This is a genomic window from Frankia sp. AgB1.9, from assembly GCF_016786355.1.
Taxonomy (GTDB): Bacteria; Actinomycetota; Actinomycetes; order Frankiales; family Frankiaceae; genus Pseudofrankia.
The window spans coordinates 1-57671 of record NZ_JADWYX010000028.1; the positions used below are offsets into that span (position 1 = coordinate 1).

The window sequence follows — 57671 nt, forward strand, 5'->3', positions numbered from 1 at the left end:
CCCGGCACACGACCACAGCGCTGCTGCTGGCGCGTGTCGAGAAGGACCCTGACTCGGAGTACCTCGACGTCGGCGGCACCACGTTCAGCGCCGCCGAGGTCGCCCAGGCCGCGGCCGCGCTCGGCGCGGCGCTCGTCGAGCTGGGGGTGCGGCCCGGTGACCGGGTCGCGAGCCTGATCGAGAACTCGCCCGAGGCGCTGCTCGTCTGGTGGGGCACCCAGTGGGCCGGCGCGATCGCGGTGCCGATCAACACGGCGTACAAGGGCGAGTACCTGCGCCACCAGCTGCGCGACTCCGGCGCGACCGTGCTCGTCATCGCGGGCGACCTCGCCGACCGGGCCGTGGCCGTCACGGGCGACCTCGACGCGCTGGCACATGTCGTCGTCACCGGGCCGGACCTGCCCGAGTTCCCCGGCAGCACCGGGCACCGCTGGGACGACCTGCTGACGACCGCCCCGCTGGCCGCCCCGGTCGACCGGCGGCCCGCGGACCTGGCGACGTTCATCTACACCGGCGGGACGACCGGCCCGTCGAAGGGCTGCATGCTCAGCCACAACTACCACGAGGCGCTGGCCACCCAGATCGGCGTCACCTGGGGCCGGACGGCGGACGACGTGCTGTGGACGCCGCTGCCGCTGTTCCACTTCAACGCGCTGACCACCGCGGTGATCGGCGCGCTGGTCTTCGGTGGGCGCTCCGCGATCTACCGGCGGTTCTCGGTGTCGAACTTCTGGCCGGAGATGAACCGCGCCCAGGCGACCCTGACCTCGACCCTGGGCACGATGGCCTACCTGCTCGCCCATGACGTCGACCGGCCGGAGATGCCGAAGTCCGGCGCCCCCGAGGCGAACACCTCGCTGCGCATGATGGGCGCCGCGCCGCTGCCGCCCGAGGTGGACGACATCATCCGCGGCAGGTTCGGCATCGACACGTTCTCCGGCGCCTACGGCGTCACCGAGGCAAGCCTCATCTCCTCGCTGCCGACCGGCGTCCGCAACAAGCCGAGCGCCGCCGGGATGATCAACAAGGACTACTTCGACGTCCGGATCTTCGACGACGACGACAACGAGCTGCCCCGCGGCACCGACGGCGAGATCGTCGTCCGGCCACGGCTCGCGCACGTGATGTTCGAGGGCTACTGGGGCCGGCCGGAGGCGACCGTCGAGACCAGCCGGAACTGGTGGTACCACACCGGCGACATCGGCCGGGTCGACGAGGAGGACTTCCTGTTCTTCGTGGACCGCAAGGCCGACTACCTGCGCCGGCGCGGGGAGAACATCTCCAGCTTCGAGGTCGAGCGCGTCATCATGGGCCACGGCGAGATCGCCGACGTGGCGGTGCACGCCGTCTTCAGCAAGCTCACCGAGGACGACGTCAAGGTGACCGCGACCCTGGTCGAGGGCGCCACCCTGACCCCCGAGGCGCTGTTCCGCTGGTGCGTGGATGCCCTGCCGTACTTCGCGATCCCGCGCTATATCGAGTTCCGGTCCGAGCTGCCGCGCAGCCCGGTCGGCCGCGTCCTGAAGCGCGAGCTGCGCGCCGAGGGCGTGACCGCCGGCACGTGGGATGCCGAGGCCGCCGGTATCACCTACGAGAAGCGCTGACCCGCCGGCTCAACGACAATCGCCTCGCTCGTTCCCCTGGGAACGAGCGAGGCGAGGTCTGGCAGGGCGACTAGTTCTCCGGCGCCCAGAGGATGTTCCGGGACTGCAGCAGGTCGACGACGAGGTCGCCGTGGCCGCGCAGCATCCGCACGAACTCCTGGGACGCCTTCACGCCATTGCCGGCCTTGATGGCCCGGTTGACGGCGGCAATACCCCGCTTCTGCGGCTGGATCGTGCCGGGAACGAGCGCGAAGAAGTTCCCCGGAATGACCCCGGTCATCAGCCGGCCGAACGACGACAGCCGCGGCGAATGCGCCATCGCGAAAATCTGCCGGAGATAAGCCTCGTTCGCGTGCAGGATGTCTTCCGGGTCTTCGGCGTCACGCAGCGCGCGCTCGGCCGCGGCCAGCGCCTCGATCCCGTCCTCGTCACCACGCTCGGTCGCCCGCTCAGCGGCCAGCCCGTAAAGCTGGCCGAGCAGCGCATAGTGGTCGCGAACCGAGTTCAGGTCCAGGCCGTGCACGAACGCGCCGCGGTGCGGCTCGATCGAGATCCAGCCCTCGCTCTCCAGCGCGATCATCGCCTCGCGCACCGGGATGCGGCTGACGCCCAGCTCCTCCGCGATCTCGTCCTGGCGGACGTGGTCACCCTGACGGAGGGTTCCGGCGAAGATCAGGCCTCGGATATGGTCGGCGACCTGGCTTCCGCTGCTCCTGCGGTCGACGACAGACCGTTTGCCCGGGGCATGGTGCGAAAGCGGGCTTACCGCGGTCGCCGTCCGACGGTTGGGAGGGATGACCGTGCTCCTTCAGCTGATGGCGAGGGTGTCCGTTGTGCGCGCCCGTTCACCTGATCGAGCCAGCCGATCGAGTCATGTCGCGAGCAGCGGACCGCGAAGTTGCAGGAAGTATACGACCGCACTGCACCGACAACGCGGACCTCGGTGTTCGTTACGCGCATTAGATCCATCACGTCCGGCTAGTCCCGTGACCCTTCGCACTGATCGCGCCGGACATGCCGCAAAGGCCCGTTGCCGGCTCCCCCGCATGTTCGTCGCGAGGTGTCAGCCCGCGGGTCCGAAATCCACCGGGAAACGGGACGGATCAGTCCTCCCCGTCCCGGCCCGGCGCGCCGGAGGTCGCGACGGCGTCGCGACGCCCGACCGGGGCCGTCGCCGGCGAGACGGCCGCGTCAGGCGCGATCCCCAGGTAGGCGGTCGCCAGCCGGTCGGCGTCGACCTCGGCGGACGGCCCGGTCCAGGTGATGTGGCCGACGGTGAGGAACGCGACCCTGTCCGCGATCGCGAGCGCGTCGCGGGTCTTCTCCTCGGCGATGAGCAGCGCCGTGCCCCGGCTCTGCAGCGCGCCCAGTGCCGCGAAGATCTGCTCGATGATGAGCGGCGCGAGCCCGAGCGACGGTTCGTCGGCCACCAGCAGCTTCGGCGGGCGGACCAGCGCCGGCGCCAGGGTGAGCATCTGCTGCTCACCGCCGGACATGGTGCCGGCGGCCTGGCCGCGGCGGGTCTTGAGCACCGGGAAGGCATCGAACGCGGCCTCCCGCTCGGCCGCGTCGCGCAGCCAGATCGTGAGGTTCTCCTCGACGGTCAGGTCGGGGAAGATGCCCCGGCCCTCGGGCGCGAGGTAGACGCTGTCGCGCTCGCGCCGGCGCGCCGGCACCTGCGTGACGTCGCGGCCGGCGAGCCAGACCGAGCCGGCGCGGGCCTCGACCAGACCGCCGACCACCGAGCACAGCGTCGTCTTGCCCGCGCCGTTGCTGCCCAGCAGCGCGACCGCCTGGCCGGCACCGATGGTCAGGTCGAGCCCGTGCAGCACCTCGATCTCGCCGTAGCCGGCCTTCAGACCGGTGACCCGTAGCACCGGCTCGACGCCATCCGCGACGGCGCTGGCGTCGAGGGGGGCGGCCGGGGCGGTCGTCGCGACCGGGACGTGCCTCTCCGTGGTCGCCTTCGCGGCCCGGCGGACGGACCACTCGCGCCGGGCCCGGGAACCGGCGGCGAGGCCGCCGTCCGGGTCACGGGCCAGCGAGATCGCGCCGAGGCCGAACACCAGCTGCATGAAGTAGGTGGACGCCGGGACGTGCTCGAGCACCTGCGGGGCGAGCGCCGAGACGAGTCCGGCCAGCACCGCGCCGGCGGGCCGGCGGATCGACAAGGTCACCGTGGTCGCCAGCCAGACCAGCCCGAGCAGCACGGTGAAGTCGGTCCGGGTGACCCGGCCGTGGGCCGCGGCCAGCATCACGCCGCCGAATCCCGCGATGCCCGCCGAGATGACGAACAGCAGCAGCTTCATCCGGTCGACGGCGATGCCGCTGGTGCGGGCACCGACCTCGGAGGAGCGGACGGCCAGCATCGCCCGGCCCGTGCTGGAGGAGCGCAGCGCGTGCACGACCCACACCCCGAGGCCGACCAGAGCCACCAGCAGCAGCACGAGCCAGCGCGGGTTGGACGTGTCGAGGCCGGCGATCCTCGGCGGGGTCACCTTCCAGCCACTGGAGCCGTTGGAGATGCTGTGGATCTGGAAGAGCAGGTTCTCGCCGATGAACGCGAGCGCGAGCGTCGAGAGCGCCAGCGGCAGGCCGCCGAGCCGGCGCGTCGGCAGCGCGACGACGAGGCCGACGAACGCGGAGACCAAGGTGCCGGCGATCAGCGCGGGCACGAACGGAACCCCGTGACCCAGCAGGATGCCGGCGGTGAAGGCACCGGACAGCACGAAGGCCGCCTGCGCGAGGCTCACCATGCCGCCGATGCCGGTGACGACGGTGAAGGACAGCAGCACGATCGCCGTCGCCAGGCCCTGGGCGAGCAGGCCGGCCCAGAAGTCGGTCGCGCCCCAGGCGGTGTAGGCGAGCAGGCCGACCACGGCGATCGACCAGAGCGTCCGGCGCCGCCACCGCGCGGCGTCGCCGCCGAGCTCGTCGGCGGACGGCTTCTCCTCCAGCGTCGTGCCGGCGCTTCGACCCCGCTCGGCGCCGAAGTAGATCAGCAGGCCGAACAGGATGATGAACGGCACGGCGGTGGGAAACCCGGTGATGTCCAGGGTGACGTAGCCGTTGACGAGGTTCTGCACGACACCGAGGAGCAGGCCGCCGAGCATCGCGATCGGGATCGAGGCCATCCGGCCGAGCACGACCGCCGGGATCGAGATGAACAGCAGCGTCGTGTAGCTGAACGAGCTCAGGCCGAACATCGGCGCGAGCAGCACGCCGACCAGGCCGGCCAGCCCGCAGGACGTGATCCAGGAGACCGCTGACGCGCGGTCCGGGTCGACGCCGCGCAGCGCCGCGAGGTTCGGGCGGCTGACCGCGGCCCGCATCTCCAGGCCGATCCGGGTGTGCCGGACCAGGTACCACAGCAGGACGGCCGCGAAGATCGCCGCGCCGAGCATCGACAGCTGGTCGCTGTCGATGATCAGGCCGTTGCCGACGGAGTGGATCTTCTTCGGGCTCGGGCCGAGGCCCGGAATCCGGAAGACGTCCTCGATCTCGGGTACGCAGCGGGCCTTCGGGTTCTGCTGGGAGCAACTGGCGAGATTCAGCCAGTCCTTGAGCAGGGCGACGATCCACAGCCCGAGCGACGGCAGCGCGATCAGCAGGCCGAGCGACGCGACCATCTTCGCCGCGATCGACGACTCCCGCAGCGGGTTGAACAGCACTAAGTGCAGCACCCAGCCGAGCAGCGGCGCGAAGATGCCGATACAGATGATCGCGCTCAACACGATCGGCAGCTTCTGGCCGGTGTTCAGCTGGAAGAACAGGTAGGCGGTCGAGAAGGCGATACCGCCCTGGCCGAAGTTGAAGACCCCGGACGTCTGGTAGCTCAGGGTGAGGCCGGACGCGAGGATCGCATAAAGGGCGCCGGTGACCAGCCCCGCGACCACCAGGTTGACGAACTCGGTCACGAAATTCTCCTCAGCCGAGATAGGCGTCGCGGACGGCCTCGTCGGCCTGGATCTCGGCCGGCGTGCCCTCCGCGAGCACGGAACCGAGGTTGAGTACGGCGATCCGGTCACACATCCGCATGACGAACCCCGCGTCGTGCTCGACCAGGAGCACCGCCGCGCCTCTGCCGCGCAGCGACTGGATCAGCTCCCCGAATCGCTCGGACTCGCCGTGGTCGAGACCGGAGGTCGGCTCGTCGAGCAGCAGCAGCCGGGGCTCGTCGACGATCGCCCGGGCGAGCTCGACCAGCCGCTGGAGGCCGAGCGGCAGCGAGCCGGCGGCCACCCGGCGGCTGTCGGCCAGGCCGCACCACTCGAGCACCTCGTCGACCTGCTCGCGGCGGGCCTTCTCCAGCGAGCGACGCTTCGGCCAGGCGACCAGGTCGGCGAGCACGCCACCCCCGCCGCCGTGCCATTCCAGCGCGGCCAGCACGTTGTCCTCGACCGACAGCCAGCTGAACACCTGGGCGCGCTGGAAGGTGCGGCGCATGCCGAGGCGGGCGCGGCCGGTCGAGCCCTGCCGGGTGACGTCCTGGCCGGCGAACTCGACCCGGCCGGTCGTCGCCGGGGTGATACCGGAGATGACGTCGAACAGCGTCGTCTTCCCCGCGCCGTTCGGACCGATCAGACCGCGCACGGTCCCGGCGGTGACGTCCAGTGAGACGTCGGTGAGCGCCTGCACGCCACCGAACCGCTTACTGATGCCGGTCAGCCGCAACAGGGGCCGGTCACCGGTCGCCGCCGGCGTGGTCGCGGCCGGTGCTGGCTTCGAGACGCCAGACGGCATGAGGCCTCCAGAGAGTGGATCACCGGGCCGCACGGGATCTGTCGCGCCAGACCAGGTGTGAGAGTGGATACTATATGCAATCTCACCGCGCGGTAACAAGTACTAGTCGCTGGACTAGTCGACGCCGAGAAGCACCGTCGAGGTCGAGGAGAACCAGCCGCCGGTGCCGTTCACGCACGCCACCCGCGCGTTCGGCACCTGCCGGCCCGTGGCCTCGCCGCGCAGCTGCTTCACGGCCTCCACCAAGAGGAAGATGCCGCGCATGCCCGGATGGCACGAGGAGAGCCCGCCGCCGTCGGTGTTCGTCGGCATTCGGCCACCGACGCGCATGGTCCCGCACTCGAGGTAGGCCCCGCCCTCACCTCGCCCGCAGAAGCCGAGCGCCTCGAAGGTGAGCAGGACGGTCGAGGTGAACGAGTCGTAGAACTGGCAGACGTCCACATCCCCCGGCGTGAGCCCGGCCCGCTCGAACGCGAGCTTCCCGGACACCGCCGCCGGCGAGACCGTGAAGTCGGTCCACTCCGACATCGTCGTGACGTTGCTGGCGGTGCCGGTGCCGAGCACCCGCACGACCGGGCGCCCCAGGTCGGCCGCCCGGTCCGCGGCCGTCAGCACGACAGCCCCGCCGCCGTCGCTGCGAATGCAGCAGTGCAGCTTGGTGAACGGTGTCGCCACCATCGGCGCCGACAGCACGTCGTCCACGGTTATCGGATCGCGGTACATCGCGTCGGGATTCAGCCCGGCGTTGTACCGGGTGTCCACGGAGATGTTCGCGAACTGCTCGATCGTCGTGCCGAACTCGTGCATGTGCCGCCGCGCCGTCATCGCGTACTTGGCGATCAGGGTGTGGCCCCACGGCGCCTCGAACTGGCTCGGGCCGCGGGTCGACAGCGACAGGTTCGCCGTGCGCAGCCGCTTCTTGAGGTCGGCGCGGGCCGTCGAGCCATAGACCAGCAGGACGGTCTTCGCGGTGCCGGCCCTGATCGCGTCGACGGCGTGCTCGACCATGACCTCCCAGGTCGACCCGCCGACGGCGGTCGAGTCGACCCAGGTCGGCCGCAGCCCGAGGTACTCGGCGAGCTCGACCGGCTGCAGCACGCCCAGCCCGGGCGAGCCGAAGCCGTCGACGTCGGCGTGACCGAGGCCCGCGTCGGCCAGCGCGCGCGCCGCCGCCTGGTAGTGCAGCGCGAACGGCGTGGCCGTGTCGACCCGCCCGCAGTCCGACAGCGCCGCCCCGACGACAGCCACCTCGCCCGGCATACGCCCTCCCGTGGCTCATCCAGCTCCGGCTGCCCGTGTCGGCAGCTCAGGTTCCGCGGTCCCGGCCAGTCGCTGTGGCCGGCCGTTCGACGGCCGCCACCTGCCCCGGGACTGCAGTTTGTATATACTATGCGATTATGGGATCGGTCACCGCCTCGGACAACGACGCCTCGGAAAAGGGCGTCTACTTCGAGGACCTCGAGGTCGGCGGCAAGGCACCGGTACGCACGCTGCGGCTCACCCGCACGGACCTGGTCCGGTACGCGGGCGCCTCCCGGGACTTCAACCCGATGCACCATGACGACGAGCGGGCCCGCGCGGCCGGGATGAAGAGCGTCTTCGGCCACGGCATGTTCAGCGCCGGCCTGCTCGCGACGGCGCTGACCGATCTCGTCGGCATCGGCAACCTGCGCGGCTACAAGGTCCGTTTCACCACCCAGGCGTGGCCGGAGGACGTCCTGTCGACCGACATCACGGTCACCGGCCGGGACGAGACGACCGGCCTGGTCGAGCTGGACTGCCAGGTCCTCAACGCGGACGGGGCCACCGTCGTCGCCGGAGCCGCCGTGGCGTCCCCCGCCCGCCGGCCGGCCGGCGAGCCAACGTCGAACGCGCCGTCGGCAAGGCCCGCACTCGGCCCTGAGGAAGACAGGAGTCAGGCATGAGCGGTCCGCGGTTCGACCTGCCGACGATCGAAGAGGAGACCGCTCCCTGGTGGGACGCGGCCCGCAAGGGCGAGCTGCTGATCCGCCGCTGCGGCGACTGCGGGAAGGCGCACCTCTACCCCCGGCCGTTCTGCCCCGCCTGCTGGAGCGAGAACGTCACCTGGGAGCGGGCCGCCGGCACGGGCACCCTTTACACGTGGTCCGAGGTCCGCTCGAACGACCTGCCTCCGTTCAAGAGCCGGGTGCCGTACCTCGCGGCGATCGTGGACCTCGACGAGGGCCCCCGCCTGGAGACCACGATCGTCGGCGCGGCCGAGGCGGACCTCACCATCGGCATGCGGGTGACGGTCGACTTCCAGCACGACGACGAGGCAGACCTGACCATCCCCGTCTTCCGTATCCCTGACTGAGGATCCCCGTGACCGTCACCGACCTGATCGGCACCGAGCTGCCCGCGGCGACCGTCGTCGTGGAGCGCGGCGCCGTCGCCGCCTTCGCCGCGGCCGTCACCGACACCTCGCCGGTCTACCGCCGCGCGGACGCCGCCGCGGCGGCGGGCTTCGAAGCCATCCCGGCGCCGCCGACGTTCACCTTCGCCGCCCGGCTGATCGGCGCGTTCGAGGACCTCCAGCCCGACCGGCCCACGAGCGCCCTCGACGTCGCCGAGGTCATCGCCGAGCTGCGCAAGGACGGCGGGCTGATCCTGCACGCCGAGCAGGAGTTCACCTACCACCGCCCGGTGCTGGCCGGCTCGACCGTCCGGGTCACCGGCCGGGTCGAGGACGTCCGCGTCACCACCAACAGCCGGGGCAAGCAGCTGACCTTCGTCAGCATCCGGACCGACACGCGTGACGAGGCTGGCGAGCTCCTCGTCACCGAGGTCATGACCCTCCTGCACCGCGCCTAGCCGGCCGGACCTTCAGCCGAGCACGGCCTTTAGCCGAGCACGGCCTTCAGCCGAGCACGGCCAGGACCATCTCGGACAGCGCGGCGACGTCGGCGTCGACCATCGGCTCGCCGGTCATGCCCATCCGGTGGAGCAGGGTTCCGACCACGACGTCGACGAAGAACAGGACTCGGTGCTCGGGTTCGCCGAGCGCGTCCTGCAGCGCGCGCCGATAGGGGTCCTGCAGCCGCTCGGACAGGATCCCGCGCAGAGCCGGGTCGCTGACCGCGTCGCTGAACACACCGGCGAACGCGTCGCCGACCCCGGGTTCGCCGATCTTCGCCGCGACCCAGTGGATGGCCGAGGACATGACCTCGGCCTTGCCGCTGCCCTCCAGAGGCGCCGGGCCGAACGCGTCCAGGAGGCAGTCCACGATCAGCTCGCCCTTGGACGGCCAGCGCCGATAGATCGTCGTCTTGGCGACGCCTGCCGCCGCGGCGATGCGCTCGACGGTGGCCTGCGCGTAGCCGAGCTCGTGGACCGTCCTCAGCGTGGCGGCGAACACCGCGGCGTGGACGCCGGCGCGCGGGCGGCCGGGTGATCTGGCGGAAGTCGCCGAAGCCATTGCCACACGCTACCTGTTTTCGCTACCGTAGGTTTCGATACCTCAGGTAGCGAAACCTACGGTAGCGGCTGGAGTGGTCATGACCGATGGCAAGACCGATGGCAAGATCGACGGCGCGGCCCTGGATGGCGTGGCCGCCACGTGCCTGTGGACGCTGCGCAACCGCGCCGAGGAGTCGATGCATCCGGGCTCGGCGTTCGACGACCCGCTGGCGGAGCGCCTGTACCGCGGGATCGACTACGACTTCGAGCGGTTCGGCAAGCCCAGCCAGAGCCATCCGCTGCGCGCCCTCGCCCTGGACATCGCCATCCGCGGCTACCTGGAGCGGCATCCCGCCGCCACGGTGGTCGCCCTCGGGGAGGGCCTGCAGACCACCTACTGGCGCCTGGGACGGCCCGGCCTCGACTGGCTGTCCGTCGACCTGCCACCCGTCATCGACCTGCGCCGACGCCTGCTCCCAGCGGAGCCAGGAATGACAGCGATCCCGACCTCGGCGCTCGACCACGCCTGGATGGACGTCCCCGACCCGGACCGTGGCGTGTTCATCTCCGCCGAGGGTCTGTTCATGTACCTCGAACGCGACTCGGTGATGTCCCTGATCACCGAGTGCGCCACGCGCTTCCCGGGCGGGCAGCTGTTCTTCGACTCGATACCCGCCGCGTTCAGTAGTCGGACGATGAAGGGCTACCGGATGTCAGACCGCTACACCGCGCCGCCCATGCCGTTCAGCCTGTCGGTCTCCGAGGCCGCCGACCTGCCCGCCCAGATCCCTGGCGTGGCCGCCGCCGAGGACCTACAGCCGCCCCCCGGCCGCAAGGCCTGGCGGTCACGGACGCTCCGGAAGGTCGCGAACCTGCCAGGACCACGCGACCTTCGCCCTTCGATCACTCTGCTGAGCTTCGCCACCGCCCCTGGGCAGTAGGCCCCGAGCGCTGTCCGGCCGCGGCCGCGCGTCGTGGTGGTGGTCGCATTTGGGCGTCGAGGAGCCGCGCGGAATGCGGGCGGGCGCCCGTCACGGAATGATGCGAACGTGACGACTTCCGCCTCGACGACCGAGTCCGCCCCTTCCGCCGAGTCCGTCGAGCCCAAGGCCGGCCCCGGCGCGCTGCCGCTGGCTGGGCTGCTCGTCGTCGGCTTCGAGCAGGCCGTCGCGGCGCCACTGGCGACCCGGCACCTGGCCGACTTCGGTGCCCGCGTCATCAAGGTGGAGAACCCCAACGGTGGCGACATGGCGCGCTCCTACGACGGAGCCTGGCATGACGAGATCGGCGCGCACTTCGCCTGGCTGAACCGGGGCAAGGAGTCGTTCGCCGTCAACCTGCGGGACGAACGCGGCGCCGCGGCGCTGGAGGAGCTGCTCGCGAAGGCAGATGTGGTCGTCCAGAACCTGGCCCCCGGCGCCGCCGCCCGCCGGGGCCTGGCCGCCGAGCAGCTGGTCGAGCGCTTCCCGCGGATCATCGCCGTGGACATCTCCGGCTACGGCGACGGCGGGCCACTCTCGCACAAGCGGGCGTACGACCTGCTGGTCCAGTCCGAGTCCGGCTCGTGCGCGATCACCGGTCACGAGGGCCACCCCGCGAAGGCCGGCATCCCGCTCGCCGACATCGGCGGCGGCATGTACACGCTCACGTCGGTGCTCGCCGCCCTGCACGCCCGCACCGCGACGGGCCGGGGCGCCGCGATCCAGGTGAGCCTGTTCGACGCGGCCGTCGAATGGATGGGCTACGCGCTGAACTTCACCATGGGTTCGGGCCTGGTCCAGGAGCCGAACGGCGTCAGCTCCCCCGCGGTCTCGCCCTACGGCAACTACCGCACCAAGGACGGTCAGGTGCTGGTGCTCGGCACGACGAACAACGGCGAGTGGCAACGGCTGGCCCGCGAGATCCTCGGCAGCACGGACCTCGCCGAGGACAAGCGGTTCGCCGAGAACGACGACCGGGTCCGGCTTCGGGCCGATCTCGACGTGCACATAGCCGCCTGGGCCCGCAGCGTGACGCTCGCCGACGCCCGGGAGCAGCTCGACAAGGCCGGCATCGGCAACGCCCGGCTGAACACCGTGCCGGACGTCATCGACCACCCGCACCTGGCCGCCCGGGACCGCTGGCGCGAGGTCGCGACCCCGTCGGGCCCGATCCGCGCGGTCCTCCCGCCCCCGGTGAACAAGGACTGGACCTTCCCGATGGGCGACATCCCCGCCCTCGGCGCCCACACCGCGTCGATCCTCACCGAACTCGGCCACACCCCCGACGACCTGGCCGCCCTCCACGCCGACGGCGTCATCTGACCGACCCGAATTCCACCGGTACTGACCAGATCGACGCCGTTGTTCTCGCTGGGCGAGAACGTCGCCCGATCCTGTTCGGCGAGGCGAAATGGGCCCGGTCCGTGGACGCGCGCCGCCTCGCCCCCAAACTGACCGACAAGGCTCGCAACCTGCTCGTCGCCACCCTTGGAGCCGCGAAGGCAGAAACGGCCGCCGCCCCGACCCGGCTCTCCTTCTGCGCCCGCGAGCAGGTCCGCAACGCCCCACAGGACGCGCTCGTCGTCACCGCGGCGGACAATAGGTCATGGCGCCGCCAGGGCGATGGCGCCGTACGGGCGAACGGCTACGAGGTGATGGCGACGCCTCGTCGGAGGAAGGTGTCGTCGGTGAGCTGGGCGAGCATGAAGTCGGCGACGTCGGCGTAGGAGACCTTGGACGCCACAGTCAGGCGCAGGTCGGTGCCCGTCCGGTGGTGCCCGGTGTGCCGGGCACCGGAGAGGATGGCCGGTCGCACGACGGTCCAGGCGGTGTCGCTGGCGCGGATGAGCTCCTCCATTCCCTCCTTGTCTCGCATCAACGATCGGATCGCGACCCGGGCGATGGCGACGTAGAGGTTGCGGTGGCGGCTGTCGGCCACGCCGTATCCACTGACGGCGACCAGGCGGCGCACGCCGTGGGCTTCCATCGCCGCCACGATGGAACGCATCCCGTCGGTACAGACCGTGCTGCCCCAACGACGCTGGCCCAGCGCACTGAGCACGGCTTCGCTGCCGGCGACGACGCGCTTCACGACGTCGGTGTCGCGGACGTCGCCGGCCACCCCCCGCAGGCGCTCGTGGACGGCGAGGCGGCCTGGGTCGCGGGCCAGCGCGGTGACGGTGTGACCCTGCTGGAGCGCCTGTTCGACCAGTTGGCGCCCGGTGTGGCCCGTGCCGCCGAAGACCGCCAGATGCATGCCGTGTGTCCTTCCAACCCAAGACAGTTTGAGACTCCAAGCATCGGAGAGATAGTTGGAGTCGTCAAGTGTTGGAGGTTCCATGTAATGTCGGCCGGTGGTCGAGCCCGCCAGCCCTACCGGCGACGCCCTGACCCATGCGGTCGTCAAGCAGGTGATCCTCCTCGCGGGCACGATCAGCACGCTGGGCGCGGACCTGCTCAAGGAGCTCGATCTCACGGAGCCGCTGGCGAACGCCCTGTGGCGCCTGGACCCTGACGCGCCCGCGCCATCGATGCGCATGCTCGCGGCCACCCTGAACTGCGACCCGTCCACGGTCACGTTTCTCACCGACCGGCTGGAACAGCGCGGCCTCATCCAACGGCGGCCGGTACCGACCAATCGACGCCAGAAGGTCATCAGCCTGACCGACCGGGGTGTCGAGGCCCGCGGCCGGCTAATTCAGGCTCTGACCGCCGGTTCCCCGTTCGCCCGCCTCTCGACGGAGGACCGGCACCAGCTCCACGTGCTGCTCGGCCGGGCGGGGGCCGACCCGAGCCGTTTCACCTGCCAGCCCTCCACCCCAACCGGGGCAGGCGGGAACGAGGCGGGCGCGACCAACGGGCCCGATCCGGGCCCCTGAGCACCCCGCCTGGCGCTCAGGCCGGCCGGCGCGAGCACGGCCCGGCTGGATCGTCGCCCAGGAAACCGCCGTGTCGGCGACTCCTCCCGCGATCTTCCGAGCCGGTACATCGTTCACCGCGGGACCCCGGTCGGTGTCCCGCCCCGACCAAGCTGCGCCCGGCCCGCCGGCGCAGTCCCGGCTGGTCCGAGGCAGCGACTTGCCTGCGCAGACGTCGATCATCCGGCTAGCTAGTGTCGCGACCGCCAACGTCTGCCCGTCACCTTGATCGCTGTTTTCGCCCTCTAGTGGCTACGAAACAGCGCCAGTAATGACCACCGGAGGGCCGAAACGGCGATCAAGGGGACGCCGAAACGGACGAACCTTGCCGGAGGCGGCACTGGGCAGGCTGCCACATCTTGATCGAGAACTGCGCAGGGATAAACAGGACGAATTGGGGCGTTGGACGCCGTTCTGCCTGCGCAGCCGGTGATCAAGGCGTCTCGATCGGGCGTGAGACCGTCTTGATCAGCAGCTGCGCAGGGGAACTTGGGCCGACCTGGCCATCGCCGACCCGGGCGCCGCCGACCCGGCCACCGCTGCCGTCCGGCCGCCGCCGACCCGGCCGCCTTTGCCGTCGCCTACGACGACGACGGGCGCAGCACCAGGTCGGCGGCGGACGTCAGCGTTCGTTTCGGCTCAGCCGCCGAGGGCGCGGTAGGTGGTGGGCTCGCCCTTGCTGTCGAGGTCGGTGACGAGGCCGCCCTTCACGCAGACCGCGGGGGTCGCCGGATTGGCCTTGCCACCGCACTGGAACTTCATCGGGTCGGCGCCCGGAAGCGGCTGCACGGGCATCGACTTGATGGCCGTGGTGATCGAGGCCGGCGTGACGTCACCCGTGAGGCCCGTGGTCGCGGACTGCAGGGCGGCGACGACGGTGAACATGCTCAGCGAGCCCTGCCGGTTGATCTCGATGTCCGAGCCCTTGCCGTAGGTGTTCACGACCGCGGCGAACAGCCGGGTGGACGGGTTGTCGGTCCCGATCGGCGCGGTCGCGGTCACGGTGACGCCCTTGAGCACGGAGCCGGGGACCGCCTTGCGGGTGGCGTCGGTGATGCACTGCGCGATCGCCGTGACCGGGCCGGTGAAACCGACCGTGTGCAGGCCATTGAGGGCCGCGATACAGAACGAGTCGCTACCGATCACCTGGACGACTCGGGGGCCCCCGGAGGCGATCCGCTGCATCTGTGGCGTCATGTCGGCGGTGCCCGGTGGGACGGCGACGACGTCAAGCTTGATGCCCGCCGCCTTGAACGCGGCCGGCGCGATCGTCTGGTAGATGCTCATGACGGCCGGCACGTCGATGGCGACGGCCGAGACCGTGTCGACCTTGTTCTCCTTGGCCAGCTGGATCGGCAGCGTGACCAGGCCGAACAGCGCGTCCGCGAGGACGAACGACGAGTCCTTGTCCGTCATGATCGACGCCGAGTTGGCGCCGCCGAACAGCACCGGGATGTGCGCCTGGTGCAGCGGCGGCCACATGCCCTCGCTGACCGCTGTGGAGCCGACGACGACCGCGGCCACGTTGTCCTCGACCATGCGGTTCGCGCAGTCGGTGCCCTTCGCCGGGTCGGCGAGGGTGTCGCACTTGACCAGCTCGATCGGGTGCCCGGCGAGGCCGCCCTTACGGTCGTTGAGGTACTTGACCGTCACGTCGGCCACGGCGCTCTCGAAGGACAGGTCCGTGACGGCGCCCTTGCCGTCCGAGATCATGCCGATCTTGACGGGCGTGCCCTTGGCCTGGTTGACCGGGCCGAGCAGCTGGTCGGCGGCGGCGCTGGCACTGGTCGCCGCGGGCGTCGTTCCGGAGCCCGCGGTGCTTCCGCCGCAGGCGGCCAGCGCCAGGGTGACGGTCAGGGTGGCTAAGGCGGCTAAGGCGCGGGCGCGCTTCGGTAACCGGCCCGGGCGCGCCGCGGCGTCCGGCACGGCCCGCGGGCCAGCTGAGATCCCCAGGTGAGGCATGCGAGGTGTCCATCTCTCGTGGCGTAACAGGGTGTAGCGAGTGAGAGTGAATGCTCGCGTACCAACACATCGACGTCAACGGGTCAACAAGACCTCTATGTGAATTGCGTCAATTTCCCGTCGGGAGTCGTCCTCGGAGACCCTAGCCGGCACCAGGACGCCGGAACCGCGAAACTGGGCCTTCCCACCATCACGTCGGTCCCGACCTGGCTCCTCCAGCTCACGGCCAAGCGAGTGGAGGCTCATGATGGTTCTGGAAGGGAGCACGGCCATGGCAACGGGACCCGAGACCCGGTTACGGGCGGACGCGCGGCGCAACCGCGACCGGATCATCGCCACCGCGAAGCTGGCCTTCGCCGACGACGGCCCGGACGTGCCCATGGAGGAGATCGCCCGGCTGGCCGGCGTCGGTGTCGGCACGCTCTACCGGCGGTTCCCCGACCGTGACGCCCTCGTTGTCGCCGTCGTCCGCGACAGCCTCGCGACCGCGCTGGCCCGCGCCCGCGCCGCGACCGCCGAGGCCGAGGAGCCGGCCCGCGGCGACGACGGGACCGGCCCCGACCTCGCCGCCCGGCCCGGGACTGCCCCGAGCGGCGCCACCGGCCGCGGGCCAGCAGACGCGCCGGGTTCCGGACGAGCCTGGGAGACGCTCGTGCACAGCCTGAGCAGCCCGCGCGAGCTGCGGCTGACGATGCGGCTGGCCAACCTGTTCTCCCCGGGCACGGCCGCGGCGGTCCAGGCAGACCCGTCGATCCAACAGATCCGCCGGGAGTACGCCGAGACGCTCGACAGCCTGGTCCACGCGGCGCAGGCCGAGGGGTCACTGCGCCCGGACGTCGGCGCGGGCGACGTCGCGCACCTGCTCTCGCTGGTCGCCTACAGCCTGAACCGCGCCCCGCACGAGAACGCCGAGATCGCCTTCGAACGCGCCCGCGCGATCGTCCTCGACGGCCTGCGCGCCCACCCCGCTGCCCCCCTGCCCGGCCGCCCGCTCACCACCCGGGACCTCGGGCCCGAATAGCGCGAGTGCCCCAGCCCTCGGGCGGGCGACGCCACCCTGATCGCTGTTTCGACCCGCCACCGCGGAACCCTGCTGGCCCCATTCGGGCAGCCTCCGGCAAGGTTCGCCTGTTTCTGCGCCCCTTGATCGCTGTTTTGGCCCTCGGGTGGTCGTTACCGGCGCTGTTTTGTAGCCACCAGAGGGCGAAAACAGCGATCAGGGCGACGGGCAGACGTCTGCGGTCGCGGCACTAGCAGGCGCAGACACATTTGGCGCTTGACGGGCCACAGATCCAGTCAGGTTGGTGCTGGAGCGCCAACCCGAACATATCGGTCGCTACCGTCACCGATGCCGAGGTCAGCGGCCGCACGGGCCTCGGCCACGCGGGCGCGTGATCCTCGCAAATCGGGAACTGGAAACGTGAACAGGATTCGTCACACCACGGCTGGCATGTTCCTACTGCGCTGGCCGGCTACGGAAGCTCGCTGGGTACTGGAGCTGGTACGCCGTCCCGGCGAGGCCCGGTGGACCCTCCCCGGTGGGCACGTCAAACCGGACGAGAATCCGGCCCAAGCCGTGCTTCGAACAGTCCGCGACGAGACCGGTTATTCGGCGGTCCTGGTGGCCCCACCCCATCAGGTCCCGGTGCCGGCCGGTTTCGGGATCGGTAGGCAGAAAGCGATCCAACTTCCCTGGTGGATCGTCCAGGAGCCCGTGGCGGGCGACCGGCAGCCGGGACCTCACATTCACGTGGACTATCTGTACGTCGGCCTTATCGACGTCGGATGTCCCGTCACGCGAACGGGACCGCGACCCGTGTTCCGCTGGGTCGGGGTCGACGATCTGCCGGGTCTGGACCTGCTCGACGGCACCCGCCTGCTGGCCACGGACATCCTGGACCGGGCCACGGCCGGCCATCTGGTCCCCCGGCCGGCTGGATCAGGACGCCGCGACGAACCAGTCCCCGGCCGCCGGCCGGCGCCCAGACCCTGACGAGCCAGGCGACCTCCCGAGGCCGCCGGGCGCCTGTTCGGATCCCGCGGACGCGAGGCCAGTACGCCCCGCACACAGGACAGCGAGCGGTCACGTCGCCGCCGGGGTCGGGACCACGAGGGCGTCCACGGCCACCACGCCCTTGCCGGCGGGGCGGACCAGGATGGGGTTGATGTCGAGCTCGGCGATCGAGTCGCCGAGGTCCTGGGCGAGCGACTGAAGCCGCAGGATGACGTCGACCAGGGCGTCGATGTCGCCGGCCGGGCGTCCTCGGGTGCCATGGAGCAGCATGGCTCCCTTGGTCGACTCGATGACCTTGCGGGCCCGGTCGGCGTCGAAGGGCGGGACCGCGAAGGCCACATCCTTGAAGACCTCGGTGAACACGCCGCCCAGGCCGAACGTGATGGTCGGCCCGAACGGGTGCTGGTGGGACAGGCCCAGGATCACCTCGGCGACGGCGTCGGTGACCTGCTGCGCGACCAGCACCCCGTCGAGCGTCGCCGAGGGCGCGGCGGACGCGGCGGTGGCGAGCAGGCGGTCATAGGTCGCGCGGACGCCCGCCTCGTCGGCCACCCCGACCACGACGAGGCCGAGGTCCGACTTGTGCGCGATGTCAGCAGAGACGATCTTCATGACGACCGGGAGGCCGAGCTCGCGCGCCGCGGCGACGGCCTCGTCCGCGGACCCGACGACCCGCTCCCCCGCTACCGGGATGCCGTAGCCGGCCAGCACCTTCTTCGAGTCGGCCTCGTTCAGGCCCACGCCGGCGGCGCCGGCGAGCAGTTCACGCGCGGCGGCGGTGCCGGCGGCCCGCTCGGTGGCGGACGGAATGCCGGTCTCGATTCCGAACGGGCTGCGGTACTCGCGGACGAACCGGGAGAACCGGCCGAGCTCGGAAAGGCCGCGCACGGCCGCGTTGAACGAGTGGAAAACCGGCACTCCGGCCGCGCAGAGGTCCCGGTAGGAGTCGTCGCGGATCGGTGAGATCCAGGCGGCGACGACCGGCTTGCCCTCGCCGGCGAGGAATCTCTGGTGCAGCGCGATGAGATCCCGGGAAAGGGCGTCGCTCATGCCGGGGAAGACGCCGGTGATCGGCGCGAACAGCACGTCGGTGTTCGGGTCGTCGAGCATGAGCTGGAGGACCTCGCGGTTCTCCGGGCGGGCCGTGATGACGCCGCCGGAGTCGACGGGGTTGTCCCGGCGCAGATACCAGGGGATGTACTTTTCCAGCGCGTCGACGGTCGATTTCTCGAACTTGGGAATCTTCACGCCGGCGGCGCCGAAGAGGTCGGCGACATGCGACGCGGTGCCGCCGGACATCGCGTAGATCGCGATCCCGCCGGGGCCGTCGAGCAGACCCGTCTGGCAGAACAGGTTCGAGATCTCGATGACCTCGTCGAGGTCATCGACCCGGATGATGCCGTACTGGTCGAAGACCGCGTCGTGCACGGCGTCCGGGCCGGTGAGGTGGCCGGTGTGCGCGGCGGCCATCACCCGGCCCTCCTCGGAGCGGCCGATCTTGATGGCGACGATCGGGATGCCGGCGCGCACGCAGGCGTCGGCGGCGAGCATCAGGGACTCGCCGTTCTGAAAGCCCTCGACGTAGGTCGCGATCGCGCCGACGTCGGGCCGGTGCGCGGCGAGGTAACCGGCGAAGTCGGCCCATTCCAGGTCGGCCTCGTTGCCGATCGTCGCCCAGATCTCAATGCCGGTGCCCAGCGCCTGGGACTGGGTGATCGGCCGGCCCTGGTAGCCGGACTGGGTGATGATGGCGAGCTTCTTGCGGCTGGGCAGGTCGGTCGGCCAGGGCTCGAAGATGTTCAGGTTGGTGTTGGGCCCGAGGATTCTCGTCGTACCCGAGGCCAGCTCCTTCAGCCGAGCCTCGGCGGCGTCGCCTTCCGCGGTGCCGAGCTCGCCGAAGCCGGCCGAGAAGACGACGACGAACGCCGCGCCGCGCGCGACGGCCTCCTCGACGACCGGCAGCGGGTCACGGACCAGCACGATGACGATGTCCGGGTCGGCCGGCAGCGCCGTGACGCTCGGATACGCCGTCACCCCGAGGATGTCCGGCTTCTTCGGGTGCACCGGGATGACCTCGGCGCCGAGAGCCCCGAGGCGCTGGTGGACCTGGGTCCACTGGGCCCGCTGCGGGCTGCCCGCGGTGTCGGACGCCCCGACGACCGCGACGACCTTCGGGGAGAACAGCCGTGACCAGTCGACCTGTCGCAGCTCAGGGTGTCCCGGGACAGGGCGTCCAGCGTCAGGGTGTCCAGCGTCAGGCCGCCGCGGCTCGGACATGAAGATCCTCCTTGTGCTCGGTCGAGTGTCAGAAGCCGCGGAAGCGGGTGGGCCTGCGCTCGACGAAGCTCGCGACGCCCTCGCCGGCGTCGACCGTGTTGGACAGCACGTCGACGATCCAGGCCTCCTCCTGCGCGAGGGTGTGCCGGTCGACGTCGAGGGAGCGGTTGAGCAGCCATTTGTTGGCGGAATGCGCCCTGGTCGGCCCGTCCGCGAGCCGTCTCGCGATGTCGGCGACGGTCGGCGCGAACTCCTCGGCCGGCACCGACCGGGTGATCAGCCCGATCTCGGCGGCCCGGTCCGCCGTGACGTCCTCGGCGAGCAGCACCAGCTCACGCGCCCGGGTGAGGCCGACGAGCCGGGGCAGCAGCCACGTGCCCAGCCCGTCCACGGCCAGGCCGCGGCGAGCGAAGACCTCGATGAACTTCGCCTTCTCGGTGGCGATCACGAGATCGCAGGCGAAGGCGATGTGCGCGCCGATGCCGGCGGCGGTGCCGTTGACGGCGGCGATCACCGGCTTCTCGCAGTCGAGAATGGCGTGGATCAGCCGGATCGCGCCACGCAGCATGCTGCGCCGGACGTCGCCGACGAGCTTTTCCGGAACGTCGTCCGGCCGGGCCGGCGGCGGCGCGGAGTTGCGCAGGTCGGCGCCGGTACAGAAGAACCGTCCGGTCGCGGTCAGCACGACGCAGCGCACGGTCGGGTCCTCGTTGAACCGGTCCAGCCAGCTGATGATCGCCTCGCGCTGGTCACCGGTCAGCGCGTTCCCGGCGTCGGGCCGGTTCAGCGTGATCGTGGCGATCCCGTCGGAGATGTCGAGCGTGACCTCCGGGGGCGGAACGTCAGCCCCTTCGACACCTTCGATGACGGCCGAGCTGGTCATGCGGCGTTCCTTTCTCTATGGCGCGAACGGCCGGTCCGGCGGCGAGGAAAGGTCATCGCCGCGCTGCGTCCGGTCGGGCGAGGGAGTTCGCGACCGTGTCGGCCGCCTCCTCGGGAGTGGTGAACGCGTTCTGCAGGAGCCACGCCCGCTTCAGGAAGAGGTGGATGGTGGTCTCCCAGGTGAAGCCCATGCCGCCGTGGACCTGGATCGCCGTCTTCGCGTTCTGGGACGCGGCCCGCGCGGCCAGCACCCGGGCGCCGGCGACGGCGCGGACCGGGTTCGCGGTCGGGTCGGCGAAGTCGTCCGCCGGGTCGCCGGCCGCGTCGCCGAGGGCTGCGTCGTCGAGGGCTACAGCCGCCGCGTCGACGGCGACCCGGGCGACCTCGGCCCGGGTGAACGCCTCGGCGAGCAGGTGCTTGACCGCCTGGAAGCCGCCGATCACCCGGCCGAACTGCTCGCGCTGCTTGGCGTAGCCGGTGGCGAGCTCGACGGTCCGCTCGGCGTTGCCGGCGAGCAGCGCCGAGCTGAGCACCGAGCCGCGCAGCTGCCAGGCGCGCGCGAGCTCCGGGCCGCCGACCCGCACCCCGGCGGGGACGTCGTCGGCCAGCCAGACCGGGGTCGCCGGGTCGAGCGGTTTCGGCACCACGCGGCCGTCGATCGCGGCAGCCTCGACCCGCGACACGCCCTCGTCGTCAAGGACGTAGACCGCCTCGACCAGGTCGAGATGCGGGATCACCCAGGGGCCGCCGGACCGGGCCGGGCCGGAGCCCGCGGGTGGCCTGGTCACGACGGTCACGAGGGCCTCGCCGGTGGCGACCCGGTCGTCCAGGTCGGCGACCAGCGCCGCCGCGACCAGCGGCCCGGGCACCAGCTCGGCGCCGAGCACCTGGAAGACCAGGCCGGCCTCGGCGACGCCCAGCTCCAGTCCGCCGCGCTCCGCCGGCTGGGTCATCGTGAACGCGCCAAGCTCCGCGAGCGTGCGCCAGGCGTCCCGCCCGAAGCTCGCGGCGTCCGTCCAGTCCCGGGTCCGCTCCAGCGGGAGGTACTCGACGCACAGGTCGCGGACGGTCGCCCGCAGGGCGAGGGAGTCCTCGTCAAGATCGAAGTGCATCGCTCAGCGCTCCCGGGGCAGGCCGAGGACCCGCTCGGCGAGGATGTTCTTCTGGATCTGCGAGGTGCCAGCGCCGATGCTGATCGCGAAGGCGTGCAGGTGCTCCAGCAGGTGGCGCCCGGCCGGCAGCGTCGTGCCGTCGGACAGTGCCAGGTCGTCGAGGCTGACCGCGTAACGCTCCAGCACCTTCATGGCGACCTCGCCGAAGTGGTGCAGTGCCTCCGAGTAGGTCAGCTTGAACGCCGAGCCGCCCGCCGGCGGGACTCCGCCACCGCCGGCGGCCCGGGTGACGTTGCGCCGGGTAAGTGCCCACATCGCGTCCAGCTCGGCCGCGACCTGGCCGATCTCCCGGCGGATCGCGTCGTCGTCCCAGGCCGTCCTGCCCGGGCCGTGTCCCAGCGTCCTGGCCAGCGCTGCCAGCTCCTCGACCATGGTCATCGCGGTGAGCAGCTCGCGGACGAGGGCCGTGCCGCGCTCGAAGCTGAAGGTCACCATCGCGACCCGCCAGCCGTCGTTCTCCCGGCCGACCAGGTTCTCGACCGGGATGCGCACGTCGTCGAGGAACATCTCGGCGAACTCGCTCTCGCCCTGGATCGTGCGCAGCGGGCGGACGTCGATGCCGGGGGTGTCCATCGGCATGATCAGCCAGCTGATGCCGCGGTGCTTGCCGGCGTCCGGGTCGGTCCGGACCAGCAGCTCGCAGTAGTCGGCGGCGAAGCCGTACGACGTCCAGATCTTGCTGCCGTTGACGACGTAGTGGTCGCCGTCGCGGACCGCGCGGGTCCGCAGGGCGGCCAGGTCGCTGCCCGCGCCCGGCTCCGAGAAGCCCTGGCACCAGATCGACTCGCCGCGCAGGATCTTCGGCAGGTGGAACGCCCGCTGCGCGTCGGTCGCCTCGGCGATCAGCGTCGGGCCGGCGTGCAGCTGGCCGACGAAGTGCACGCCCAGGTCGGGAGCGCCGGCCGCGGCCGACTCGGCAAGGAAGATCAGCTGCTCGGACGCGGTGGCGCCACGGCCGCCGTAGGCCGCGGGCCAGTCGATGCCCGCGTACCCGGCGTCGAAGAGCATCCGTTGCCAGCGCTGGTCGTAGGCCTTCTTGGCCGGCCAGTCACCGTAGGGGGGCGGCGGCCCGAGAGCCGGTGAGTTCTCGGCCAGCCAGGCGCGCACCTCCTTGCGGAACCTCGCATCGGACTCGGAGTCCCGCAGCCGCATCGTCCACCTCGTCTCGTCCCCGCCGCCGGCGACGCGGCCCGGTGTCCGCCACCGGGCGGCGGCTCGACCGGTTGGCCACGCAGATCGTATACATTATGCTGGAGTCGAGCCAGGGTTCCACGGGCCGCGGCGCGGCCAGAACAGGAACCCGTTCTATCCACGTGGACAGGCCACGGCCAGGGCGGACCAGCCAGGGCGGTGCCAGCCAGGGTCGGACGGGCGACGACAGCCACACAGGACGACCGAGCCGGATCGGCGGTGCGATTGCCATGACAGACCTCGCGACAGACCAGGCGAGGCCGGGCCTCGAGGCCGACATCGACGCCTCGGTCGTGGCCAGAATCCCGGACATCGTCGACATGGACGCCCATGTCGTGGAGCCGCCGGACGTGTGGACCTCACGGCTGCCCGCGAAGTACCGCGAGGCCGGGCCGCACATCCTGCACGCCCCGGCCGGCGAGGTGAAGCTCGTCGGGTCCAGCTACATCGAGGCGCCTGGCACCGAAGGCCCCGACGTGGCCTGGTGGAGCTACGAGGGCAAGATGACCAGCCTCAAGCGGTACATCGCGGCCGCCGGCGTCCCCGCCGACGAGGTCACCATGGACGGCATCACCTACGCCGACATGCGGCCGGGCTGCTGGAAGGTCCCGGACCGGCTCGCCGACATGGACCTCAACGGGGTCCACGCGCAGCTGGCGTTCCCGAACTACCCGCGCTTCTGCGGCCAGATGTTCCTGTGGGGCCAGGACAAGGAGCTTTCGAAGCTCTGTGTCGAGGCCTACAACGACTGGATGGTCGACGAGTGGTGCGGCACGTCCGGCGGGCGACTGCTGCCGCTGTGCCTGGTGCCGCTGTGGGACGTCGAGCTCGCCGCCGCCGAGGTGCGCCGCAACGCGGCCCGGGGCGTGCGCGCGGTCGCGTTCAGCGAGCTGCCGGCCTACCTGAACCTGCCGAGCCTGCACTCCCGCTACTGGGACCCGTTCTTCGCCGCCTGCGAGGAGACCGGGACCGTCCTCGCGATGCACATCGGCTCCGGGACGAAGACCCCGCAGACCTCCCCCGACGCGCCGGAGGCCGTGCAGGCGACCATCCTGTTCGGCAACAGCGCGGCGAGCCTGGTCGACTTCCTGTTCGCCGGGGTGCCGCACCGGTTCCCGAACCTGAAGCTGCTGTACGCCGAGGCGCAGATCGGCTGGATCCCCTACGTGCTCGACCGCGCGGACGACGTGTGGCTGACCCACCGGGGCTGGGCGCACGGCCAGCAGAACTGCCCGGAGCCGCCGTCGACGTACTACCGCCGGCAGGTCTACAGCTGCTTCTTCAAGGACCCGGTCGGCGTCGACCTGCTGGACCGGGTGGGTGTCGACAACGTGGTGTTCGAGACCGACTACCCGCACCAGGACGGCACCTGGCCGGACTCGAAGAAGGCGGCGGCGCGCCAGTTCGGCCACCTGCCGCAGGCCGACATCAACAAGATCGCCCGCGACAACGCGGCCAAGCTCCTGGGCCTGACGATCCCGACGCAGTAACGCGCCCCGGACCGCACGGCGGGCCGGCCGGCCCAGGACGATCGAAAGGCTTTCCATGGTCACGCAGGCGAGCGGCGCGGGCGAAGCGGCCCAGCGAACCGCGGAATCGACCACCGCGGCGACGCCCGAGGCACCCGACAAGAAGCCAGAGGACCGGGAGCGCAAGCCGGGCGGCACGATCACCGACGAGGGAATCGCCCGGCTGCGGGCCCGGATCGGGATTCCCGAGCCGCACACCGCCCCGCCGCAGTACCGCCGGCCGAACGTCGACGCCTTCCGCAACGTGGCCCGCTGCTACGGCGACGACAACCCGCTCTGGTGCGACGAGGACTACGCGGCCGCCTCCGTCTGGGGCGGGCCGATCGCGCCCCCGCCGCTCGTCGGCGGCGACACCCTCGTCGGCGAGGACGAGGTCACCAGCATCCCGGACCACCTGCGCGCCGTGATGAAGGGCGACCCGCTGCGCGGCGTGCACGCCTTCTACTCGGCGGCCTCCCGGGAGTGGTGGGCGCCGCTGCGGCCTGGGCTGCGGGTCTTTCGCCGCAACGCCCTGGTCGGCGTGCACGACAAGGCCAGCGAGTTCGCCGGCCGGGCCGTGCACGAGTGGGGCGGCCAGGTCTTCATGGACGAGAACGGCACGCCGCTGTCGGGCCAGTACCGCGACATGGTGCGCACCGAGCGGCGCAAGGCCAGGGAACGCGGGAAGTACGCGAAGATCGAGCCCGCGCGGTACACCGACGAGGAGATCGCCGAGATCGAGGCGGCCTACGACGCCGAGGTCGGGGCCCGCCGCGGCGGTGAGCCGCGGTACTGGGAGGACGTCCGGGTCGGCGACGAGGTCGGGCCGATGGTGAAGGGCCCACTGCGGGTCACCGACATGGTCTGCTGGCACGTCGGCATGGGCATGGGCCTCTACGGCGTCGCCCCGCTACGCCTCGCGCTCACCAACCGTCGCCGCATCCCGTCCTTCTACTACCGCGACGACCTGAACATCCCCGACGTCCTGCAGCGGGTGCACTGGGACCCGGAGCTCGCCCGCCGCGCCGGCAACCCGACGACCTACGACTACGGCCGGATGCGCGAGACCTGGCTCATCCACCTGTGCACCGACTGGATGGGCGACGACGCCTGGCTGTGGAAGCTGTCCTGCCAGTTCCGCAAGTTCAACTACGTCGGCGACACCCAGTGGCTGCGCGCGACGGTGGTGAAGCACTACCTGGCGGACGGCGGCCGGCCGGCCGTCGACCTGGAGCTGTCCGCGACGAACCAGCGCGGCGAGCTCACGACGCCGGGCACCGCGACGATCCTGCTGCCCAGCCGGGAGCACGGCGCCGTCCGGCTGCCCGACCCGCCCGGCGGCACGGGCAGCCTTCAGAACACCCTCGACGCGATCGTCGAACAGTTCCGGTGAGCGACGACGACGCCCCCGAGCCGGCGGACCACGGCTGGGCGGAGAGGAGCGTTCCGGGGCTGGACGTCGTGCTCGACGGCTCCGTCCTGCGGCTCACGCTGGACCGGCCGACCAAGCGGAACGCGATCAACGACGTCATGATGGCCGGCCTGATCGCGGCCGTGGAGCAGGCCGGGACGGACGAGGCTGTCCGGGTGATCGTGCTGCGCGGCGGCGGGGCGAACTTCTGCGGTGGGGCGGACATCGTGGCCCGCAACGCCGCCGGCGGGGTCAGGCCGCGGGCCGGCTCGATCCAGCGCCGCCTGCCCTACCAGGCACACCGGCTGATCCCGCTGATCTGCGAGACGCAGACCCCGGTGGTGTGCGCCGTCCAGGGTTGGACGACCGGCATCGGCCTCGCGCTGGCGGTCGCGGCCGACGTGACGATCGCGGCGAGCGACACCCGGTTCTGGGCGCCGTTCAGCGAACGCGGCTTCACCCCGGACAGCGGGCTGACCTGGCTGCTGCCGCGCCGGATCGGTGAGGTGCGGGCCCGGCGGATGCTGCTGCTCGGCGAGCGCGTCGACGCGGCGACCGCCGTCGACTGGGGACTCGTCCACGGCACGGCGGGCACCGACGAGTTCGAGGCGACGCTCGACGACGTCGTCGGGCGGCTCGCCACCGGTCCGACCGTCGGTCTGGGCCTGACGAAATGGCTGCTGCACGCGGGGGCTTCGAACACCCTCGACGAGCACCTGCGCAACGAGGCGTTCGGCATGGAGCTCTCCAGCCGCAGCGAGGACTTCCGGGAGGGGCTGGCCGCGTTCGCGACCAAGCGCTCCCCAGACTTCCGGGGACGGTGAAGGTCATGGCCATGGCACCTGGTACAGACCCGGCACCTGGCACTGAGCCGGCCGCTGGCACCGACACGGCGGACAGCGGGCCGGTCCCGAAGGGCGCGTCCGACGCCCGCGGACCGGTCGGGCCGGACGGGCGGCTGCTGCTCGCCGCGGACGCGTCCCCCGACCAGGCCCGCGCCCTCGTCACGGCCTGGGTCGAGGCGAACGTGCCGACGGCCTGGCGCGCGGCGGCGGCCGGTGGGCGGGCCGCGATCCGCAAGGCGCGCAGCCGGGCGGACTACGAGCGCTGGTACCCGGTATTCGGCGTCTCCGGCCTGGTCGCGGCCCGGTGGGCGCCCGAGTTCGGCGGGCTCGGCCTCTCGGCCGAGGCCGCGAAGGCCGCCGACGAGGTGCTGCGCCCCTACAACCTGGGCCGGCTGAACCCGCTGGGCCTCGCCAACGCCGCCGCGGCGCTGTTCGCGCACGGGACCGAGGAACAGAAGCGCCGCTTCCTGCCGCCGATCGTGCGCAACGAGGAGGTCTGGTGCCAGCTGTTCTCCGAGCCCGGCGCCGGCTCCGACCTCGCCTCCCTGTCGACCAGGGCGGTCCGCGAGGGTGACAACTGGATCCTCACCGGCCAGAAGGTCTGGACAACCTGGGGCTTCCTGGCCGACTACGGCGTCGTGCTGGCTCGTACCGACCCGGACGTGCCCAAGCGCAACGGCCTGACCTACTTCCTGCTCGACATGCGCCAGCCGGGCGTCGAGGTGCGCTCGCTGCGGCACATCACCGGCGAGGTCGACTTCTGCGAGGTCTTCCTCGACGAGGCCGTCGTCCCGGACAGCCAGCGCCTCGGCGCGGTCGGCGACGGCTGGCGCGTCGGCGGGTCGACCCTGTCCGGCGAGCGGCAGATGGTCTCCGGCTCCGGCTCTGGCGGGGTCGACCGGATCGGCGGCTCGGGCGCGCTGCACCTGGTGAAGCTCGCCAAGGACACCAGCGCGACCGGCCGGCCGGGAGGCTGGGCCGAGCCGACGGTCCGCCAGGAGATCGCCAAACTCTACAGCGAGGAGCGGATCCGGGGCTGGACCAACGAGCGAATCCGCGCGCGGCTCGCCGCCGGGCTCGCGCCGGGCCCGGAGAGCTCGATCGGCAAGGTCCACCAGGGTGACCTCAACCAGCGGACCCAGGCGCTGGCCGCGGACCTGCTCGGAGCCCACGGCGCGGCCTGGGAGTCGGACCTGCTGCCCGCCACCGTGCACCTGGGCGCGGACGGCGCACCGCTCGACCCGGCCGAGGTCTACGCCGACTCGCTGCCCCACGAGGTCAGGGGCATGCTGCGCAGCCGGGCGAACACGATCGAGGGCGGGACGTCCGAGGTGAACAAGAACATCCTCGCCGAGCGGGTACTGGGCCTGCCGCGCGAGCCCGACCCGCACCGAGGCAAGCCCTGGAAGGACGTCCCCCGCAGCTGACCGGCCGGATCCCGCCGCGTCGCAGCGCCCGACCGGAGTGAACCCGACCGGCGTGCACCCGACCGGCCTGGGCCAGCCGGAACTGGCCCACGGAGCAACGGAGTCGAGGAAATGCCCGAGGAGTACCAGACCCTGCGCGTGTCCACGGACGGGCCGGTCGGCTGGCTGGAGCTGAACCGGCCCAAGGCAGGCAACGCGATGGACGGCGCGATGTTCGAGGAGCTACCGCGCGCGTGGGCCCAGCTCGACGCCGACCCGTCCGTGCGCGTCATCGTCAACGTCGCCGCCGGCCGGGACTTCTGCACCGGCCTCGACGTCGTCCAGCTCAACCGGGACCCGGCGGCGCTGCGCACGCAGTCCCGGCGGACCAAGCGGTCCGAGCTCCAGATCACCGCGTGGCACTGCGGAGTCGTCAAGCCGGTGATCGCCGCGATCCAGGGCCGGGTCGTCGGCGGCGGGCTGCACTTCGTCGCCGACGCCGACATCGTCCTCGCGGCCGCGGACACCCGGTTCATCGACACGCACGTCTCGGTCGGGCAGGTGACGGCGTTCGAGGGGATCGCGCTGACCCGCAAGCTCGCGGCCGAGACGGTCATGCGCCTGGCCCTCGCCGGCCGCCACGAGGCGCTGGGCGCCGACCGCGCCTACCAGCTGGGAATGGTGAGCGAGGTCGTGGACCCGCCCGAGGAGCTTCGGGCCCGGGCCGGCGAGCTGGCGGCGAAGATCGCCCGCAACTCGCCGTCCGCGATGGCCGCGACCAAGCGCGCGCTCTACCGGGCGCTGGAGGACGGCCTGACCACGGCCTGCACGGCGGCCGCGGCCGATCTCGTCGACCTCTGGGGCCACCCCGACCAGATCGAGGGCCCGGCGGCGTTCGTCGAGCGGCGCCCGGCCCGCTGGGCGCCGCTCGACCGCGAGCCGGAGCACGCCAAGGTGCTCGCCTCCCGGCACCCGAACCAGGCGGCCACCCGGCCCGGCGCCTGACGCCGGCCCCATCTTCGGAGTACAGGAGCGTGACGGACATGAGCGTGACGGATTCGCGCGCCGCGGGGCCCCGGCCCGGCGCCCCGGGGACACCGGCGAGCGCGGCCGACTTCGACCACGTCTACCCGGGCTACGAGACGCTGCTCGTCGCCCGGCGCGGCCACCTCGGCTGGCTGATCTTCAACCGGCCCAAGCAGCTCAACGCGATGAACAACCGGATGCGCGACGAGCTGGCCAAGGCCTGGCTGGAGCTCGACGGCGACCCGGAGGTCAGGGTCATCGTGCACACCGGGGAGGGCCGGGCCTTCCAGACCGGCGTCGACGTCGCCGAGATCGCCACCGACGGCCTGGGCATGGAGCGCTACCGGGGCGAGGCCGAGGTCTTCGACCTGCACTTCACGGCCTGGCACCAGCGGGTGGAGAAGCCGGTGATCGCCGCCGTCAACGGGCTGTGCGGCGGCGGCGGGTTCCACTTCGTCGCGGACGCGGACATCGTCATCGCCGCGTCCGACGCGAAGTTCTTCGACCCGCACGTGTCGGTCGGCCAGGTGGTGTCGTTCGAGCTGATGGCGCTGCTGCGCAAGATGCCGTTCGAGCCCGTGATGCGGATGGCGCTCGTCGGGGCGCACGAGCGGATGCCGGCGTCGCGGGCCTACGAGCTGGGCATGGTCAGCGAGGTGGTCGAGGATCCGGCCCGGCTGCGCGAGCGGGCCACCGAGATCGCCGAGCTGGTCGCTCGCAACTCGCCCATCGCGATGCGCGCGACCAAGCGCGCGCTGTGGGGCGCATTGGAGGACGGGCTGACCGCCGCGTGCAAGGCGGGCGCCGCGCACCTCGTCTCGGTTTGGGGCCACCCCGACCAGCTCGAAGGACCGGCCGCCTTCGTCGAGAAGCGGCCCGCGCGGTGGGCCGAGCTCGAATCCGACCCCAAGCCGGCCACCGCCGTCGCCGCGGCGAGGCGAGCCGACGAGACGGCCGTCGCGCCCGAGACCGAGACGGGCCAGGCATGAGACTCGTCGACCTGTTGGAACCGCGCGACGACGACGAGACGACGCCCGCCGTCTTCGTCGAGGACCGGGCGGTCACCCGGGCGGCGCTGCGTCGCGGCGCCGAGGCGCTCGCGGCCGAGCTGCGCGCGGCCGGGGTGCGTCCCGGCCATCCGGTGGCGGTGATGCTGCCGGGTGGGCCCGAGGTCGTCGCGGCGATGTTCGGCGTGTGGACGGCCGAGGCGGTCTACGTGCCGCTCAACCCGCGCACCTCGGACGCCGAGATCGCCTACCTCGTCGAGGCGGTCCGCCCTGCCGCCGTCGTGACGCTGCCCGAGTGGGCCGGCCGGCACACCGGCGGCGCGTTGCCGGTGGTCGTCGCGACGAGCGCCCCGGACGCGGCCGAGCTGAGCTGGACCCCGGCGGAGCCGGGACGCGTCACGCCGCCGGACGTGCCGGCGCACGATCTCGACACCGCGCTCGTGCAGTTCACCTCCGGCACGACCGGGCGGCCGAAGCCGGTGCTGCTGCGGCACTCGGGCTACCTGGCGCTGCTGGAGCCGGTGCTGGCCAAGCTCGTCGGCGACAAGGCGAAGGACTCCCTCGCGGCGCGCCGGGCGCCGATGCCGAACCTCATCCCCACCTCCATGGCGCTGTCCGCCGGGATCTACAACGTGCTGTTCGCGTTCCGGGTCGGCGCCCCGGCCGTGATCATGCCGGCCTTCACCACGGCCGCGTTCGCCGCCGCCGTCGCGCGCCACCAGATCCGGTCGACGGTGCTACCGCCGCCGGCGATGAACATGCTGACCGACGACCCCTCGATCACGTCGCTCGCGCCGCTGCGGATCGTCCGGGGCATCACGGCACCGCTGTCGCCGCTGCGGGCCCGGATGTTCAAGGACAAGTTCGGCGTCACGGTGCTCAACTGCTACGGCCAGACCGAGATCGGCGGGGAGATCGTCGGCTGGAACGCGGCCGACGCCCGGGCGTTCGGCGACACCAAACTCGGCTCGATCGGCCGGCCGCACGCGGGGGTGACACCGCGGATCGTCGGGCCGGACGGGTCGGACGTCGAGGCCGGTGGCCAGGGCGAGCTGTACGTGCGCACGCCCGCGGTCTCGGCCGGTTACGCCGACGGCCAGGCCCTCGGTGACCGGCTCACCCCGGACGGCTGGTTCCGCACCGGAGACATCGCCCGGATCGACGTCGACGGCTTCCTCTGGATCGAGGGCCGGGTCTCCGACATGATCAACCGGGGTGGGCTGAAGGTCTTCCCCGGCGAGGTCGAGGAGGTCATCCGGCTCTCCCCCGAGATCGCGGACGCGGCCGTCGTCGCCGTGCCGGACGACCGGCTCGGCGAGGTCCCGTGGGCGTTCGTCGTCCTGCGCCCGGGAGCGGCGTTCGACCCGGCGGCGCTGGTGGCGGCCGCCAGGGAACGGCTCGTGCCCTACAAGGTTCCGGCCCGGTTCGTCCAGCTCGACGAACTGCCCCGCACCGAGGTCGGAAAGGTTCGCGCGGCCGACCTGGTCCAGATCGCCAAGGAACACGTCTGAGACGTCCGTTTCCACTACTCTGCCGGACCTGTGACCAGTGACGGCGCTGGGGCGCCAGCAGGCCCGAACCACACGACGACCGACCGCGGGGCGGTCTCGAATACCAGCGGGGGGACCGGCCCGCATCGGCGCTCGCTCCTGTTGGGTGGGCTGGGGCTCGGAGCCACCGCGCTGGCCGTGGCGGCGTGCGGCGGCTCCGGCGACGCCGCCCCGCCAGCGGCACCCGGCCTGCGCGCGGCGACGCCCGTTCCCGGGGTGGCGGACGGGGTGTTCGGGCTCGGCGTGGCGAGCGGCGACCCGCTGCCCGATGGTGTGATCCTCTGGACCCGCCTCGCGCCGAAGCCCACCGCCGGTGGCGGGATGCCGGCCCGTGACGTCCCCGTCGACTGGCAGGTCGCCACCGACGCGGGCTTCCGCTCGGTGGTGCGTGCCGGCACGGCGACCGCGCAGCCGGCGTTCGCGCATTCGGTCCACGTCGACGTCCGCGGCCTGCAGCCAGGGCGCGACTACTACTACCGCTTCCGCGCCGGCACGGTGCTGAGCCCGGTCGGCCGCACCCGGACGGCGGCGGCGCCGGGAGCCGGCCCGGATGCGGCCGGCGGGTCGCTGGCGTTCGCGCTCGTGTCCTGCCAGGACTTCCAGAACGGCTACTGGCCCGCGTTCGACGCGATCGCCGCGGACCGGCCGGACCTCGTCGTGCACGTCGGCGACTACATCTACGAGTACGACCCGGACAGCAAGTTCCCGGACCGCCGACACACCACCCCGCAGACCCCCGGCCTCGACCAGCTCCAGACCCTGGCCGACTACCGGAACCGCTACGGCCAGTACAAGGCCGACCCGGCGCTGCAGGCCGCCCACCTGGCCGCGCCCTGGGTCGTGACCTGGGACGACCACGAGGTCGAGAACAACTACGCGAACCTCGTCGACGAGCCGGGCGACACCGGAGCAAAGCACCAGGACCCCGCGACGTTCGCCCGCCAGCGCGCCGCCGCCTATCAGGCCTACTACGAGCACATGCCGATCCGCGCCACGCTGCACCCGGGCTCCCCCGACCTGCAGATCTACCGTCGGCTCACGTTCGGCAGCCTGGCGACGCTCAATGTCATGGACACCCGGCAGTACCGCACCCCCGCGCCAGGCAGCATCGCGACCGCCATCGGCCCCGCCACCCTGGGCGCGGCCAACACCACCGGCACGATGGCCGGCGCCACCCAGGAACGGTGGCTGCAGGAGGGGCTGACCGCCTCCCGCACCCGCTGGAACCTCATCGCGCAGCAGACGATGATGGCCCAGCTCGACGGCCAGCTGCCGCCCGGAAGCGGCCAGACGCTGACGAACCTCGACCAGAACGACGGCTACCGCCCCTACCGCGCCCGGGTCCTGGCCGGCGTGCGCGACAGCAAGGCGCTCAACCCGATCGTCCTGTCCGGGGACCTGCACTGCGCCTGGGTGAACGACCTGCGGGTCGACTTCGACCGGCCCGAGACGCCGGTCGTCGCGACCGAGTTCGTCTGCACCTCGGTCAGCTCGGCGTTCTTCCTGGTCAGCGACGACTTCGTCCGCCAGAACAACACCCGTCTCAACCCGCACGTCCGCTACTTCCGCGGTGACCGGCGCGGCTACACCCGTTTCCAGGTGACGCCGACGGAGTGCCGCGCCGACCTGAGGATCGTCGCCGACATCTCGCAACGCCACTCCCCCGTCAGCACCGACACCTCCTGGGTCATCGAGGACGGCCACCCCGGCGCCAGACCCGCCTGATCCTCCTCTTCACCCGCGAAGTCACCGTCACCCGCGAAGTCACCTCGCGAACCCACGGTCGCCGCCCGGCCCACGCCGGCGCAGCTCAACCGGTGTACACGGCCGCCCTCGTCGCCATATATTCAACTCAGTTCAAAAACTGGGCGAGGAGGCAACCGTGGCTTATCGGGTCATCCAGTGGGCAACCGGGACGGTCGCGAAGGAGGCGGCGCTCGGGGTTCTGGGTCGCCCCGACCTGGAACTGGTCGGCGCCTGGACCCACTCGGCGGACAAGGACGGCCGCGACCTCGGCGACCTCTACGGCTTAGGAGAGCTGGGGGTGCGCGCCTCCGCCGACAAGGAGGCGGTCCTCGCGACACCCGCCGACGCCGTCCTGTTCATGGTCGGCCGCAACTGGGTCGACACCCCGGAGGAGTCGTTCGACGACCTGCTCCAGATCCTCCGGTCCGGCAAGAACGTCGTGAACCTCTGGTGGCCGACCCTCGTGTACCCGCGCGGGCTCGCCGGCGACTACTACGAGCGGCTGGAGCAGGCCGCCCAGGAGGGCGGCTCGACGTTCTGCACGATCGGCATGGACCCCGGCTACGGCACCGGGGCGCTGGGCCTGTCCGCGCTCGGGCTGTCCCGCGAGGTCAGGCAGGTCAGGCTGCACCAGGTCATGAACAACGCCTTCTGGGAGGGCCCGGGCATCACCAAGTTCTTCGGGTTCGGCCAGCTCGACACAGCGGGCACGCCGATCCTGCAGCCCGGGGTGACCACGAGCTACCACGAGACGACGATCCATATGCTCGCCGACGCCCTCGGCGTGACGGTCGACGAGATCGTCGAGGAGAACTGCGTCATCTACTCCGACGTGGCCTTCGACGTCGCGTCCGGGCACATCCCGCAGGGGACGATCTGCGGACTTCGCTACGACGTCAAGGGCATGGTCGGCGGAGAGGCCCGGATCGTCGTCGGGCACGTGGAGCGGCTGCGCGAGCACGACTTCGCGGAGTTCGACTTCCAGGGTGACGGCTACCGGGCCGAGGTGACGGGCGAGCCCTGCATCCGCCTCGACATGAAGATCTCGGCCCTGCCCGACTTCGTCGGCGACCCGATCGCGGTCGCGTCGGCGATGAGCGCGGTCAACGCCGTCCCCCGGGTGTGCGCCGCGCCCGCGGGCGTCACCTCGCTCCTCGACCTGTCGCCGTTCCCCTCGAAGAACACGACAATCAAGGGCTAGCCGCCCCACAAAACTTCGTTCGCCGGCCCCGGCGGGTCAGGGCTGGGGCCGGCGCGCCGTTAGCCGACGCCGAGCCGGGTGCCGCACCACTCGTTCGGGTCGGGTGCGCCGACGCTGGGCACCACCTCGAAGGCGGTCCCGGCGTCGTTGACGCGCACGAAGCTGTAGCACAGGTTCGGCTCCCCGAACCGGCTCAGGTCGGTGACCGGGATCAGGCCGCCGGCGTCGTAGCTCTTCAACGCGCGCAGGTTGGTGATGAAGGCCGCTCGGGTCGGGCAGGCCCCGGCGAGCGCCAGGCCGCGCAGGAACTCGTCCGTCGTGATGTAGGCGCCGAGGGCGACCTCGTTCGTCGGCTGGTCGAGCTCGGGCGCGTACTCGCTCATCGCCGCCTTGTAGTCCCGCAACGCCGTCGAGTCGACGCTGAACGGGATGTGCGGCGTCAGGATCGACATCCCGGCCATGCTCGCGCCCTGGCTGGACAGCAGCTGTGCGTCATAGCCAGAGGTGGCGAGCGCGACCTTGAACGTCAGCCCGGACTGCCGCGCCGCGGTGTAGATGGGCAGGAAGTCGTCGGCCGAAAGAATGCTGATCAGAGAATCAGCCCTCGACGCCCTGATCTGCGTGACGACCTTGCCGGGATTGGTCACGGTGGGGTTGTAGACGATCGGGTCCGCCACGGCGATGCCCTGGGACTGCAGGCTCTCCCTGAACAGCTGCACCAGCGCGGTGGCCGACTGGGACAGCGTGTCGTTGTAGACGATGGCCGCGCGGGTGGCGTTGAACCGGTGGGCGTAGAGCCCGAAGGTCGTCACCGACGAGCTCGCGGACTGCGTCGACCCGAACGTGAAGCCGAAGGTGAACATGTTCCGGTGCTCGGTCCACACGCTCTCGCCGGGCAGGCCCGTCACCGGGATGCCCTGCTTGTCCAGCTGCTGGGCCGTACTGCCCACGGAGATGCTCTGGGCGATCAGGCCGAAGTCCTTGTTCTGCGTCAGCAGGTCGCTCGCCGCCACGGCGAAGCCCGAGGTGCTCCCCTCGTCGTCGTGCCAGTCGAGCACTATCTTGCGACCGTTGACGCCGCCGGCCGCGTTCGCTACCGCGACTCTGGCCTCGGTCCCGCTGCGGGCCGCGCGGAATCCCGGGGCGATCGCGCCGCTGTCCGGGTAGATCAGGCCGACATGCACCTCGGTCGGGCTCACTCCTGGGCTGTCGCAGGAAGCAGCAGCGCCCTGGCCGGATTTGGTGCATCCGGCCAGGGCGAGTGAGGCGGCGACAGTGCAGACGGCTACCGCGGCGAGGTGCCGTCGGCGTAATTCGACAATCACGTTGTGCATCTCTCTACTGGCAGGGGGAAAGGGCGCCCGGCTCTGATCGGGTGCCGGGCGCCCTCTGACGCAGAAAATTCGGTGACTCAGAAAATTCGGTGACTCAGAAGATTCGGTCGGTCTACCTCAGACGGCCGCCTTCTCCAGGACGTGCACGCCGCAGGCGCTGCCCAGTCCGATGACATGGGCGAGCCCGACGCGGGCGCCCTCGATCTGGCGGTCCCCGGCCTCACCGCGCAGGTGATGGCAGATCTCCCAGACGTTGGCGATACCCGTCGCCGCGATCGGGTGTCCCTTCGACTCCAGGCCGCCGGACACGTTGACGGGCGTCTTCCCGTCGCGCCAGGTCGCCCCCGAGTTGAAGAAGTCGACGGCGCCGCCCTCGGCGCACAGCATCAGGTTGTCGTAATGCACCAGCTCCGCCGTGGCGAAACAGTCATGCAGCTCGACGAGGTCCAGGTCCTCCGGGCCGATGCCAGCCTGCTCGTAGGCCCGGGCGGCGGCCCGCCGGGTCAGCGTGTTGACGTCCGGGAGCACCTGGCAGGCCTCCTGCCAGGGGTCGCTGGTGAGCACCGAGGCGCTGACCTTGACCGCGCGGCGGCGCTGCTCCAGCGACAGCGTCTTCAGCTTGGCGTCGCTGACCAGTACGGCCGCGGCCGCCCCGTCGCAGTTCGCCGAGCACATCGGCCGGGTGTTCGGGTAGGCGATCATGACGTCATTCATGATCTCTTCGACGGTGAACCGCTTCGAGTAGGCCGCGAGCGGGTTCAGCGTCGAATGCGCGTGGTTCTTCTCCGAGATTCGGGCGAACAGCTCGAAATTGACGCCACCGTATTTGTAGCCATACTCCAGGCCGATCTGGGCGAACACTCCCGGCATGGACTCGGTGCCCGTCCTGCCGTCGAGCCCGGCGACCGCACCGAAACGGCCCTCCGGCACCCAGCGGTCGTTCTCCTTGCGACGGCCGGCCGGCCCCAGCAGCCCGGCGCCGGAAAGCTTCTCGACGCCGACGGCCAGGCCGTAGTCCGCCTCCCCCGACCGGATCGCCATGATCGCGACCCGCAGCGCGGTCGCGCCGGTGGCGCAGGCGTTGGCGACGTTGTAGACCGGGATTCCGGTCTGGCCGATCTGCTTCTGCAGCTGCTGGCCGAAGGCCGAGGTCCCGGCCATCAGGCTGCCGGCGGCGAGCACGTCGATGTCGCGCATGCCGACGCCCGCGTCCGCGAGCGCGGCGAGCGCGGCCTCGGAGGCCAGGTCGACCGTGTCCTTGTCCTTGTGCTTGCCGAACTTCGTCATCGAGATCCCGAGGATCCAGACGTCCTGGCTCACCGCGGACATCCTTTCGTCTTGTCCGGCACGTCAGGCCGGCTCGAATCCATAACCGACGGCCTCGACGCCCGCCTCGTCCGCGCCCAGAGAAACGGTGGTCAGCCGGACCTGCATACCCAGTTGCACCTGCCCGGGATCCGGGTCCACATTCACCAGGATTCCGCGCGTGGTGATCCCGCCGCAGTCGACGACGGCCGCCACGTAGGGCACCGGGACACCCGGGCCGGCGGCCGACACGATCGTGAAGGTACGCAGCGTTCCCTCACGCGGGACAGTCACCTCGTGAAAGGCGGTGGCGCCACACGAGGCGCACGCGTTGCGGCGGCCGAAGAATTTTGCCGCGCACTGCTCGCACTCATGGGCGACCAGCCGCGGATCGTCCGAGAGAACCAGATAGTCGACCAGCGGAATCCGATCTGCCACGAACAGCTCCAAGCGCCGGGTGCGCGTCTCGACGACGTCACACGAATGAATCTCGGTCAGGCTGACCCCGGGCCGCGGCGGCTCACTCGCGGCCGGGGATCCAACGGATCGGCAACCGCGGCTCGACACCGGCCCGTGGGCGCCCACGGCGCATGGCCTACGCCACACCCGGGTGCCCTTTCCCGGCCGCAGGGCCGGCCGGGAACCTTCTTTCCGGTCGAGCGACAGGCGCCCAGGGTGACGACGCCGCTATACTTTGGGCGATGAGTACCCCACCAGCCCCGCGCCGAGCCCGTCTTATGCAGGAGCGCTCCAGGGAGACGCGGCGCCGTCTGGTGCGCGCAGCGCTTCAGCTGTGGTCCGAGCGTGGATTCGAGACCGGGATCGAAGAAACGACGGCCGAAGAGATCGCCCAGGCGGCCGGCGTCACGAAGGGCACTTTCTACTTTCATTTCGCCCACAAAGAGGAGATCCTCCTCGAAATGGGCTACGAGACTGCTTCCGTGCTCAGCGAGGAAGCCGCCCGCTGCATCAAGGCGGAGCGCCCTCTTGAAGATTCGCTGCGTCTGCTGATGAACGCGCTCGCGCGGGCAATCAAGGCCGCGGACCCGGCCGCCGTCACCCGTGCGCTCGCCGAGTTCCGGCGGCCCCGCCGGTCCGACACCGAGACGCCGTCCTTCACCCCGGCGTTCGCCGAGGCATTCGAGGTGCTGTTCGAGCGGGCGCAGAAAGAAGGCGAGGTCACCGAGCAGGTCGAGCCCGCCGAGATGGCGCAGATCGTCGAGGCGCTGGTCGTGGACTCCCTGCTCGAGTGGGCGGGAGGCCGCCTTCCCAAGCTCAATGTCTCGCTGCACCGCCGGACGGCCATCGTGCTGGCCGGGCTGCGCCCGGACAACACTCTCACGTTCTGACATCCGCCCGGCGGGTCCTCTCGTCTCTCTCGCGTCAGATCTGTATCTGCACGACGTCGTCCTGAATACGGACTGGGAACACCATCAGGTCCTGGTTGAAACCGTCGGAGTTCGACGGCCGGACGCAGGCACCCGAACGCACGTCATAACGACTGGCGTGCGTCGGGCAGATGATGAAGCAGCCCTGGTCCAACGAGCGTCCGCCGAGTTTGCTGCCCTGGTGTGGGCAGAGGTTCTGGAAGGCGAAGTACTCGCCGTCCACGTTGGCGACGGCGACTGGAAAACCATCCACCATGACGGTCGTCGTCTCGCCCGGCTCGATGAAGTCGATCGGCAGGGCGTCATAGAAATCGGCCACTGAAATCTCCGGCGCCCGCGCCTAGTAGCTGCGGGCGCGCACGACGTCGAGCTTCTGGCCGCGCGGCCGGGTGACGATGAAGACGTGGACGTCGGCCACGCTTTCGACCGTCATTCCGCCGTGCTTGCCAATCACTCGGTTGACAGTTCCCTCGGCCTGCAGCCGCGGCCACACCAGATGGCTGTGCTCCCCGCTGTCCACCCAGTCCGTCGAGCCTCCACCCTCTCCGAGGGCGACGCCCTGGATGAGAGTCGTGACCCGGATCTCCTCCTTCTCGAACTCCAGGGACAAGGCCTGGCCCAGCGCCTCGAGGCCCGCCTTCGTCGCCTTGTAGATGGCCTCGTACGGGAAGACCTCGAGCGTGACCTCGGACGAGGTGTTGACGATGTCGCCACCGCCCGCGGCCCGCAGCAGCGGGATCGCCGCGCGGCAGGTGTAGACGGGGCCGAGCAGGTTGCACCGCACGACCGTGAGGATCTCGTCGTCGGTGAGCGCCTCGAACGGTGCCGGCCGGTGCAGGCCGGCATTGTTGATGAGGACGTCCAGCTTCCCGAACCGGTTCTTGATGGCGTCGAAGCTGGCCTGGACGCTGTCGGGATCACCGACGTCGGTCGTCAGGCCCAACGCGCGCGGCCCGAGCTGTTCTTCGAGCGCCTTCAGCCGGTCGGCGCCACGAGCCAGCAGAACCACGTCGGCGCCCTCGGCCGCGAACCGCCGCGCGATGGCGAGCCCGGAGCCGCTGGTCGCCCCGGTCACCGCGACGACCTTGCCGGCGAGCTGTCCCGCGCCGTTGCTCTCGCTCATGCGCTCAGCACCCCGATTCCCGCGGCCTCGTTGCGTCGCCGCCATTCGTCCTTGGACATCCGGGTGACGTCGACGTGCGCCGCGGCGGCCCGCGCCCGCAGCGCCCCGACCGTGGCGTCCTCGCGCGCGATCGTGGTGAAGGGGTCGAACCCGAAGAACCGGCAGGCGTTCTGCCAGGTGATCTTGTGGGTCTCCTCCTCGGTCACCCCCGCGTCGGTCAGCTCGCCCCACAGCAGCTCGGGCGACTCCGGCCAGGTGGTGTCCGTGTGCGGGTAGTCCGACTCCCACGCGATGATGTCGATGCCGATCTCGTGCCGGTTCTTCAGGCCGATCGGGTCGGTGATGAAGCAGCCGAGGACGTGCTCGCGGAACAGATCCGACGGCAGCTTGCCGCCGAAGTCGTTGTGCAGCCACACCTGGTTCTTCACGTGCCGGTCGGCCCGCTCCAGGTAGAACGGGATCCAGCCGATCCCGGCCTCCGAGAAAGCGATCTTCAGCGTCGGGTACCTGAGCAGCACCCCGCCGAAGATCAGGTCCTGCGCGACCAGCGTCATGATCTGGGTCGACAGGATGATTGAGTGGTCCGGCGGGGCCTCGGTCGGCAGCTTCAGCAGGCCCATGCCGCCGCCGATGTGCAGGCAGAGCACGGTCCCGGTCTCGACGACCGCCTCCAGCAGCGGGTCCCAGTGGCCGGACAGCAGGCTGGGGTAGCCCTGCGCGTGCGGCGCCTCCAGGAAGCTGACCGCCGGGCAGCCCTTCGCGGACAGCCGGCGCACCTCGGCCGCGGCGATCCGCGGGTCCCACATCGGCAGCATCCCGATCGGGATGAACCGCCCGGGCGCGCCGGCGCACCACTCGTCGATGTGCCAGTCGTTGTAGGCCTGCAGCATGATCAGCGAGAGCTGCTTGTCCGGGGCCTCGGCGAAGGTCCTGGCGTTGTAGCCGGCCATGCTGGGGAAACACATCGAGGCCAGCACACCGTTGGCGTTCATGTCGTCGACCCGGGCCTTCAGGTCGAAGCAGCCTGGCCGCAGCTCGGTGTAGGTGCCGGGGTCGCGACCCCACTCCTCCGCGGGCCAGCCGACCGTGGCGGCCATGCCGAACGGCGTCGAGGTCGCCGCGCCCTGGAAGACCCACTGGTCGATCCCGCCGGGGGTACGGATGACCTTCGGCGCCAGGTCCCGGTACTTGGCGGGCACGTGCCGCTCGTACATGTCGGGCGGCTCGATCGAATGATCATCGATGCTCACGAGGATCATGTCTTCTTTTTGCATCCGCACGTGACCTTTCGTGCTCCACGATCGGCACTGTCAGTATTTTGACTCAGTTTAACTATGAGTCGGGTTCTCCGCCAGCGGCGGGCCGTCGGCAGTGCTCAGAAGCCCACGTCCCTCAGGAACCCACGTCCCTCAGGAACCCACGTCCTGGCCCAGGTAGGCGCGCTCGATCCGGCGCAGGTTCTGCCGCGCCTCGTCGGCCGAGCCGGACCAGACCAGACTGCCGCGCTGCAGGATGTACGCCCGGTCGGCGACCGCGAGGGCCTGGCGGGCGTGCTGCTCGACAAGCAGCACGCCCGTGCCCCGGTCGGCCGCGCCGCGCAGCGCCTGCATGAGCCTCGTGACGATCTTGGGGGCGAGCCCCAGCGACAGCTCGTCGGCCAGCAGGACGGCGGGGTCCGCGGCCAGCGCCCTGGCGGTCAGCAGCATCCGCTGCTCACCCCCGGACAGCAGCCCGGCCCGCCGGCGCAGCAGCGGCCGAAGCTCGGGGAAGAGCTCCAGCGCGTGCTCGATCGGCCCGCGCCCGATCCGCAGGTTGTCGTGCACCGACAGCCGGGAGATCACCGAGCGCTCCTCGGGGATCACCCCCAGGCCGGCCCGGACCCGGTGGTGCAGCGCGGCCTTCATCGGGCTGTCGCGCCAGAGCACCTCGCCGCCCAGACCGGGCAGCGCCCCGGCCATCGTCAGCAGGGTCGTCGTCTTGCCGGCCCCGTTCGGGCCGAGCACGACGACGATCTCGCCGGGACGCACGTCCAGGCTCACGTCCCGCACGCACGGGACCTTCCGGTAGCCGGCGAACAGGCCCCTGGCCTCCAGCACGGGTGCCGTCTCAGCGGGCATCGCCGACCACCTCCTGCTCCCGGACCTGCTGCTCCTGGACCTGCTGCTCCTGGCCGGCCGACGACTCGTCGTCCGGCTCGTCGTGACGCTCCTCGCCGAGGTAGGCCGCGACGACGCGCGGGTCGTCCCGGATCTCGGCCGGCGTCCCGGTGGCGATGACCTTGCCGAAGTCCATGACCACGATGCGGTCACAGACCCGGTTGAGCATCGCCACGTCGTGCTCGACCAGCAGGATCCCGATGCCCCACTCGTCGACCAGCCGGCGCACCAGCGCGGACAGCTCCTGCGTCTCGGTCTCGTGCAGGCCGGCGGCCGGCTCGTCGAGCAGCAGGATCGACGGCTCGGCCGCGATCGCCCTGGCGATGGCCACCTGGCGGCGCCGGCCGTAGGGCAGCTCCGACGGCACCCGGTGCAGGTCGCCGGCCAGCTCGAACATCGCGATGGCCGACCGCGCGGCCGGGGTCAGCTCGGTCCGGCGCGGCACGACCAGGTCGGACAGGTAGGACGCCGAGTCGCGCGGGTCCGAGGCGGTCCGCAGGTTCTCCAGGACGCTCAGCTGGTCGAACAGCTCCAGCGACTGGAACGTCCGGCCGATGCCCAGCCGGGCCCGCTTGCGGGCGTTCATCCCGTCGATCCGGACGCCGTCGAGCAGGATCGTCCCGCCACCGATGCGGTTGAAGCCGGTGACCGCGTCGATGAAGGTGGTCTTGCCGGCGCCGTTCGGCCCCATCACCCCGACGACCTCGCCGGGCCGAACGTCGATCGACACGCCGCCGAGCGCCTGCACCCCGCCGAAGCGGACCGAGACGTCCTGGACCTCCAGCACGCGCGGCGTCACCCGGCGCGGCACGGCCGGCGACGCGGCCGCCGCGGCGACCAGATGCGCCACCTCTGCCGGAAGCGCCTCGGACCGCGGGGCCTTGGCTGTCGCCCCTTCGGACGTCGTCCCTTCGGACGTCGCCGCGTCGGACTTCGTCCAGTCAGCCGGTGACCCGTCGGACGGCGCTCCGTCCGCAGCCGCCGCGCGGCGCAGTGGCAGCCGCACCCGCGACCACCGCAGCGTGACGATCCTGGCGGCCAGCCCGTTGGGGTAGCCCACCAGTGTCGGGACCAACAGGACCGCGAGGGCCAGGGTGACGTACTGGTTGATCGAGCTGCTGGTGAACACCTCGCCGAAGATCTTGGTGGTCACGCCACCCGTCACGTTGGCGCCGGCCAGGACGGTACCGACCAGGAAGCCCACGCCGCTGATGACGGTGTTGATGATCACCGAGATCGAGTTGAAGACGTTGTACTGGCTGAAGTCCACGTAGCTCGCCTGGAAGGCCAGCAGCACTCCGCCGAGCCCCGCGATCGCCGCCGACAGCGCGAACGAGTAGAGCTTGGCGCCGTAGACGCTGATTCCCAGCGACGCGGCCGCCCGCTCGTTGCCGCGGACCGCGACGAGGCGCCGACCGGACCGTCCCCGCCTGATGTTGCCGGCCACCAGCGCGGCCAGCAGCAACGCGACGAGACAGACGATCGCGTACCGCTTGGGGTGGTTGACCGCGTCGATGTCCCAGCCGAACAGGGTGGGCGGGTTGACGACGGTGCCTTCCAGGCCGCCGGTCAGCGGCACGCTCTGGAACAGGATGCTCTGGAACGAGTACGCCAGGCCGAAGGTCGCGATCGCGAGGTGGATGCCTCGGGTCCGCAGTGCCGGCAGCCCGACCAGGACGCCCACCGGCACGGCCGCGGCGACGCCGATGACCAGCGCCAGCAGGAACGGCAGGCCATGGGTGGCGGCGAGCCGCGAGGCGACGTAGCCGCCCCAGCCGGCGAACGCGTACTGCGCCAGGGACAGCTGGCCGGCGTAGCCGGTCACCACGACGAGGGAGACGCAGATGATCGCCCCGATCGTCGTGGCGGTCAGCGCGTCGCTCCAGTCGTTGGGCGTGGTGAGGATCAGCACCACCCCGGCCGCGACGGCGACCGCCAGCCGGGTCGGGCGCAGAACGCCTGTCCCGATCTCCGGGAGCAGCTCGTTGACGTGGCTGCGCAGCGGCAGGCTCTGGCCCCGGGCGACGAGCACCAGGATGACCAGCAGGAACGGGACAGCGTCGCCCCAGCCCGCGGCGCGCACGTAGTTGGTGATCTCCGACTGCGCGATGCCGATAACCAGGGAGGCGATGAGCGCGCCCACGAAGGAGTCGAACCGGGCCACCATCGCGGTCGCCAGGGCCGGGATGATCAACAGGACGAGCGTGTTGATGTCCAGCCCGGCGATCGGCGCGATCAGGATGCCGGCGAGCCCGGCGAGCATCGCGCCCAGGGCCCAGTTCACCGCGGCGATGACGTCGGGCGAGTGGCCGGCGAGCTGCGCGGCGCGCTCGTTCTCGGCGACCGCCGAGGTGATCGCGCCGAACTTGCTGTACCGGTAGACCGCCCACAGCGTCGCCGACACCACGACGGCGAGGCCGAGCAGCACGAAGCGGTCCAGCCCGACCGCCGCTCCGCCGCCGATGTCGATGCTCTTCGACGGCAGGAAGGACGGCACGATCCGGATCGAGGACCCGAACACGATGCGGCCGAGCTGCTGCAGCATCACCATGACGCCGAGAGTCGCGATCACCCTCGTCAGCGGCGGCGCGTTCCGCAGCGGGCGCATCACCAGGAAATGCATGAGCAGCCCGGCCACGCCCGAGATGAGCAGGGCCACCACGACGGACGGAACGGTCGGCAGACCGGCCCGGACGTGCAGGTCGTAGTAGGCCAGGGCGCCCACGGCGGCGAACGCGCCCTGGGCGAAGTTCAGGACACCCGAACCCCGATAGACGAGGACGAGGCCTTGGCCGGCAAGGGCGTAGATGCCCCCGAGTCCCAGGCCTAGGAAAAGGAAGCGGATCACAGGACCACCCCCTGCCCGCGGGTCGTTACCGACCCGCGGGCATCGCGGCTGTCAGCCATCGAGTTCGTCACGGATTGGCGTTGGTTACGGCTTGGGCGAGAAGATCGGCACGTAGCCGTCCGACGTCTGGACGAGCTTTCCGTCCTTCACGACGCCCTCGACGATCTGGTGGTTGAACAGGCGCCCAAGGCCGGGGAAGTCGAAGTCCTTGGCCGTCGTGTAGCCGTCGGGGAGCAGGCCGAAGACGTTGAAGTTGGTCAGGTTGCTCAGCGCCGCGAGCATCGAGGCCCGGGTGACGGGACCGGTCACGGTCCGGGCCACCTGCGCGAACGCCCAGGTGCTGAGCCAGGCGTTCAGGCTGATTGCGTCGACGGCCGCCTTCGGCTGGTACTTGGCCATCTCGGCGCGGAACCGGACGATGCCCGCGTCCGAGCTGGTCACCAGCGGCAGGCCGGCGGAGACCAACACGCCGTCGGCCTTGCCGCCGAGCGCCGAGAGGGTGCTGGCCGTGAGCGACGCCGCGCTGGTGGAGATCTTCTGGCTGAAGTTGCCGCTCTTGGCGACGTTGAGCCAGGCGGCGAACTGGGTCGGCATCACGGCCAGCGCCACGCCGTCGCCCTTGGCCCCGCTGGTCACCTGCGGGGTCAGGTCGGTGGCGGACACCTCGATCGGGATGCCACCCATCAGCTTCAGGCCCCGGCCCTGCTGCAGCACGATCTGGTTGAACGGCACCGCGGCCGCGGCGGCGGCGACGTTGGTGTAGGCGACCTGGATCTGCTTCGCGCCGCTGTCGGCGAGCACGGTCGACAGGCCCGCTCCGTCCGACCCGGCGAGCGGGAAGGAGTTCTTCGACGTGAGGATCGACTGGGCCGTCGGCGAGGCGCCGATGTTCGCGATGTGGGCCGCGTTCAGGATGGTGTTGACCTGCTCGGGGAACGCCTCGTAGTCGCCGACCTCGGCGAGCACGTTCGGGTTCGAGACGATGCCGCGGGCGCAGGTCACCGCGGCGGTCGGGCTGTCGGTGCCCTTTGCGTCGCAGACCTTGACCTCTAGCGGGTGGCCGTTGATGCCGCCCGACGCGTTCACGGCCGCGGCGGCGGCCTGGGCCGCCTGGTAGGCCTCGGTACCCGGCGTGACGCTGGACAGGGCAGTGATCACCTCGACGGTGTACGGCGTGCCCTTGAGGCCGTTCGTCGAGCTGTCCGTGCTCTTCCCGTCGCTGCCGCCACAGGCAGCGACCAGTGCCGCTAACAAGCCGGCGGCGGCGGTAAGCGAGATCAACTTGTGGTTCTTCACGCCGGGACTTCCCTTCGAATACGGACTTTCTCCGCGATGGCGTTCGGAGACTTGCTGCGAAGACTTGCCTCGAAGACTTGCTTCGATGGCCGTTCGAACTCGGCGCCGCGACCCGCGCGACACCGTCGGCTCCTCACGAGCCGGGCGCGGCCAAGGCCCGGGCTTGCATTGATCGTTTACTGGGCTGCCGGACAGCGGAAACTGGCCGTGCCCCCGTTCGCTCGGCCCCACGCCACCCCTCCCGGGCGCGGACCTCCCGGGCGCGGACCTCCCAGCTCCGTCGACGCGGGACCGAGTCAGGTTTGTACTGAGTACAAGATCTGAGGGGTACTGTTTAGCAGGTGGCGGCAGGTCGCACAAGGCTTCGCCGCGAACCCACGGCCCCACAGCGGCCCGCGGCGGCACGGCGGCTCCGCCGGCCCGCTTGCCCAATTTGGGCCCAACATAGGCGGTGACCCCAACGTTCACGCATCCGACGGCCGCGGTGCCAACACGGCCGGCACCCGGCGCGCAGGATCGACCTGGCGCCGCCGCCGACCGCGAGCCCGGCCCACCACCACGCATGGAAGCCGGCCGGCCACGAACCCACCGCTTGTAAACTTATACTCAGCCTAACTATGGTGTTCCGTGACGAGCCGTTCGCCGACCCACCCGTGGTCCGACCGGCTTCCAGCCGTACGTAGGAAGGACCGCGGATCCGTGCACCAGCCCATGGCAGGCGTCAAGATGGTCGAGGTCGCCCAGTTCACCTTCACCCCGGCGGCGGGTGGAGTCCTCGCCGAGTGGGGCGCGGATGTGATCAAGGTCGAGCACGCCGAGCGTGGTGACGCCCAGCGGGGAATGGTGAACCACCCGAAGGACGGCACGTTCCACCCGATCATGGATCACCCCAACCGGGGCAAGCGCAGCATCGGCCTCGACCTGGAGAACCCCGCGGGGTACGAGGTGCTGCTCGAGCTGCTCAGGGACGCGGACATCTTCCTCACCAACTTCCTGCCAGACGCCCGCAGGCGGCTGAAGCTGGAGGTCGAGGACATCCGCAAGGCCAACCCGGACATCATCTACGTGCGCGGCAGCGCCCACGGCCAGCGTGGGCCGTGGGCGGAGAAGGGCGGGTACGACGGCTCCTCGTTCTGGTGCCGCATGGGTAGTGCGTGGGGCGTGACGCCACCGGACAGCCCGCGGGTCATCTCCATGCCGGGCGGCGCCTACGGCGACTCCATGGGTGGGATGACGATCGCCGGCGGAATCGCCGCCGCGCTCTACGGCCGCGCGACGACCGGAGAGACGTCGGTCATCGACGTCTCGCTCATGAGCGTCGGAGCCTGGGCCTTCGCCCTCGATCTGAGCAACGCGGCGCTGAACGGGCCCGAGAAGGAACCGATCTCCATCAACCAGATGATGGCGAACGCACCGCTGAACCCGACGGTCGGCCACTTCCGTACCTCGGACGGGCGCTGGATCAACTTCACCATGATCCAGCCCTTCCGGTACTTCGCCGACGTCTGTCGTCACCTCGGCCTCGACGAGCTCATCGACGACGAGCGCTTCAGCACGGCCGCGAAGCTCATGGCCAACGCGACCGACGCCGCCCGGTACATCACCGAGGCGATCGCCCAGCAGCCGTTCGCCTACTGGAGCAAGCACCTGCAGACGCTGGAGGGCCCCTGGGCCCCCGTGCAGGGCCCGCTGGACATCCTCGACGACCCGCAGATGGAGGCCAACGGCTACCTCCGGCCCGTCCTGGACAGCGAGGGCAAGGAACGCCGGCTGGTCTCCAACCCGGTGCAGTTCGACACGCAGCCGCCCACGATCGCCCGTGGGCCCCTGTTCGCCGAGCACACCGACGACCTGCTGCGCGAGCTCGGACACTCGGAGGACGAGATCCTCGAACTGAAGATTGCCGGCGCCGCGACCTGACGGATTCTGGTGCCGATCTCGTGGTCCAGGGCCGCAGCCCGCCCCCATGATCGCCGTTTTGGCCCTCCGGTGGTCGCAAAATGACCGCGAATACGACCCCCAGAGGGCTGAATCGGCGATCATGCCGCCCGGAGAAAGAGGCAGCAACGTGAGCTTCACGATCGACCTCGGCGAACGCACAGCTCTGGTGACGGGTGGCGGCCAAGGCGTAGGCCGCGCAGTCTGCCTGTCCCTCGCCGCCGCGGGTGCCAAGGTGCTCGTCAACGACTTCGTGCCCGAGCGGGCCGACGAGGTCGTCAAGGAGATCGAGGCCGCCGGCGGGACCGCGGCGGCCCGGCCGTTCGATGTCTCCGACTACGCGGCCGTGACCGGCGCGATCGGCGCCGACCAGGTGGACATCCTGGTCAACAACGCCGGGAACGCGGGGCCCGGCGGCTGGGACGTGAAGGCCCCGGCCACCGGCTCCAAGGGGGTCTCGGTCAGCGTCGGCGCGTTCGCGACCACCGAGCCGGCCGACTGGGACCGCTACTTCGCCGTCAACCTGTACGGCGTCATGAACTGCACCCGCGTCGCGCTGCCCGGCATGATCGCCGCGGGCGAGGGCCGGGTCATCACGATCGTGTCCGACGCTGGCCGGGTCGGGGAGCCGAACATGGCCCCGTACTCCGCGGCCAAGGCCGGGGCGGCGGGCTTCATGCGGGCGCTGGCCCGGGAGGTCGGCGGCGGCGGCATCACGGTCAACAACGTGTCGCTCTCGACGGTGGACACCATGGGGCTGGAGGAGATGGCCCGCGAGAACGACCAGCTGGCCGACCGGCTGCGCCGCCAGCTCAAGCGGTACATGGTGCCGCGGCTGGGGCGCCCCGACGACGTAGCCGGGCTCGTCACGTTCCTCGCGAGCCCGCTCGCCGCGTGGATCACCGGCCAGACCTACCCGGTCAACGGCGGCTACTCGGTCTCCGTGTAACGGCCGGGCCCGCCACAAGCCCCCGGACGGTTCGAGCCACAAGCCGTCGACAGCGTGGAGATCCTCACCCAACCAAGCCACCGCGACCATGCACCCAACCTGGACTCCAGGTCTGAGCGCCCCTGCGCCTGGTCTGATGTGTACGGACGTCGGATGCTCTAGCCGAGTTGGGCAGGTGCGATGGCCGTCGGCGGGCAGCTACCGCAGGCGGTCGACGTAGAATCGAGCGAAACGAGCATGCCGATCGTTCCGATCGTCTTGGAGGCCGTTCATGACCTCGCCCGCCCGCCCCGAGCCGCTCCACGACGAGACGTACCTGCCAGGCGACGACACCGGTGAGATCATCGACTTCCTGGCCGCGCTCCGCGACCGCGGCCGGCAGACCGCCGACCGGCGGCCTCGGCTCACCGGCCCAGACGGACACGGGGTCGAGCTTCCCGAACAGATGTTCGACGTCCTTCTGCAGGTCGCCGCGGCGATGAAGGCGGGCCTGGCAGTCACGGTGGCACCGCACCATCTGACGATGTCCACCCAGGAGGCCGCGGACCTGCTCCGGATCTCCCGCACCACCCTGGTCCGGCTGCTCGAAAGCGGCGCCATCCCCTTCGAGAAGCCCAGCCGCCACCGCAAGGTCCGCCTCGACGATCTCCTCGAGTACCGCCGACGCCAGCGCCTCGCCGCCGATCTCGCCTTCGTCGACATGGTCGCCGACACCGAGCGTCTCGGCCTCTACGACATCGGCCTCGACGAGACCCGGGCGGCGCTGAAAGCCGCCCGCAAGAAGGCCGAAGGCTGACCAGGATGTTCTCCGCGCTGCTCGATACCTGCGTCCTGGTGCCCAGTAGGGCCCGCGATGTACTGCTGGAGATCGCTAGCACGGGCGCCTACCGGCCGCTGTGGTCGAGCGAGATCTTGGACGAGCTCGAACGGACCCTGCGCACACTGCTCGGCAAGCGCGAAACCTCACCGGAAGAAATCGACGCCTACCTCACCCGCCTCTTCCGGCAGATGAGGACCGCCTTCCCGGACGCGCCCGTGACCGGGTGGGAGCGGCTCGTGCCGACCATCAAACTCCCCGACCCCGACGACCGACACGTGGTCGCCGCCGCCATGGCCGGCCGAGCTGACGTGATCGTCACCGACAACCTCGCGGACTTCCCGCCCAGTGCGCTGCCCGCGCCCCTGACTCGCCAGACTCTCGACGACTTCCTCCTCGACGAACTCGACCTCCACCCCGACCTCGTCGTCAGAGCCGTTCGTGCCATCGCCGCCAGGACCGGAAGATCCGGCCCCACACTGGCCGCCTACGACATCGCTTCCTACTTACGCGATCACGGCGCCCCAGCGTTCGGCGAGCGCCTTCTCGTCGCACTCGATCAGACTGCGACGCCCGCTTCGTAGGTGACATGGCCCGGCTCGGCGCATGTCTGGTCGATCGGCTGTACCACAGTCCCCGCGAGCACAGTCACCAGACGCGCGGATGCGTTAGGAACCAGCAGTTGTCCGGAGCACACGTTCGATCCGGTAGATCGTGCGCCTCTGGTGACGATCACCCGGAATCTTCCCTGGCCAGGGTCCATGTGGCAGCGGACGGGCAGCGATCTCAGGCCGCTCGACCAAGATCGAAACGTTCGTACGCTGGTCCACATGGTCCACAAACCCCTGTCACCAGGTCGGGCACCACGCGGAGGCAGCCGCACTTAACGACGAACTTAGGCGCCGTAGACGCGTACGATGGAGGCCATGGTCGGCGACAGAGCCTCGCACGCCACGCCGTTGTCCGTGGCGCGATCGCTGCGTCTGCTCGGCGAGCATGTGTCGACCTGGCGGAAGCTGAACCGGCTGACCGCGGCCCAGGTCGCCGAGCGAGCCGGGATCTCACGGGACACGCTGCGCGCCATCGAGCAGGGTAAGGGCACCGCGAGCACCGAAAACCTCTTCCGGGTGCTACGCACTGTCGGGATCATGGATGCCGTCGTGAGGGCCACCGACCCGTACGAGACCGACGTCGGCCGCCTACGCATGGACGAGATCCTCCCCAAGCGAGTACGGCACTGATGGCCGGACGGGATCCTGTCGAGGTCACCGTCGAGATCGACGGGCAGGAGACCGCCGCCGGAACGTTGTGGCTTCACGACCGCGGCGGACAGAGCGCCACGTTCCGATATGCCGACGCCTACCTGACCAACCCGGCCGGATACGACCTCGACCCGGCGTTGGCCAGGGCCGCCGGTGTCTTCCACACGCCGCCCGGGTCGGCAATCTTCAACGCGTTCGCAGACAGCGCCCCCGACCGATGGGGTGAGAACCTCATGAGGCGTGAGGAGCGCGAGCGCGCGCGTGCCGCCGAGACGACTCCTCGCACCCTCGGCAAGGCCGACTTCCTTCTCGGGGTCCGGGATGACACCCGCCAGGGAGGTGTCAGGTTTCGCCGGCCGGCAACCGCCACCTATTACTCGACGCACCGGCACTCGGTCCCACGGCTGATCGACCTGGCCCGGCTCCTGCGAGCAGCCGACCGTGTCCGGACGGAGGGCGACTTCGACCGCGACCTCGCGGACCTCATCGACGCAGGTAGCTCGCTCGGCGGTGCGCGCCCCAAGGCAGCGGTACGCGACGCGTCCGGTCGGCTCTCGATCGCCAAGTTCCCGCGTCTGGACAGTGACGAATGGGATGTGGCCGGTTGGGAGGAAGTACAACTGAGACTCGCTCGGAGAGCGGGGCTCACGGTGGCCGAGTCGGAACTGCTGACCGTTGCCGGCCGGCACGTACTACTCCTGAGCCGTTTCGACCGCATCGGCGCGCGGCGTGTGGGGTTCACGAGCGCCCTGACAATGCTCGAGGCCGCCGACGGGGACCTCCGCAGCTACCTCGAGATCGCCGAGGTGATCGAACGTCACTCGCCAAGAGCTGACGCTGACCTGCGTGAGCTCTACCGGCGGATCCTGTTCTCCATCCTGACTGGGAACACCGACGACCATCTACGCAATCATGCGTTCCTGCGTGAGCGGGACGGCTGGGCGCTCTCCCCTGCCTATGACCTCAACCCGAATCCCGACGCCCCAGCCCGGCTGAGCACCGCCGTCGATCTCGACAACACCGACGCAAGCATCGACGTCGCGCTGTCGGTAGGCACCTACTTCCGTCTGTCGCCGCCGAGTGCCCGCGACCTCGTCAGGGAAGTGGAGACTGCCACAGCGGGCTGGCGGCAGGCCGCCGCCGCGCTCGACATCCCGAAAAGCCAGGCCGACCGGATGGCGGTGGCCTACGAGAGCGAACAGCGACGGATCGCACGCGCTCTCAGCGTGCCTTGAGGATCCGAGCGGCGCGCGTGCTCGCGTCAGAGCCTTCCTGACGATCCGGTAGATGATGTTCCGGTAGGGCACTCCGCGTGCCCGTTCGCCGGCTGGACTGGCACGGCGCAGGTCCTCCCGGGGTCACCCGGGAGGACCTGCGCCAGGAGCTCAGACTTTGGTCTCGCTCATCAGGAAGTCGATGGTCGGCTTGCCCGCCTCCCAGGAGCCGGCGATGGAGGCCTTGACGTGGCCGTAGTCGACCAGCACGCTCTCGCCGCTGAGCCCGATCGCGGCGTCGCTGTTCAGGAAGGCCATCACGTTGCCCATCTGCTCCGGCTGCAGCGGCGGGGCACCCACGGCCTCGCGATACTGCTGGTCGAAGCCGCCCCAGGAGTTCGCCCTGGCCAGCGGCGTCTCGGTCGGCCCGGGGCAGATCGCGTTGATCCGGATGCCCTTGCTGGCGTACGTGTAGGCCGCCCGGGCCACCCAGGTGTTCACGGCCTGCTTGCTGAACATGTAGCTGTCCGTGTCCGGGTGGGAGGACACCCAGGCCTCGGCCTCCTCGTAGGACTCCGTCGCCAGGAAGTCGACCAGCGCCGGCAGGTGGTTCGTCCAGCCGAGGCCGGCGACCGACGAGATCAGGCAGATCGCCGACCCGGCGCCTAGCCGGCCGTCGGCGATGAGCCGGTCGACGATGTGGCGGTGCGAGATGAAGTTGACCCGCATCGTTCCCGGGCCGCCGCCAATCCCGGCCGCGGCGAACACCGCGTGCACCGGGCCGGGGACCTGGTCGAGCGCCGCGTCGATGCTCGCGCGGTCGAGCAGGTCGACCTCGATCGACTTCGCGACCGAGTAGTCGACCGGCACCCGGTCCAGCACCGTGACCTCGGCTCCGAGCGCCGCGACCGCGTGCGCCGCGGCGGCGCCCATGCCGGTCGCACCGCCGACTACCAGGGCATGTTTCCCGTCGTAACGGAAGGCCTGCGCATCGCCCATCACTCTCTAACCTCCGGGATCGCCAGTCAGCTCCGGTCCGTGCTAGAACCGAGCAACAAGGTAAATTATACTGAGTTGAAACTTCGAGCGCCAGGACGGCTCGCGGCACGCACGGCCAGGCCGCCAGGCAGGCACGTCGCGGCACGAGACCTCCGAAGGGAACAGGCATGGACCCTGATCTCAGCTCCGACCAGCGGCTCCTGCGCGAGACCACTGAGCGGTTCATCGAGGCGAACCTGCCGTTGGACAAGCTCCGCGAGCTGATCGACACGGGCCGCGAGGTCGACCCGTCCTACCGGCTCGAAGGCGCGGAGCTGGGCTGGTTCGCCTTCCTCGCCCCGGAGTCCCTCGGCGGCGGCAGCGTGTCGGGCGACGGCGTGCTCGACCTCGTCATCCTGGCCGAGCTGCGCGGCCGCCACCTGCAGCCGGGCACGTTCATCGACACCAACCTCGCGGTGGCGACACTGTCGCGCGAGGGCTCGCCGGAGCACCGCGACACGGTCGTGCCCGCGCTGATCGCCGGCGAGCAGAGCGTGGCCTGGGCCGCGGCGGACCTGACCGGCGACTGGTCCGGCGCCGCCGGGGTCGACTGCGGGCCGGTCCCGGGCGGCTACCGGCTCACCGGCCACAAGGGCCTGGTGATCGAGGCGCAGTCGGCCCACTGGCTGCTCGTGACGGCCGCCTCGCCCGACGGGCCGACGCAGTTCCTGCTACCGGCCGACACACCCGGGGTGACCGTGGAGGTGTTGGCCGGCCTGGACCTCAGCCGCCGGCTGTGCCAGGTCCACTTCGACGACGTCGAGGTCGCCGAGTCCGCGCTGGTGGGCGTACCCGGTGGCGCGGCGGCGGCCGTCGAGACCCAGCTGCGGCTGGCCAGCGTGCTCAGCGCCGCGGAGACCGTGGGCGCCATGCAGTACCTGTTCGACCTGACCGTGCAGTACTGCAAGGACCGGACCGCGTTCGGCCGGCCGATCGGCTCGTTCCAGGCGGTCAAGCACCAGCTGGCCGACACCAGCCTGGCGTTGGAGATGAGCCACGCCGTGGCCAGCGCGGCGGCGCGCGACTCCCAGAGGGAGACCGACGGCGCGGCGCACGCGGCAAGCATGGCGAAGGCGTTCGTCGGCGACGCGGCGGTCGAGCTCGCGCACAAGTGCTGGCAGCACTTCGGCGGCATCTCCTACACCTGGGAGCACGACTTCCACCTCTACCTCCGTCGGCTGACGACCGACCCGGCCCTGTACGGATCGCCGACGTGGCACCGGGAACGGCTCTGCCAGCTCGCCGGCCTCTGAGGCCGAAGGGAAACGAGGAACACGATGACCGACACACCGGAGATCGCGCGGTACCGCGCGACGGCGAGGCAGTGGCTCGCCGCGAACCTCGAGGCACGCGACCCGAGCCAGCCCCACAACGTGCGCGGCGCCGGCGAGCTCAGCCCCGAGGAGTACCAGGCCGAGCGGGCCCTGCAGAAGAAGCTCTACGAGGCCGGGTACGCGGGCATCAACTGGCCGAGCGAGTACGGCGGCCAAGGGCTGAGCGACCAGCACGCCCGCGTCTTCGCCGAGGAGGCGGTCCAGTACCGCACGCCCGAGCTCGGCCACGCGGGCGGGACGACCTACGGGCCGTGCGGGCAGACCATCGTCCGGCACGGCTCGCCCGAGTTCCTGACCAGGCACGTCCCCCGGATGCTGGCCGGCGACGAGCTGTTCGTCCAGCTGTTCTCCGAGCCGAGCGCCGGCTCCGACATGGCCGGCATCACCACCCGGGCGGTCCGCGAGGGCGACCGGTGGCTGATCACCGGATCGAAGATCTGGACGAGCGGCGCCCACTACGCCGACTACGGGATGTGCCTGGCCCGCACCAACTGGGACGCGCCCAAGCACCGCGGCCTCACCTGGTTCGCCATCCCGCTGCGGGCCAAGGGCGTGGCCATCCACCCGATCCGCGAGATCACCGGCGACGCCGAGTTCTGCCAGGAGTTCCTCGACGAGGTCGAGGTCGGCGACGAGGACATCATCGGCGAGATCAACCAGGGCTGGACCGTCGCGCAGACGCTGCTGCTGGTCGAGCGGGGCGCCGGTCGTGACGACCCGCTGAACATGCCCGCGGCGCAGCCCGCAGTGATCGACCCGCAGCTGGTCAGCCTGACCCGGGCGGCCGGGCGCGCGCAGGACCCGGTCGCCCGCCAGACCGTCGCGCGGATCCACACCGCCGACTGGGCGAAGGCCATGCTCGGCCAGCGGATCACCGGGCTGCTGCGGTCGGGCGAGAAGCCCGCGGCCGGCGTCGCCTCGTACTGGAAGCTCGCGGCCGGCATCTACAACCCGGAGCGGGCCCGCCTCGTACTGGAGATCGGCCAGGGCCTCGGCCTCGTCTGGAAGGAAGGCGACGAGGAGGGGAACCGTGCGGCGCTGGACTATCTGAACAGCCGGGTCTGGTCGATCGCCGGTGGCTCCAACGAGATGCAGCGCAACGCGATCAGCGAGCAGGTCCTCGGCATGCCGCGGGAGCCGAGCTTCGACAAGGGAAAGCCGTTCCGGGAGGTCGTGAACAACGCCCGCGAGTGGCTGAAGTCCTGACCGGGTAAGCCCGCGCGCCGCCATTCTCGCGGCGGGACCACGAAATGAGGCGCGAAGCCGCCTCGACCGTTTGCGCGCCCTGCTGCCGGCGGGGTGCTCGTAAGCGCGCCTTATTGCTACCCGAAGTGCGGGCTACGACACCCCCGGCAGGGTGGCGCCCGACGCCCGACATAGTTAGACTCAGTTCAAATACACGGTATCCGTGAACTACCTAGGAGGGCCCGTTGGCCGACACGCCTCAGCTCGGATCACGCGGTATTTACGTGGCGGATGTCGAGCAGAGCCTCCCGTACGGCATTTTCGATGCCGACCATCACCTGTACGCCCCGGCGGACGCGGTGACGCGATACCTGGCTCCCGAGATGGTCGACCGGGCCTGGCTGCCGGGTGAGCCGCGGATGCTGACCGAGGAAGAGCACGACGAGGACGTCGACCACGAGCGCCGGACGCTCGGTGTGCACTCCGCGCCCGAGGGCGGCTTCGGCGGCGTCGACCTCTCCCAGGTTTCCGGGATGGACGGGAACATCCCGATCCCGGGCGCGATGCTCAACAAGCTCAACCCGATGAAGGACCTCGACCAGCTCAGCCGCGAGCAGCTCATCGAGCGGTACAACGCCATGCGGCCGGCCTTCGAGAAGAAGGACCCGCGGCTGTCGCTGATGGACCTTCAGAACGTCGAGCTCGCGGTCCTGCACACGGTCGGCACCGGCTGGGAGAGCGCGTTCGGCCGGGGCGACATCGAGGCCGGCTATGCCGTGAACCGGGCCTACAACGACTGGCTCTTCGAGGACTGGGGCTTCGCCCACGAGAACCGCATCCTGGTTCCGGTGCCGATCCCGCTGCTGGACGTCGACTACGCGGTCGCCGAGCTCAAGCGGTCGCTGGAGCGCGGCGCGAAGTTCGTCGATCTGCAGCCCGGCCCGGCCTGGAACGGCCGGTCGCCGTTCGACCCGTACTTCGACCCGTTCTGGAACCTCGTCAACGAGTCCAACACCCGGGTCGCCGTCCACCTCGGCGGGACCTACGCGCGCCACGGCGCCGAGTGGGGCGAGAAGGCCGACGCCCGTTACGTGGAGTTCAACGGGTTCCAGTGGGTGTCCTACTGGGGTGACCGTCCGATGATGGACACCCTGACCTCGATGTTCTACCACGGCATGTTCGGCCGCTTTCCCAACATCAAGGTGCTCATCGCCGAGTTCGGAACCGTCTGGCTGCCGTACCTGCTCCGCAAGCTGGACCACGCGATGCTGCTGGGCCGCAAGCCCAAGTGGGGCTCGCTGCCGGGCCGTCCGTCCAGCGTCTTCAAGGAGCGGTGCGTCATCGCTCCGTTCCCGGAGGAGGACATCAACCGCGGTATCGACACCGTCGGCGCCGACTGCCTCGTCTTCGGGTCGGACTTCCCGCACTCCGAGGGTGTTCCGGACCCGATGCAGTACGTCGCGCTGCTCAAGGATCTGGACGACACGACGATCCGCAAGATCATGCGCGACAATCTCGTCCGCTTCATGGGCTGACCGACCCGCGCCGCACCGTGCCTCCACCGCCGATACCCCGGGCGGTGGGGGCACGGTCGTTATGGTCCGAACAGCGATCCGTCCTGCCC

49 protein-coding genes and 1 pseudogene are annotated in these 57671 nt (G+C 70.8%); 29 read left to right on the top strand and 21 right to left on the bottom strand.

The annotated features are described in order from the left end of the window. Window positions 1-1604, top strand: a 1604-nt coding sequence (locus I6A60_RS13260; RefSeq protein ID WP_203055621.1) for an AMP-binding protein, incomplete at its 5' end; no start/stop codon positions are given. 70 nt (window positions 1605-1674) lie between these two features. Here the strand turns inward: I6A60_RS13260 and I6A60_RS43490 are convergent. The 4 genes from I6A60_RS43490 to I6A60_RS13280 all read right to left on the bottom strand — a co-directional run bounded on the left by I6A60_RS43490 (window position 1675) and on the right by I6A60_RS13280 (window position 7607). Continuing rightward, window positions 1675-2400 (bottom strand): GntR family transcriptional regulator, encoded by a 726-nt coding sequence (locus I6A60_RS43490; RefSeq protein ID WP_013426363.1) that lies wholly within the window; start codon window positions 2398-2400, stop codon window positions 1675-1677. A 307-nt stretch (window positions 2401-2707) separates the two neighbouring features. Then, the gene (locus I6A60_RS13270; RefSeq protein ID WP_203012268.1) at window positions 2708-5521 is read right to left on the bottom strand and encodes an ATP-binding cassette domain-containing protein; all 2814 of its coding nucleotides are present in this window, start codon (window positions 5519-5521) and stop codon (window positions 2708-2710) included. A gap of 10 nt (window positions 5522-5531) precedes the next feature. After that, window positions 5532-6347, bottom strand: a complete 816-nt coding sequence (locus I6A60_RS13275; protein WP_203012269.1) for an ABC transporter ATP-binding protein — start codon at window positions 6345-6347, stop codon at window positions 5532-5534. A gap of 114 nt (window positions 6348-6461) precedes the next feature. Beyond that, window positions 6462-7607, bottom strand: a complete 1146-nt coding sequence (locus tag I6A60_RS13280) for an acetyl-CoA acetyltransferase (RefSeq protein ID WP_203055622.1) — start codon at window positions 7605-7607, stop codon at window positions 6462-6464. A gap of 137 nt (window positions 7608-7744) precedes the next feature. Here I6A60_RS13280 and I6A60_RS13285 point away from each other — a divergent pair, with 137 nt between their 5' ends. Genes I6A60_RS13285 through I6A60_RS13295 form a run of 3 tightly spaced genes read left to right on the top strand, consistent with a single transcriptional unit; the run spans window position 7745 to window position 9179 of the window. After that, window positions 7745-8272, top strand: coding sequence for a MaoC/PaaZ C-terminal domain-containing protein (locus tag I6A60_RS13285; protein WP_203012271.1), 528 nt, complete (start codon window positions 7745-7747; stop codon window positions 8270-8272). After that, on the top strand, window positions 8269-8682 hold the full coding sequence (locus I6A60_RS13290; protein WP_203012272.1) for a Zn-ribbon domain-containing OB-fold protein: 414 nt from the start codon (window positions 8269-8271) through the stop codon (window positions 8680-8682). The genes I6A60_RS13285 and I6A60_RS13290 overlap by 4 nt, the downstream gene beginning before the upstream one ends. An 8-nt stretch (window positions 8683-8690) precedes the next feature. After that, entirely contained in the window at window positions 8691-9179 is a 489-nt protein-coding gene (locus tag I6A60_RS13295) for a MaoC family dehydratase N-terminal domain-containing protein (RefSeq protein ID WP_203012273.1), read from the top strand. 46 nt (window positions 9180-9225) lie between these two features. Here I6A60_RS13295 and I6A60_RS13300 read toward each other — a convergent pair whose 3' ends face one another. After that, complete coding sequence (locus I6A60_RS13300; protein WP_203012274.1) at window positions 9226-9783, bottom strand: TetR/AcrR family transcriptional regulator; 558 nt, start codon at window positions 9781-9783, stop codon at window positions 9226-9228. 79 nt (window positions 9784-9862) lie between these two features. Here I6A60_RS13300 and I6A60_RS13305 point away from each other — a divergent pair, with 79 nt between their 5' ends. After that, window positions 9863-10705 (top strand): class I SAM-dependent methyltransferase, encoded by an 843-nt coding sequence (locus I6A60_RS13305; protein ID WP_203012275.1) that lies wholly within the window; start codon window positions 9863-9865, stop codon window positions 10703-10705. Window positions 10706-10813: 108 nt separating this feature from the next. Next, window positions 10814-12067 (top strand): CaiB/BaiF CoA-transferase family protein, encoded by a 1254-nt coding sequence (locus tag I6A60_RS13310; RefSeq protein WP_203012276.1) that lies wholly within the window; start codon window positions 10814-10816, stop codon window positions 12065-12067. 322 nt (window positions 12068-12389) lie between these two features. Here the strand turns inward: I6A60_RS13310 and I6A60_RS13315 are convergent, their stop codons facing one another. Beyond that, complete coding sequence (locus I6A60_RS13315) at window positions 12390-13001, bottom strand: NAD(P)-dependent oxidoreductase (protein ID WP_203012277.1); 612 nt, start codon at window positions 12999-13001, stop codon at window positions 12390-12392. Between the two features lie 97 nt (window positions 13002-13098). Here I6A60_RS13315 and I6A60_RS13320 point away from each other — a divergent pair, with 97 nt between their 5' ends. Next, window positions 13099-13623 carry a MarR family winged helix-turn-helix transcriptional regulator gene (locus I6A60_RS13320; RefSeq protein ID WP_203012278.1) on the top strand — a complete coding sequence of 175 codons (525 nt, stop codon included), beginning with the start codon at window positions 13099-13101 and terminating at the stop codon, window positions 13621-13623. A 678-nt stretch (window positions 13624-14301) separates the two neighbouring features. Here the strand turns inward: I6A60_RS13320 and I6A60_RS13325 are convergent. Further along, the gene (locus tag I6A60_RS13325; protein ID WP_238435361.1) at window positions 14302-15624 is read right to left on the bottom strand and encodes an ABC transporter substrate-binding protein; all 1323 of its coding nucleotides are present in this window, start codon (window positions 15622-15624) and stop codon (window positions 14302-14304) included. A gap of 271 nt (window positions 15625-15895) precedes the next feature. On the opposite strand from I6A60_RS13325, the gene I6A60_RS13330 reads away from it, so the two are divergent. From I6A60_RS13330 to I6A60_RS43500, 3 genes and pseudogenes are all read left to right on the top strand, one after another. Next, entirely contained in the window at window positions 15896-16645 is a 750-nt protein-coding gene (locus I6A60_RS13330) for a helix-turn-helix domain-containing protein (RefSeq protein ID WP_238435362.1), read from the top strand. A gap of 429 nt (window positions 16646-17074) precedes the next feature. Further along, window positions 17075-17356 (top strand): annotated as a pseudogene (locus I6A60_RS43990) (NUDIX domain-containing protein); the annotation flags it as partial. 84 nt (window positions 17357-17440) lie between these two features. Then, the gene (locus tag I6A60_RS43500; RefSeq protein ID WP_307873668.1) at window positions 17441-17617 is read left to right on the top strand and encodes a hypothetical protein; all 177 of its coding nucleotides are present in this window, start codon (window positions 17441-17443) and stop codon (window positions 17615-17617) included. A gap of 90 nt (window positions 17618-17707) precedes the next feature. Here the strand turns inward: I6A60_RS43500 and I6A60_RS13340 are convergent, their stop codons facing one another. The 4 genes from I6A60_RS13340 to I6A60_RS13355 are packed head-to-tail and all read right to left on the bottom strand — an operon-like array spanning window position 17708 to window position 23121. After that, window positions 17708-19915: an acetate--CoA ligase family protein gene (locus I6A60_RS13340; protein ID WP_203012281.1), complete on the bottom strand. Its 2208-nt coding sequence runs from the start codon at window positions 19913-19915 to the stop codon at window positions 17708-17710. Between the two features lie 28 nt (window positions 19916-19943). Further along, window positions 19944-20798, bottom strand: coding sequence for an enoyl-CoA hydratase/isomerase family protein (locus tag I6A60_RS13345; protein ID WP_203012282.1), 855 nt, complete (start codon window positions 20796-20798; stop codon window positions 19944-19946). A 52-nt stretch (window positions 20799-20850) separates the two neighbouring features. Further along, window positions 20851-21909, bottom strand: a complete 1059-nt coding sequence (locus I6A60_RS13350) for an acyl-CoA dehydrogenase family protein (RefSeq protein WP_203012283.1) — start codon at window positions 21907-21909, stop codon at window positions 20851-20853. Window positions 21910-21912: 3 nt separating this feature from the next. Then, window positions 21913-23121, bottom strand: a complete 1209-nt coding sequence (locus tag I6A60_RS13355) for an acyl-CoA dehydrogenase family protein (protein WP_203012284.1) — start codon at window positions 23119-23121, stop codon at window positions 21913-21915. 269 nt (window positions 23122-23390) lie between these two features. Between I6A60_RS13355 and I6A60_RS13360 the strand changes: the two genes are divergently transcribed. The 9 genes from I6A60_RS13360 (at window position 23391) to I6A60_RS43505 (ending at window position 34860) form a co-directional block, all read left to right on the top strand. Beyond that, entirely contained in the window at window positions 23391-24650 is a 1260-nt protein-coding gene (locus I6A60_RS13360; RefSeq protein WP_203012285.1) for an amidohydrolase family protein, read from the top strand. 55 nt (window positions 24651-24705) lie between these two features. After that, window positions 24706-26061, top strand: a complete 1356-nt coding sequence (locus I6A60_RS13365) for a hypothetical protein (protein ID WP_238435363.1) — start codon at window positions 24706-24708, stop codon at window positions 26059-26061. Then, window positions 26058-26903: an enoyl-CoA hydratase-related protein gene (locus tag I6A60_RS13370; protein WP_203012286.1), complete on the top strand. Its 846-nt coding sequence runs from the start codon at window positions 26058-26060 to the stop codon at window positions 26901-26903. Before I6A60_RS13365 ends, I6A60_RS13370 begins: the two co-directional genes overlap by 4 nt. Before the next feature lie 11 nt (window positions 26904-26914). Beyond that, window positions 26915-28351: an acyl-CoA dehydrogenase family protein gene (locus I6A60_RS13375; protein ID WP_203012287.1), complete on the top strand. Its 1437-nt coding sequence runs from the start codon at window positions 26915-26917 to the stop codon at window positions 28349-28351. A 111-nt stretch (window positions 28352-28462) separates the two neighbouring features. Beyond that, window positions 28463-29335, top strand: coding sequence for an enoyl-CoA hydratase/isomerase family protein (locus I6A60_RS13380; protein ID WP_203042296.1), 873 nt, complete (start codon window positions 28463-28465; stop codon window positions 29333-29335). A 38-nt stretch (window positions 29336-29373) separates the two neighbouring features. Beyond that, window positions 29374-30345, top strand: a complete 972-nt coding sequence (locus tag I6A60_RS13385) for an enoyl-CoA hydratase/isomerase family protein (RefSeq protein ID WP_203022911.1) — start codon at window positions 29374-29376, stop codon at window positions 30343-30345. Then, on the top strand, window positions 30342-31874 hold the full coding sequence (locus I6A60_RS13390; RefSeq protein ID WP_203022910.1) for a class I adenylate-forming enzyme family protein: 1533 nt from the start codon (window positions 30342-30344) through the stop codon (window positions 31872-31874). Before I6A60_RS13385 ends, I6A60_RS13390 begins: the two co-directional genes overlap by 4 nt. A 30-nt stretch (window positions 31875-31904) precedes the next feature. Next, window positions 31905-33638 (top strand): alkaline phosphatase, encoded by a 1734-nt coding sequence (locus tag I6A60_RS13395; RefSeq protein ID WP_203022909.1) that lies wholly within the window; start codon window positions 31905-31907, stop codon window positions 33636-33638. Between the two features lie 157 nt (window positions 33639-33795). After that, window positions 33796-34860, top strand: coding sequence for a dihydrodipicolinate reductase (locus I6A60_RS43505; protein WP_203022908.1), 1065 nt, complete (start codon window positions 33796-33798; stop codon window positions 34858-34860). Window positions 34861-34919: 59 nt separating this feature from the next. Here the strand turns inward: I6A60_RS43505 and I6A60_RS13405 are convergent, their stop codons facing one another. The 3 genes from I6A60_RS13405 to I6A60_RS13415 form a co-directional block, all read right to left on the bottom strand. Continuing rightward, the gene (locus I6A60_RS13405; RefSeq protein ID WP_307873666.1) at window positions 34920-36059 is read right to left on the bottom strand and encodes an ABC transporter substrate-binding protein; all 1140 of its coding nucleotides are present in this window, start codon (window positions 36057-36059) and stop codon (window positions 34920-34922) included. 252 nt (window positions 36060-36311) lie between these two features. Beyond that, window positions 36312-37523, bottom strand: coding sequence for a thiolase family protein (locus tag I6A60_RS13410; RefSeq protein WP_238441279.1), 1212 nt, complete (start codon window positions 37521-37523; stop codon window positions 36312-36314). A gap of 21 nt (window positions 37524-37544) precedes the next feature. Continuing rightward, window positions 37545-37937 carry a Zn-ribbon domain-containing OB-fold protein gene (locus I6A60_RS13415; protein WP_203022905.1) on the bottom strand — a complete coding sequence of 131 codons (393 nt, stop codon included), beginning with the start codon at window positions 37935-37937 and terminating at the stop codon, window positions 37545-37547. A 299-nt stretch (window positions 37938-38236) separates the two neighbouring features. On the opposite strand from I6A60_RS13415, the gene I6A60_RS13420 reads away from it, so the two are divergent. Further along, entirely contained in the window at window positions 38237-38848 is a 612-nt protein-coding gene (locus tag I6A60_RS13420) for a TetR/AcrR family transcriptional regulator (protein ID WP_203022904.1), read from the top strand. A gap of 34 nt (window positions 38849-38882) precedes the next feature. Here I6A60_RS13420 and I6A60_RS13425 read toward each other — a convergent pair whose 3' ends face one another. The 6 genes from I6A60_RS13425 to I6A60_RS13450 form a co-directional block, all read right to left on the bottom strand. Then, the gene (locus I6A60_RS13425; protein WP_203022903.1) at window positions 38883-39206 is read right to left on the bottom strand and encodes a Rieske (2Fe-2S) protein; all 324 of its coding nucleotides are present in this window, start codon (window positions 39204-39206) and stop codon (window positions 38883-38885) included. Window positions 39207-39227: 21 nt separating this feature from the next. Next, window positions 39228-40010, bottom strand: a complete 783-nt coding sequence (locus I6A60_RS13430) for an SDR family oxidoreductase (RefSeq protein ID WP_203022902.1) — start codon at window positions 40008-40010, stop codon at window positions 39228-39230. Then, the gene (locus tag I6A60_RS13435; protein WP_203022901.1) at window positions 40007-41284 is read right to left on the bottom strand and encodes an amidohydrolase family protein; all 1278 of its coding nucleotides are present in this window, start codon (window positions 41282-41284) and stop codon (window positions 40007-40009) included. Before I6A60_RS13435 ends, I6A60_RS13430 begins: the two co-directional genes overlap by 4 nt. A gap of 135 nt (window positions 41285-41419) precedes the next feature. Continuing rightward, entirely contained in the window at window positions 41420-42127 is a 708-nt protein-coding gene (locus I6A60_RS13440; RefSeq protein ID WP_203042297.1) for an ABC transporter ATP-binding protein, read from the bottom strand. Then, window positions 42117-45014, bottom strand: coding sequence for a branched-chain amino acid ABC transporter permease/ATP-binding protein (locus tag I6A60_RS13445; protein WP_203022900.1), 2898 nt, complete (start codon window positions 45012-45014; stop codon window positions 42117-42119). The genes I6A60_RS13440 and I6A60_RS13445 overlap by 11 nt, the downstream gene beginning before the upstream one ends. Window positions 45015-45098: 84 nt before the next feature. After that, window positions 45099-46310, bottom strand: coding sequence for an ABC transporter substrate-binding protein (locus tag I6A60_RS13450; protein WP_203022899.1), 1212 nt, complete (start codon window positions 46308-46310; stop codon window positions 45099-45101). Between the two features lie 699 nt (window positions 46311-47009). Here I6A60_RS13450 and I6A60_RS13455 point away from each other — a divergent pair. The 6 genes from I6A60_RS13455 to I6A60_RS13480 all read left to right on the top strand — a co-directional run bounded on the left by I6A60_RS13455 (window position 47010) and on the right by I6A60_RS13480 (window position 52511). Next, on the top strand, window positions 47010-48230 hold the full coding sequence (locus tag I6A60_RS13455) for a CaiB/BaiF CoA-transferase family protein (protein ID WP_203022898.1): 1221 nt from the start codon (window positions 47010-47012) through the stop codon (window positions 48228-48230). 148 nt (window positions 48231-48378) lie between these two features. Continuing rightward, window positions 48379-49197 (top strand): SDR family NAD(P)-dependent oxidoreductase, encoded by an 819-nt coding sequence (locus tag I6A60_RS13460; protein ID WP_203022897.1) that lies wholly within the window; start codon window positions 48379-48381, stop codon window positions 49195-49197. Window positions 49198-49468: 271 nt separating this feature from the next. Next, window positions 49469-49993 (top strand): helix-turn-helix domain-containing protein, encoded by a 525-nt coding sequence (locus I6A60_RS13465; RefSeq protein ID WP_203022896.1) that lies wholly within the window; start codon window positions 49469-49471, stop codon window positions 49991-49993. A gap of 5 nt (window positions 49994-49998) precedes the next feature. Next, on the top strand, window positions 49999-50598 hold the full coding sequence (locus I6A60_RS13470; RefSeq protein WP_203022895.1) for a PIN domain-containing protein: 600 nt from the start codon (window positions 49999-50001) through the stop codon (window positions 50596-50598). Between the two features lie 342 nt (window positions 50599-50940). Beyond that, window positions 50941-51255 carry a helix-turn-helix transcriptional regulator gene (locus I6A60_RS13475; RefSeq protein ID WP_203022894.1) on the top strand — a complete coding sequence of 105 codons (315 nt, stop codon included), beginning with the start codon at window positions 50941-50943 and terminating at the stop codon, window positions 51253-51255. After that, entirely contained in the window at window positions 51255-52511 is a 1257-nt protein-coding gene (locus I6A60_RS13480; protein ID WP_203022893.1) for a type II toxin-antitoxin system HipA family toxin, read from the top strand. The genes I6A60_RS13475 and I6A60_RS13480 overlap by 1 nt, the downstream gene beginning before the upstream one ends. A gap of 150 nt (window positions 52512-52661) precedes the next feature. On the opposite strand, the gene I6A60_RS13485 is transcribed toward I6A60_RS13480, so the two are convergent. Beyond that, window positions 52662-53489 carry an SDR family oxidoreductase gene (locus I6A60_RS13485; protein ID WP_203022892.1) on the bottom strand — a complete coding sequence of 276 codons (828 nt, stop codon included), beginning with the start codon at window positions 53487-53489 and terminating at the stop codon, window positions 52662-52664. 167 nt (window positions 53490-53656) lie between these two features. On the opposite strand from I6A60_RS13485, the gene I6A60_RS13490 reads away from it, so the two are divergent. The 3 genes from I6A60_RS13490 to I6A60_RS13500 all read left to right on the top strand — a co-directional run bounded on the left by I6A60_RS13490 (window position 53657) and on the right by I6A60_RS13500 (window position 57582). Beyond that, a complete protein-coding gene (locus tag I6A60_RS13490) occupies window positions 53657-54781 on the top strand; it encodes an acyl-CoA dehydrogenase family protein (RefSeq protein WP_203022891.1) in 1125 nt (374 codons plus the stop codon). A gap of 24 nt (window positions 54782-54805) precedes the next feature. After that, complete coding sequence (locus I6A60_RS13495; RefSeq protein ID WP_203022890.1) at window positions 54806-56068, top strand: acyl-CoA dehydrogenase family protein; 1263 nt, start codon at window positions 54806-54808, stop codon at window positions 56066-56068. Between the two features lie 224 nt (window positions 56069-56292). Beyond that, the gene (locus tag I6A60_RS13500; protein WP_203022889.1) at window positions 56293-57582 is read left to right on the top strand and encodes an amidohydrolase family protein; all 1290 of its coding nucleotides are present in this window, start codon (window positions 56293-56295) and stop codon (window positions 57580-57582) included. Window positions 57583-57671: the final 89 nt, after the last annotated feature.

Bases quoted from the DNA above. Each gene is read 5' to 3' on its own strand.
- I6A60_RS13275 (WP_203012269.1), bottom strand. From the start codon at position 6,347: ATGCCGTCTGGCGTCTCGAAGCCAGCACCGGCCGCGACCACGCCGGCG.
- I6A60_RS13280 (WP_203055622.1), bottom strand. From the start codon at position 7,607: ATGCCGGGCGAGGTGGCTGTCGTCGGGGCGGCGCTGTCGGACTGCGGG.
- I6A60_RS13285 (WP_203012271.1), top strand. From the start codon at position 7,745: ATGGGATCGGTCACCGCCTCGGACAACGACGCCTCGGAAAAGGGCGTC.
- I6A60_RS13290 (WP_203012272.1), top strand. From the start codon at position 8,269: ATGAGCGGTCCGCGGTTCGACCTGCCGACGATCGAAGAGGAGACCGCT.
- I6A60_RS13300 (WP_203012274.1), bottom strand. From the start codon at position 9,783: ATGGCTTCGGCGACTTCCGCCAGATCACCCGGCCGCCCGCGCGCCGGC.
- I6A60_RS13305 (WP_203012275.1), top strand. From the start codon at position 9,863: ATGACCGATGGCAAGACCGATGGCAAGATCGACGGCGCGGCCCTGGAT.
- I6A60_RS13315 (WP_203012277.1), bottom strand. From the start codon at position 13,001: ATGCATCTGGCGGTCTTCGGCGGCACGGGCCACACCGGGCGCCAACTG.
- I6A60_RS13325 (WP_238435361.1), bottom strand. From the start codon at position 15,624: ATGCCTCACCTGGGGATCTCAGCTGGCCCGCGGGCCGTGCCGGACGCC.
- I6A60_RS13330 (WP_238435362.1), top strand. From the start codon at position 15,896: ATGGCAACGGGACCCGAGACCCGGTTACGGGCGGACGCGCGGCGCAAC.
- I6A60_RS13340 (WP_203012281.1), bottom strand. From the start codon at position 19,915: ATGTCCGAGCCGCGGCGGCCTGACGCTGGACACCCTGACGCTGGACGC.
- I6A60_RS13345 (WP_203012282.1), bottom strand. From the start codon at position 20,798: ATGACCAGCTCGGCCGTCATCGAAGGTGTCGAAGGGGCTGACGTTCCG.
- I6A60_RS13350 (WP_203012283.1), bottom strand. From the start codon at position 21,909: ATGCACTTCGATCTTGACGAGGACTCCCTCGCCCTGCGGGCGACCGTC.
- I6A60_RS13355 (WP_203012284.1), bottom strand. From the start codon at position 23,121: ATGCGGCTGCGGGACTCCGAGTCCGATGCGAGGTTCCGCAAGGAGGTG.
- I6A60_RS13360 (WP_203012285.1), top strand. From the start codon at position 23,391: ATGACAGACCTCGCGACAGACCAGGCGAGGCCGGGCCTCGAGGCCGAC.
- I6A60_RS13365 (WP_238435363.1), top strand. From the start codon at position 24,706: ATGGTCACGCAGGCGAGCGGCGCGGGCGAAGCGGCCCAGCGAACCGCG.
- I6A60_RS13375 (WP_203012287.1), top strand. From the start codon at position 26,915: ATGGCACCTGGTACAGACCCGGCACCTGGCACTGAGCCGGCCGCTGGC.
- I6A60_RS13380 (WP_203042296.1), top strand. From the start codon at position 28,463: ATGCCCGAGGAGTACCAGACCCTGCGCGTGTCCACGGACGGGCCGGTC.
- I6A60_RS13385 (WP_203022911.1), top strand. From the start codon at position 29,374: ATGAGCGTGACGGATTCGCGCGCCGCGGGGCCCCGGCCCGGCGCCCCG.
- I6A60_RS13390 (WP_203022910.1), top strand. From the start codon at position 30,342: ATGAGACTCGTCGACCTGTTGGAACCGCGCGACGACGACGAGACGACG.
- I6A60_RS13410 (WP_238441279.1), bottom strand. From the start codon at position 37,523: ATGTCCGCGGTGAGCCAGGACGTCTGGATCCTCGGGATCTCGATGACG.
- I6A60_RS13420 (WP_203022904.1), top strand. From the start codon at position 38,237: ATGCAGGAGCGCTCCAGGGAGACGCGGCGCCGTCTGGTGCGCGCAGCG.
- I6A60_RS13430 (WP_203022902.1), bottom strand. From the start codon at position 40,010: ATGAGCGAGAGCAACGGCGCGGGACAGCTCGCCGGCAAGGTCGTCGCG.
- I6A60_RS13435 (WP_203022901.1), bottom strand. From the start codon at position 41,284: ATGCAAAAAGAAGACATGATCCTCGTGAGCATCGATGATCATTCGATC.
- I6A60_RS13440 (WP_203042297.1), bottom strand. From the start codon at position 42,127: ATGCCCGCTGAGACGGCACCCGTGCTGGAGGCCAGGGGCCTGTTCGCC.
- I6A60_RS13465 (WP_203022896.1), top strand. From the start codon at position 49,469: ATGACCTCGCCCGCCCGCCCCGAGCCGCTCCACGACGAGACGTACCTG.
- I6A60_RS13470 (WP_203022895.1), top strand. From the start codon at position 49,999: ATGTTCTCCGCGCTGCTCGATACCTGCGTCCTGGTGCCCAGTAGGGCC.
- I6A60_RS13475 (WP_203022894.1), top strand. From the start codon at position 50,941: ATGGTCGGCGACAGAGCCTCGCACGCCACGCCGTTGTCCGTGGCGCGA.
- I6A60_RS13480 (WP_203022893.1), top strand. From the start codon at position 51,255: ATGGCCGGACGGGATCCTGTCGAGGTCACCGTCGAGATCGACGGGCAG.
- I6A60_RS13485 (WP_203022892.1), bottom strand. From the start codon at position 53,489: ATGGGCGATGCGCAGGCCTTCCGTTACGACGGGAAACATGCCCTGGTA.
- I6A60_RS13490 (WP_203022891.1), top strand. From the start codon at position 53,657: ATGGACCCTGATCTCAGCTCCGACCAGCGGCTCCTGCGCGAGACCACT.
- I6A60_RS13495 (WP_203022890.1), top strand. From the start codon at position 54,806: ATGACCGACACACCGGAGATCGCGCGGTACCGCGCGACGGCGAGGCAG.